This is a genomic window from Microbacterium sp. NPDC058345, from assembly GCF_042723855.1.
Classification (GTDB): domain Bacteria; phylum Actinomycetota; class Actinomycetes; order Actinomycetales; family Microbacteriaceae; genus Microbacterium.
Genome location: NZ_JBHXIG010000001.1, coordinates 559,623 through 615,947, shown reverse-complemented (window position 1 = coordinate 615,947; position 56,325 = coordinate 559,623). Strand labels below are relative to the sequence as shown.

Genomic DNA, 56,325 nt, shown 5'->3' with positions numbered 1-56,325 from the left:
GCGCGACGTCGACGCGCTGCGCGAGCTGATCCCCGGGCATCTCGCGGAGGGTCGCGACGCCGCGGAGCGCCGTCTGCGGGCACGCACCGAGCGCAGCGGCTGATCGGGTCTCGTCGACGTCGGCCGCTGCCGGTACGCTCGATCGTGGAGGTAGCGGTGGGACGAACAGCGGATGCCATCGCCGAGGGCGTCGCCATCGCCACGGCGGCCGCTCGGCTGACCGTGAAGAACCACATCCTGGTCGGGACCATCGCGCAGGGCGGCGTGTTCGACATCGACCGGTACAAAGAGGATGCGCGCGGCGCTCTGCTCGCGATGGCTCAGGAGTCCGAGGACGCCGCTGAGCACCTCGCACAGTTGCGCAAGAGGGCCAAGGGCCGCTACTCCGATCCGCACGGCACGCACGACTATCGCGACCGCGACGTGCGCAACCTGCGTCGCCGCGCCAAGCAGTCGCTGGGCGTCGCCGGCCACCTGCGAAAGCTCACGGAGGACGAGGATGCGCTGCGCGAACTCGTCGAAGACGCGCGTGCCGCGGCCTGGGGCGACGTGCGCGGCAATCTCGATCGGCGTCTGCGGGTTGAGGGGATGCGCCCTGATCAGGATCCCGACTACGAGCGCATGCGGGAGGCACGCATGCAGGCGCTGAAGCTGGTCGACCTGCAGGCGCTGTCATCCGAGCAGCGGGCGCGTCGCAAACGTGAGAAGTCGGCCGAGAAGGCGGCGGAGAAGGATGCCGCGAAGGAGGCGGCGAAAGCCTCCCGCAGTGCGCGCCGAGAGGCCCGGCACGCGGACTGACCGCACGCGACCCGACCGATTTCGCAACTGGTCGAACGGTGCTGTAGGCTGGTCCCTGGCCCGCTGAGCGGGCCGTGCGCCTGTAGCTCAATGGATAGAGCATCTGACTACGGATCAGAAGGTTGGGGGTTCGAGTCCCTCCAGGCGCGCACTGTGTTGAGACAGTAGAAACCCCCGTCGCTGATGCGGCGGGGGTTTCGTCTTGTCCGGTCACCCGATGAGGCTCTGCACTGCCGGGTCGCGGTCGGCGAACCGGGCCGCGGTCGCCATGATCGTGCCGCGCATCGCCGCCACGGCCACGCCCGGCGTGACGTCCGAGCGGTGCGCGAGGCTCACCGTGCGCGACATCGGTGCGGCGAGGCGCGCCGAGCGCAATCCGGGGCGGTCGGTCAGCACCATGGCGGGCACGACGGCCACGCCCAGGCCGCGCTCCGCGAACCGGAGCACGGTGTCCATCTCGGCGCCCTCCAGCACGGGGGTCGGCGCGAACCCGGCGTCGCGGAAGGCCGCGTCGGTCGCCGCGCGCAGGTCGTAGCTCTGGTCGAGCGCGATGAGGGGCATCTCGGCGAGACGAGCCAGGTCGATGGCGTCGTCGGCGATGGCCGGTTGCGCCGACGACGACACGACGACGAGCTCCTCGGCGAGCAGCGGGATGCGGTTCAGCGTGACGCTGGGCAGCGGGCGCGCGTCGGTTGCGGTGATCAGCGCCACGTCGATCGCGCCGACGGCGAGCTGTTCGACCAGCGCGCGGGAGCCGGCCTCGGCCAGGTGCAGCTCCACGCCGGGGTGCGCGTCGTGGAACGTGCTGAGCGCCTCGGCGACGAGGCTGACGCAGAGGGTGGGCGGCGCGCCGAGGCGTACGCGTCCGCGCCGGAGACCTGCGAGTTCGCCCATCTCGTCGCGGATCGCCTCGGCCTCGGCCAGCATGCGCTGTGCGCGCGGCAGCAGCGCCTCGCCGGCAGAGGTGAGGGAGATGTGCCCGCGTGCCCTGTGCAGCAGCTCGCTGCCCAACTCGCGTTCGAGGGTGGAGATCTGCCGACTCAGCGACGGCTGCGCAAGATGCAGGCTTTCCGAGGCGCGGGTGAAGTGCCCGAGCCGGGCCACCTCGACGAAACCACGCAGCTGTTCCAGGTTCATGTGTCCAGCGTATCGAATCCAAAGGGATAATGCATTGGAGTAATGACGGCGATCGGCCTAGCGTCGAAGACATGAGCACACGCGAGCGTCAGATCTCCACCACCGTCCTGGTCATCGGCACGGGCGGCTCCGGGCTGCGCGCGGCGATCGAGGTCGCCGAACGCGGCATCGATGTCCTCGCCGTGGGCAAACGGCCGCGGCAGGACGCGCACACCTCGCTCGCCGCCGGCGGCATCAACGCCGCACTGGGCACGATGGACGCCGCCGACAGCTGGCAGCAGCACGCCGCCGACACCATCAAGGAGAGCTATCTGCTCGCCGACCCGCACACCGTCGAAGTCGTGACGAAGGGTGCCGAGCGCGGCATCCGCGACCTCGAACGCTGGGGCATGGACTTCGCCCGTGAGGACGACGGCCGCATCTCGCAGCGCTTCTTCGGCGCGCACACGTTCCGCCGCACCGCGTTCGCGGGCGACTACACCGGGCTCGAGATCCAGCGCACCCTCGTGCGCCGCGCCGAGCAGCTCGACGTGCCGATCCTCGACGGCGTCTACATCACCCGCATCCTGGTGCACGACAACGTGGCGTTCGGTGCGTACGGCTTCGACCAGGCCGACGGCACGCGCTATCTCATTCACGCGGATGCCGTCATCCTCGCCGCCGGCGGGCACACCCGCATCTGGCGGCGCACCTCATCGCGACGCGACGAGAACACCGGAGACGCGTTCCGGCTCGCCGTCGACGCCGGCGCCCGGCTGCGCGACCCCGAGCTGGTGCAGTTCCACCCCTCGGGCATCATCGAGCCCGAGAACGCCGCCGGGACGCTGGTCTCCGAGGCGGCGCGCGGCGAGGGCGGCATCCTCCGCAACGGCCTGGGCGAGCGGTTCATGGCGGACTACGACCCCGATCGCATGGAGCTGTCGACACGCGACCGCGTCGCGCTGGCCGCCTACACCGAGATCGCGAAGGGTCGCGGCACCGAGAACGGCGGCGTCTGGCTCGATGTCTCACACCTGCCGCGCGAGACGATCATGACCCGGCTGCCGCGGGTGTACCAGACGCTGCTCGAGCTGCAGATGCTCGACATCACCACCGACCCGATCGAGATCGCACCGACCGCTCACTACTCGATGGGCGGCGTGTGGGTGCGATCCGACGATCACAGCACCGACGTGGGCGGGCTCTTCGCCGTCGGCGAGGCATCCAGCGGTCTGCACGGCGCGAATCGGCTCGGCGGCAACTCGCTCATCGAGCTGCTCGTCTACGGGCGCATCGTCGCGCAGGCGGCGATGGCGCACGCAGCCGGGCTCGACGCGCAGCGCCGGTCGGCGGATGCCGTGGCGCGGGCGCGCGCCGAGATCGATGACCTGCTCGCCGCAGACGGCCCGGAGAACGTGCGGGCGCTGCAGCGCGAAATCCGCAACACCATGACTGCGCACGCCGGCGTCGTGCGCGACGAGCAGGGGCTTCGTGCCGGACTGGCCGAGCTCGACCGTATCGAGGAGCGCATCGCCGACATCGGCATCCATCCCGACATCGCCGGATTCCACGATCTCGCGCACGCCTTCGACCTGAAGGCCTCGGCGATCGCGGCCCGCGCGACCCTGGAGGCGGCGCTCGAACGGCGCGAGAGCCGCGGATGCCACAACCGCAGCGACTTCCCCGACACCGACGACTCGCTGCAGGTCAACCTGGTGTGGTCGCCGTCGACCGGCGTCACTCGCGAGCCGATCGCCCCGGTCCCCGCCGAGATCGCCGAGCTCATGCGCGACGTCGACACCGCCGGCAAGCTCGTCGAGTAGCGATCGCCGCGCCACCCCGGCTGACGCCGCCGTAGGCTGGAGGGGTGACTGCGTACGTCTCGGCCTTCGACCTGTTCTCCATCGGAGTGGGGCCGTCGAGCTCGCACACCGTCGGACCCATGCGCGCCGGGCTGGACTTCGCCGACCGGCTGCGCGCCGAGGGCCTGCTCGGGCGGGTGCAGCGTGTCACCTGCGATCTGTTCGGCTCGCTTGGCGCGACCGGGCTCGGTCACGGCACACCGGATGCGGTGGTCGCGGGTCTGCAGGGACTGAAGCCCGAGACGTGCGACCCCGACGCTGTGCGCGCCGCCTGGTCGGACTGGCCGGACGGTCAGCGGCTCACCCTCGCGGGCGAGCATCCCGTCGCGTTCGCGAAGGACGATATCGCCTTCACGCCGCGCACTCGGTTGCCCGGTCATCCCAACGCGATGACCCTGTACGCGCGCGACGCCGACGGCGGCATCGTGCTCGAGCAGACCTACTACTCGGTGGGCGGCGGGTTCATCCGCCGCGAGGGCGAGCACGCGCGGGTCACCGCGGCCGAGCAGCCCTTCCCGTACACGGATGCCGCCTCGCTGCTGGCGTTGTGCGACGAGAACGGGCTGTCCATCGCCGAGGTCGCGCGCATGAACGAGATGGCTACCCGCAGCGAGGAGGAGGTCGCCGCCGGGCTCGACGCCATCTGGAACGCGATGAGCGCCTGCGTCGAGGCGGGGCTGCACGCCGAGGGCACCCTGCCCGGCATCCTCAAGGTCAAGCGCCGCGCCGCCGACATCCGCTCGCAGCTCGAGGCGTCCGAGGCGGAAGGGCATCGCGAGCTGCCGGGGGAGTGGCTGGGCGCGTTCGCGCTCGCCGTCAACGAGGAGAACGCCGCCGGCGGCCGTGTGGTCACGGCACCCACGAACGGCGCGGCGGGCATCCTCCCCGCGGTCGCGATGTACTGGTGGCGCTTCCTCGCGGATTCGGGTCTCGGCGCGGGCAACGCGGTCACGCCCTACGGCGAGCTGGTCGGCAGCGCGCTGCTCGGCTTCGGCTCCGGCGACCGCGCGCTGACCGACGTGGCGGGCGCCGGGCTCGACGAGCAGACGACCGCGGAGGCGAACCGTCGCCGCGGCATCCGGCGCTTCCTGCTGACCGCCACCGCGCTCGGCTCGCTGTTCAAGGCCAACGCGTCGATCTCGGGCGCCGAAGGCGGCTGCCAGGCCGAGGTCGGCTCCGCCTGTGCGATGGCGGCCGGCGGCCTCACGGCCGTGATGGGCGGCACGAACCGGCAGATCGAGAATGCCGCCGAGATCGCCATGGAGCACCACCTGGGCCTCACCTGCGACCCGATCGGCGGGCTGGTGCAGATCCCCTGCATCGAGCGCAACGCGATCGCCGCGTCGACCGCCGTCACCGCCGCCCGCCTCGCGCTGCGCGGCGACGGCGAGCACTACGTCTCGCTGGACGCGGTCGTCGAGACCATGCGCCAGACGGGGCTGGACATGTCGACGAAGTACAAGGAGACCAGCGAGGGCGGCCTCGCGGTGAACGTCATCGAGTGCTGATCGCCCGTTCACGGCCGGGCGACGATCACCGACGTCGGTGGGTCGTATGCCGGGTCGGCGTGGCGGCCCACGGGTCCTCCGGCCACGGATGCTTCGGGTAGCGGCCGCGCATCTCGGCGCGCACCTGCGCGTAGGGGCCCGACCAGAACGAGGCGAGGTCGTCGGTGACCGCGAGCGGCCGCCCGGCCGGCGACAACAGGTGGAAGAGCACGGGCACGTGGCCGTCGACCAGCCGCGGCGTCTCGGCCCAGCCGAAGCACTCCTGCAGTTTCACGGCCACCACGGGCCGCGCCGTCGGGTCGTCGAGCGGAGGGTAGCCGATGCGAATCCGCGACCCGCTCGGCACCTCCAGTCGTTCGGGGGCGAGCGTGTCGAGTGCGGATGCCGCCGGCCAGGGCAGCAGCCGGCGCAGCGCGGGGGCGAGGTCGACGTGATCCGCTCGAGCGCCCGTGGCGAGGCGGTCGAGTTCGGGGCCGAGCCAGGCGTCGAGGGTGCCGAGCAGGGCGTCGTCGGAGACATCGGGCCACGGTGCGCCCAGCCGCGCGTGCAGCAGTGCGAGCCGGCGTCGCAGGTCGTCGGCCGCCTCCGACCAGGCGAAGACCTCGAGGCCGACCCGCTGGATCGCGCGTCGCACCGCATCGTGACCCTCCGCCGCGGTGGCCCGCACCGGCACCGACGATCGCACGATGGCGCCGACGCGGCGCTCGCGGCGGGCGGTGACCCTGCCGTCGGCGAATTCCGCCTCGACGCGATCGGTGATCAGATGCCCGGCCGCCTGCTCCACCTGCGCCTCCGAGAGGGCGGCTGCCGCACGGATCACGGCACCCGTTCCGGTCGCCGCCCGTCCGACGGATCGGGTGACGTCGGCGATGGCCAGCCATTCCGCATCCGCCAGCGGGGCGCGCGCACTCGCACGGGTGCCGGATGCCAGCAGGAACGTCGCTGACTCGGCGGAGCGGTCGACCCGACGGGCGACCCGCTCCGGGAAGGCCAGCGCGATGACGAGACCCGCGTCATCGACGCTCATCCGGCGCCCGGCGGAGCCGTCGGAGGGCGCGTAGCGGAGCAGCCGCTTGGTCTCGTGCGCCCAGCGGCGCGCGTCGGCCCCGCGTCGACCGCGCAGGGCGACGAGTGCGCTGCCGATGTCGGCATCCGCGACGCGCACGTCGCCGCCGATCAGTGCGACGACCTCGGCGGCGAGCTGCGCGCCGACGAGCGGGCTGCCATCGCGCAGCGCCCGCGCGAACCGCGGGTCGACGGGGACGCGGGCGAGCTCTCGCCCCTCCGGGGTCGCTCGTCCCTCGGCGTCGATGGCACCGAGGTCGCGCAACACGGCGTGGGCGTCGGCGAGGCTGTCGGCGGGGAGCGGGTCGATCAGCTTCAGTCCCCGCCCGCCCGGAGCTCCCCAGCAGGCGAGCAGCAGCGCCGCATCGGTGAGGTCGCTCGTCGCGATCTCGGGGGCCGGTCTGGCCGGTGCGGCGGCGTAGGTGCGCTCGTCGATGCACCGGATGACGGTGCCCGGCCCCTGGCGGGTGGCGCGACCGGCACGCTGGATCGATGATGATCGTGGCGCGCCGGTCGTCACCAGGCCGCTCATGCCGCGCGCCGCGTCGCGCTGCGGATGCCGGGAGAGGCCGCCGTCGACGACGAGCCGCACGCCGGGAACCGTCAGCGACGACTCGGCCAGTGACGTGGTGACCACGATGCGCGGTGGTTCATCGGCACGGCGACCGCGGATGACGGCGTCCTGCGCGGCGGCGGGCATCTGCCCGTGCAGCTCGCGCACGTCGAACTCGGGTGCATCGCGAGAGAGGCGCCGAGCGATCTCCGACACCTCTCGGGCGCCGGGGGCGAACACCAGCACATCGGCCGAAGGGGTGTCGCGAACCAGCTCACGCGCGGCGGCGGCGGCGGTGCGCACGACGTGATCGAGGAACTCCATGGTCACCCCGCGGGCGTCGAGCCGTGGCGATGCGCTCGGCGCCCAGCGCACGGTGAGCGGATGCGCCGGCACCGCATGCGCGACGACCGGGGCCGGCGCCTCGGCGGTGCCGAGCACCGCCGCGTTGCGATCGGCGTCGATGGTCGCCGACATTGCGATGAGCACGAGATCGTCGCGCAGCTCACGCACCTCGCCGAGCAGCCCGATGAGCAGATCGGTCTCCAGAGCGCGCTCGTGCACCTCATCGATGACGACCGCGCTGACACCGTCGAGACCGGGGTCGTCCAGCATCCGCCGCAGCAGCACTCCCGCCGTGACGAACTCGACTCGGGTCGACGCGTCGACACGGCGCTCGCCGCGTACCGTGAATCCCACGCGCGCGCCGAGCGGCGACCCGTCGAGCTGCGCGAGCCGGCGCGCCGCGGCACGGGCCGCGACCCGGCGCGGCTGCGTCACCACGACGCGGCCGGAGGAGCGGGCGGCCAGCAACGGCGGCACGAGCGTGGTCTTGCCGGTGCCGGGAGGCGCGCTGACGACGGCCGATGCGCCGTCGTCGAGGGCTGTTCGCAGGTCGTCGAGTGCGGCGGCGAAGCTGAGGCCGTCGCCGATCCTCGCCAGGTCGAACTCCGCGCTGCGCATGACTTCGGCTTTCGCGACGACGACGATCCGCGAGGGTCAGCCGGGCAGGGGCGCGTCGACGTCCGCCGCCCACTCGCGGATCGCCTGACGCTCCGCCTCGCCGCAGACGTAGCCGTATCCGATCTCGAGGTTTCCGCGCGAGAGAGACCACTGATCGTGATAGGTCAGGGCGTAGCAGTCGGCCATCTTCTCGAAGTCCCCTTCGAACAGGCCCTGGTCCACCAGCTCATCCGCCCGTCCGTGCCGATCTTCGAACCGGGCGCCGTCCGCACGCTGATACACGTGGGCGAGCTCATGCACCACGAGCATCCGCTTCTCCCAATCGCTGGAGTACTCCTTCTCCGGGAGAAGGTGCACGGTGAGCGAGTCCTCCTTGGTGACGCAGGCTGACGTTCGCCACCCCTCCTCGCCGGATACCGGGCAGGCGGATGCCGCGTCCCAGCGGATGTCGATGAAGCCGGCCCCGGCCTTGTCGACGATGTCTTCGGTGAGGGTGCCGCTGCTGTTGCCGCGGCGCGTCTCGGCGGCGGCGATGCTCTGCTGCACCTGCTCGCGGAGCTGGCGTGCCTGCTGTGCCAGTGTCTCGGCGGAGAACTCGGTGAGATTCGGGTCTTCGGCGCGCTCTTCGAGGCGGCGGAAGACGTCCTGCTTGAGGACCAGGGGAGCGGCGGGGTTGCCGTCGAGCTGTGCGGCCAGCGCGTCATACGCCTCGCGCTCCGACTCGAAGACCGCCAGCGGATCGTTCCCGACCGCTTCGTCGCCAGGGACCTGGGTCGCGGGTGTCCCGGCGTCGTCGCGCCTGCTGTCACCGTCGCCCGAAGAGAGCGCGGCGCCGAGGCCGCCGAGCAGCACGACGCCGATGATGACGACGGCGACGAGCACGAGGCAGCCGCACCCCGCGAACCACCATCCGCGTCCCCGGCGTCGCACGGGAGCCGGCGCGGGCGATCCGATCCACGGGGCCTGCGCCCCGTCGGGATTCACCTGCGCGATCCAACTGCGAAGCTCGGGGTAGGCGCGGGGGTGCATCGAGACGAGCGGATGCAGGTCCCACCGGCGCGCGGCGATGTCGGCGAGCTGCGCGGGAGCGGTGCCTGGATCGCGTGCGGCCATCGCGTCCGGGTCGCCCGCCGTCGGGAAGGAGCCCGCCGGGTCAGACATTGAGCACCAGCACGGTGATGACGAGCGTCGCGATGACGAGGGCCAGGCCTCCGCCGCATCCGATGGCGACGATCGCTCCGTAACCGAGGCGCGACACGCGTGCGCCGGAGGAGCGCATCGCGGCGAGGAACTCCTGGCCGCCGCGGGCGGTGAACGCGTGCGCGGCCGCGGCCTGGTTCATGGTGCGCCCGACGTCGCCTGCGACGACCGCGCCGGGGGCGTCGACGATGTGCCCGGCGACGCCCACGGCGCCGAGGTTGAGCGCGCGGTTGACGGCGCGGGGGTCGGCGAGGATCGGGTAGCTGCGGCCGTGCACGTGCAGGGTGATGCGCTGAGCGGCGGACTTCACGGTCACCTCGCTCGCCGGGACGCTGAACTGCTGCGCCCAGCCGCTCCGCGACGCGACCCAGAGCGTGACGAGGCCCGCACTCACGACCGCCTGGGCCGGAAACCAGCCGCCGGTCGCGGTGTCGCCGAGGGCCCCTGAGAAGACGGCATGCGGAAGAGGCGGCGGCGCAGTCATGCTTCGAGTCTACGGATTGCTCGCGGGAGGCTTGTCCGCTGAGTGTATGAGGGAACGCCGAAGGGCCGCCCCGCGCGCACGCGGGACGGCCCTTGCGCCGCTCACTCCCCGGCGGACGCCGCGGCGGGCGGAGGTGTCGTCGGAACCGGCTCGCGCTTCACCGGTGCGTCATCGGCAGAGGATGCCGCCTGTGTGGCATCCGTGCTCTGGGCGACCCCGGCACCGAAGCCGCGGCCGATCGCCTGCCCCTGGATGATGGCGGCGAGGTCGAGGCCGGTCGCCGCGCTGACGCTGTCGAACACCGAGCGCATGGCCCTCGCACTGTCGCCACCGACGACGCTGGAAGCGCCGTCCTCACCGGCGCCGCCGATGATCGAGACGTTCCCGATGGTCGAGTAGCCCTTGGCGAATTCCGCCATGATCGACGGCAGCACCTCGAGCACACGCTGCGACAGGAACGCCTCCTGGTTCGAGGCGATGGCCTTGGCTTCGGCCTCGACGGCGGCGGCACGCGCCTCACCCTCGGCGCGGATGGCCTCGGCCTCGGCGTTGGCCCGCAGCCGACGCGCCTCGGCCTCGGCCTCGGCCTGGGCACGCAGGGCGTTCGCCTCACCGGCGGCCTTGGCCTCGGCCGCGGCGGCCTCACCGGCGGCGCGGGCCTTGTCGGCCTGCGCCTGCTGCTCGGCGATGCGCGTGCGGGCCTCGGCCTGCTTGACCTGCTCGATCGCCGCCGCCTCCGCGGCCTTCTCGCGGGTGAACAGCTCGGCCTGGGCGCGGGTCTCGGCCTCGTACCGCTGCGCGTCGGCGACGCGCTTGACGTCGGCATCCAGCTGAGCCTGCTTGTTCTCGGCCTGCTGCTGCAGCACGGCCTGCTCGGCCTGGGCGCGGGCCAGCTGCTCGGCCTGCTCCGCCTCGGCGCGGGCACGGCCGATGCCGGCGTTCGCGTTGGCGGTGTTGGTGTCGAGCGCGGTCTGCTCGATCAGGTTCGCTTCCTGGTTGGCGATGTTCTTCTGGTTGATCGCGCGGTCGGCGTTCGTCTGCGAGATCTCGGCCGACTGGCGCTTGGCCTGGATCTCGGGGGCACCCAGCGACTGGATGTAGCCGACCTTGTCGGTGATGCCCTTGATCTGGAATGAATCGAGGATGAGGCCCTGCTCGGCGAGCTCCTGTGAGACGTCAGAGGCGATCTGATCCGAGAACTTCTTGCGCTCCCGCATGAGCTCGACGACCGAGAGCGTGGCGACGATGCCGCGCAGGGCACCCTCGAGCTGCTCGGTGGTGAACTGCTCGATCGCCTTGTCCTGCGAGGCGAAGCGCTCGGCGGCCCGGCGCACGTACAGCGGGTCGGAGCCGATCTTCACGATCGCGACGCCGTCGACGTTGAGGGTCACGCTGTCGAGTGACTGCGCTTCGGCATTGAGCGACACCTGGCGCGAGCGCAGCGAGATGATCTCGTGCCGCTGGGTGATCGGGTTGACCAGCGACTTGCCGTTGACGATCACCGTGACCGGCGACTCCGCGAGCTCGGAGCTCGTGCTGCCATCGGCGTTGATGATCGCGCGCTGCACCTTCTGCTTGCGACCCGAGATGACCAGCGCTTCGTCAGCACGCGCCACCTTGATCCAGCTGCGTGCGAACAGCAGCAGGATGAGTCCGACGACGATGGCGGCGACGACGGCGATGCCGACGATGATCAGGATGCCGATGATTCCGGCGATCTCCATGATGAGCCTTCCTTTCCCCTCGTAAGGCGTTCAGGTACACCCTGCCAGAAAGGCTCTCGGTCGATGAGCGAGCGCGTGAGCACGTGAGGACGGCGTGGGTCGCCGCTCGTCGTCTCACTCTGCCCGCTGCATCGCCTCCTTGCCCCGCAGCTTCTGCGTCAGGGCGAACAGGGTGCCCAGTTCGTCGTCGTCGAGAACCGACATGCGTTCGGCGATCGAGCGGCCATGGCTGGCGGCGAGGGCGCGGAACGACCGAGCGCCGGCCTCCGTCGCGGTCACCAGCGCGCCACGGCCGTCATGGGGGTCGGCGCACTTCGTCACCAGCCCGCGCGCGACCATCCTCTCGACGAGACGCGAGACGCTGGGCTGGCTGACCAGCGAGTTGGCGGTGATGTCGCGCAGCCGCGCCGACATCCGCGGCGCACGCACGACGGTGAGCAGCACGTCGTACTCGGCCTCGGTGATGGCGGCGCCATCGAAGTCGGCCGACATCTTGACGAAGAGCTCATGCTGTGCACGGAAAAGGCTCTCCCATGCGCGGAGCGCGAGTTCACGGTCGGTCATGTCCTTCAGCGTAGCGCCGGAGGAGGACATCGACGCCGACGCAGTAAGGGCCGGTCGGAGAGGCTTCCGGCCGGCCCTTGTCCCTTGCACCAAGAGTGTCCTGCAATCACATGCGGTGGATGCCACAGCAAACATTCACCGTGTGATGACTCTATAACGGCGAGGTAACGAATGCAACGGTTCGGTCACGGACTTTGGGAGGAAATCTGTCCAATCGTGTCCGATCTCACGAAAGTGTCGGAGTGTCACGCGACCTGTCGGAGCGTCTCACCAGGTCGGAAGCCGTGGTGTGTCGACGAGGCTCCTTGGGCACCGGACGTACTCTGCGCGTGATCAGATCCCCGGTCGGGCGATCTTTGTCAAGGCTCAGGACATAGGCCAAAACCGCTCCCCAGGAGCTCGACGCCGTCGAGTGCGATGACGTCCCCTTCGAACGAGGCGGTCGTGTCCGGACCTTCCCCTGTTGGCGACTCAAACGGCATTACGACGGCTACCACTGGATGGGCTCGGCTCGTCGATCGGCTTCGAGTCTTTGACCGAGCGAGGCTGCCTCATGGAGTTGGATCGCACGCCGAGTGTTGTTGAAGTCGCGAGCCAGCCGATGTGGATTCGATGGGTCACTCCCGATGGCCTGCGCGAGCATTGCCCGGACTACTTCGTTCGCCGGCCGAGGGAATCCGGCATCTCGAAACACCGGTCGGAAGCGAAGTGCGCGAGAGCGCTCGAATGGCGGCGGGTGACTCGCTCGGCTGTCGTGGGGTCCGTTATGCCGCCGGTTCCGTGTGAGGCAGGGGGGCCGACACTTCGGACCGTGGACGCAGCACCTCGACGATTGTGAGCGTGACCGTGGCGGCCAGGATGACAATCGCTGCGGGTATCGGCAGTGTCATCGGTCCACCGGCCCCGACGAGGGCTGATGCGGCGCCCGCCCCGACGGCGATGCCCCCGTTGAACAGCACCGGGATCAGGGCTCCTGCGAAGTCACGCTGTTCCGGCCCGGCGATACGCAGGATCAGCGTTTGGGCCAGGGGAGGGAAAGCTCCGGATCCGAGACCCCAGAGCAGAACGACGAGCACTGAGATCGCGGGAGAGGATGCCACGGTGAGAGCCGCCACGGCGAACGCCGTCACCGCGAGGGAGACGATGAGTGCTTTGGCTGTGCTCTGCCCGACGCGAGCGGCGGCGAGGAGACCCACCGCGGATGCCACTCCGAAGACGAGCAGAGCTGTGCTCATGCCGCCTGGAAGTGCTGTCGCTGCGGGGGCGGCGAGTCGTGTGATGAATGTGTAGGCCCCGTAGTGGCCGATCAGCGTCACCGCCACAAGCACCGTAACGATCCCTAGCCGGCCCGTCCCGGCCAGCCGTCCTCGACCCCGTGACGTTGCGATGGGGCGTGTGCGATCCTGCAGCGGAACCACGAACCGGACCGCCGCGGCTGCGGCAGCCAGCGCGCTGCCGAGGATGAAGAACGCAAAGCGCCAGTCACTTGCGTCCGCGAACAGACGGCCGAGCGGGGTGCCGATCACCATGCCGAGTGTTCCACCGCCGAGTACCATCGCCATTGCTCGTCCGAGGAGCCGGTCCGGGACGATGTCTGCCGCGTACGCGTTCACCGTTGCCCATAGCAGCCCGACGGACGCTGCGCCGAGCACCCGCCCGAGAATCACCACGGCGAAGGTGGGAGCGATGGCCGTGAGAACCGAGGACACAGCGAGTGCTGCAAGTGCGAAGACGATCACCGGCCGCGCCCGCCACCGCCGAGCGAACGTGCTCAATGGCAGGCTCGCGATCATGACGACGACCGCCCAGATCGACACCAGTGCGCCCGTCGCGCTCTCGTTTACGCCGAGCCCTGAACTCATCGGCCCAAGCACTGCCGCTGGCAGCATCTCGGCGGTGACCATCAGCATGGTGGCTGCGGAAAGCACGAGAATCGGCACCCACGGGAAGGAGTGCTGTCGAGAGTCAATCTTTTCTGTCATGCTTGAGACCGTAAAGCTTGACATCAGTGTCAATGTCAAGCATCGTGTCGAATATTCGGAGGAACCGTGAAGATCGGTGAGCTTGCAGAGCGCACTCACGTCGCCCCGCGCCTTATCCGCTACTACGAAAAACAGGGCCTGCTGAGCGCTGAGCGCGCCGAGAACGGATACCGGCGCTACACCGACGCCGACGCCGAACGGGTCGGCCGCGTTGCGGGCCTGGTGCGCGCGGGCATTCCCACTCGGCTGGTGAAAGTGCTCCTCGACGCGGAGGATGCTGCTGCGCAGGTCGACGTGACCTGCCCCCAGACGGTGGCCGCTCTGCTGACGGCGGAACTCGACGGTCTCGATGACCGCATCACCTGCCTGACCCGCAGCCGCGACACCATCCGGGAGTTTCTCGCGCGGACGAACACGGAGATCGCGCAGCTCGCGTAAGCGCGAGATCGACTTGGCCGAGCCCATGAGAAGGGACACCCACGTCTTCGGCATTCGTCACGGATGCCGAAGTGTGGACGCGACCTGGCGAAATCACGCCCGGATCATCAGATCAGGTTTCCCCGTCGCGAGGCACGCGGAGCGTGAGTCCCTGATGTAAGACCGTCAGCGCCACGCTGCGGACGGTGCCGACGCTGTCGCCATCCAGTTCCAGCAGCTGTGGGGGATCGAATCGCGCATCGAAACGGCGCGCCTGCACATAGTTCAGTGTCTTCAGGTCGGGTGTTCTCTGCATGAGCCATCTGCCGGGGCGTGACTTGTTGAAGACGCTGTGGGCCGCGAGGCGGGACCCGATACGCGCCCAGCCGAACGCGCCTTTCGGCCGGAAGACGACGACGTCCAAGAGCCCGTCGTCGACGATGGCGTCCGGCAGCAGGAGGATGTTCGCGGTCAGAGTGCCACAATTGCCCGCAATGACCGTGTGGGCGCGCACCGACCGTGTCCGGCCGCGATCGATCCGATAGCGAACGTGCAGCTGCGCGTTGCCGATGATGGATCGGGCGATCGGGTCGACATACGCGCCCCAGCCGATGCGCTTCTTCAACGCCGAGCTCGTATTCTCGGCCATGTTCGCATCCAAGCCGATGCCCGCCATGACCAGAAACGCCCGACGAGAAACCGTTCCCTCATCATCGCGCGTGGACGCGAAGGCGATATCGACCCGTCTGTTGGCGCCCGCAAAGGCGGTTTCGACGCCCTGCGCAAGGTCGGACAGAGGGAAGCCGAGGTTACGAGCGAGCAGATTGCCCGTCCCCGAGGGGAGGAGCGCGACTGGTATTCCCGTGCGATGGACCTCCTGCGCGACCGCTCTGACCGTCCCGTCACCGCCCGCGACCAGGATGACATCGGGAGCCGCCGCAACCGCAGCCTGAGCGGCGATCGCGCCGGCGTCGCCCTCGTCTGTCGCGAACCACGACGACGCGGCCCAACCGTGTTCGCGTTCAGCCGCCGCCACAGCGTCCCTCAACACCCCCTCGACGACCTTGACCGGATTGAAAACCACCGCCGCCACTTGGCGACGTCCAGTCGGTTCGCGAAGCCCACCTCTCACGTTTCCGACAGTAGAGCACATCACCGGATGTGCACCGGCGTCGGCGTCCCCACCGATCAGGGTCGCTGATCGGGCGACAGACCCTGCTGAGCACGGCCGGATGACGCGCCGGAGCACACCGGCGATATCACGACCCCGGTGGCGAGACCAGGGGATCGCCATCCCGAACGATGACGTCCATCGTGGCGGACATGTCCGAAAGTGAGCGTGAAGCAGACCAGATGACTGACGATCAGAAGCGACGGGACCAGCTCCTGCGTGCCGAGCATTCCACCGAGGCCGACGCCGCACCCCGTATCGAGGTGTCGGAACACGACGGCAACGTGCGAATCGACGTTGCCGAAACGGCGGCGGTGCGCCCGGGACCCGGCCCCGGTGCGGAAGGTGCAGGGGAACCGAAGGAGACACGTCCGGGCACGGAAGAAGAGCAGGCATGACGTGCCGACGACTTCCCGTCGGATGCTGAGAACGCAGGCGTCGCCCGCCGAAATGTCACAAAGCGTCTGAGCGATGCAACCCCCTTTCATCGTGCCGCCTTCCGGCGGTGTGCTGGGCATGGACGCATCCCCAGCGAAGGAAGGCGAGCGATGAGTACGAGTGACGCCGCAACCGCTCCCCGAAGGACACACCTCTTCGCCTCGATGCCGCGACCGCACCTGCGCAGAGCCTCCGAGATCGTGTCCGCCTACTGCGACCGACACGGTGTGCCCTACACCGTCAGCGGGCTGTTCTCGTCGTACGCGATCGTCATCCGGCACATCAACCGCGTCGTACTCGGCGAACGCGATCCGTTCGATTGCCCGCTGATCGCTCAGCGGCGAGCGATCTAGAACCGGAGGCGATCATCATGCCTGATCGGACCATTGGACGACGGCCTGCGGCCGGGAACGCGACCACACGCTTCGACAACGTCTCGCTTCTGTCGGTCGCGAGCACGCTGCCGAGCCGAGTGACGACATCGGGCGAGATCGAAGCACGTCTCGCGGCCGCGCTCACGCGGCTCAAACTGCCCGGCGGGCTGCTGCAACGCGTCGCCGGAGTGCGCGAACGCCGCAACTGGGGCTCGGATGAAACGACCGATGACGCCACGGAAGCGGCGGGAACACGCGCTCTTGCGGAGGCGGGAGTCGATCCTTCCGAGGTGGGACTTCTCATCAACACCTCGGTCTCGCGCAAACATCTCGAGCCGTCCGTGGCTGTGCGTCTTCATCACGGGCTCGGGCTGCCCAGCTCCGCCATCAACTTCGATGTCGCGAACGCGTGCCTCGGCTTCGTGAGCGGCATGAGCCTTGCGGCGAGCATGATCGAATCGGGCCAGATCCGGTACGCCATCGTCGTCGACGGCGAGGACGCGGACGAGATCCAGGTCAATACCATCGACAGGCTGTTGCGGACGGATGCTGATCGCGACGGCTTCATGAGCGAGTTCGCGTCGCTCACGCTCGGCTCGGGTTCGGCCGCTGCAGTCCTCGGCCGCACCGACGAGCATCCCGCGGGCCACAGGATCATCGGCGGGGTCACGCGCGCCGCGACGCAGTTCCATGAGCTGTGCGTCGGCAGCGTCGACGGCATGTTCACGGATGCGAAGGCGCTGTTGAAGGGCGGCCTCGATCTCGTCGTGTCGGCGTGGAAGGAGGCATCCGGGGACTGGAACTGGTCCTCGATGGACCGGTACATCACTCACCAGGTCTCGTCGGTGCACACGAACGCCATCATCAAGGCGGCGAAGCTCGACCGCAGTCGCGTGCCCGTGACGTTCCCCCGATTCGGCAACGTCGGCCCCGCATCCATTCCGATCACGCTGGTAGAGGAGCAGCCGACGCTCGGCAGGGGCGATCGGATACTGCTCATGGGCGTGGGATCCGGCCTGAACACGGCGATGATGGAACTCGCGTGGTGAGGAAGCGACGTCTTGACGGCGACCCGGCCCTGACGGCACGAGCCTCATACCCTCCGGTCGACCTCCCCGGCCTCGACCGTCGATTCAGTCGCATCGCGAGCGTTCCTGGACGCGGTGCGGAGGAGGGGCTCCGCCGCGAATGGCATTATCTGGACTCGGGCGACGAGCTCACTCGCCTCGACGCGCCGATCGCGGGGACGATCCTTGCTGTGCACGGCAATCCGACATGGTCGTACCTCTGGCGCGACCTGCTCACGCAGTCGGTACGCGCCGCGGAGTCCGGGTCGCCGGCCTGGCGCGTCATCGCGGTCGACCAGCTGGACATGGGGTATTCGGAGCGAACAGGTGTGCGTCGTCCTCTGGCGCAGCGGATCGCCGACCTTGCGGCGTTCACCGAGATGATCACGCCCACCGGTCCTGTGGTGACGCTCGGCCACGACTGGGGCGGAGTCGTATCGCTCGGTTGGGCGATCGACCACCGAGCCGACCTGGCGGGCGTCATGCTGCTGAACACGGCTGTCCACCATCCGGAGGGCGTCCCGATTCCCGCGCCGCTGCGGGTTGCGGGCGCGCGCGGGATGCTCGCCGCATCCACCGTCGGCACGACCGCCTTCCTCGATGCGACGCTCGCGCTCGCCTCGCCCGCTCTCGACGAACCGGTGAAGGATGCATATCGTGCTCCGTACCGCTCAGCGGCTCGGCGCCGGGGAATCCGAGGCTTCGTGGCCGACATCCCCGTCGATTCTCGACACGAGAGTTTCGGCGGACTCGAGCGGATCGCGGAGGGCGTCGCGACGCTCGACGTTCCGGCGCTCATGCTGTGGGGGCCTCGCGATCCGATCTTCGGCGATCGCTATCTCGACGACCTCGTCGACCGGCTTCCGCACGCCGATGTGCACCGCTTCGAGGGCGCCGGCCACCTCGTCGTCGAAGAGCGTCCCTACGCCGAGGCGGTGCTGACGTGGCTCGGCGACATGGTCCCTCGTGCCGCGGGCGCTCGCGCGTCCTCGCCGCGACGACCCGTGCGGCAGGTGCCGTCGGCGCCGGAGCAGCCGCCCTTCCTTCCGCTCTGGCACGCGCTCGACCAACGATGCGACGATGACACGACCGCGGTCATCGACATGTCGACGACCGGACGTCAGGGTCCCAGGCGGGTGAGCTGGCGGCAGCTCGACGACAGAGTGCGCCGGATCGCATCGGGCCTGAACCGCATCGGTGTGCGCAAGGGGGACCGCGTCTCGCTGCTCATTCCGCCAGGTCCGACGCTGACGGCGGTGGTCTACGCGTGCCTGCGAATGGGCGCTGTCGTGGTCGTCGCGGACGCCGGGCTGGGGGTGAGAGGGCTCACCCGCGCGGTGCGTGGATCATGCCCTGACTTCGTCATCGGGGAGGTGCCCGGCCTCATGGCCGCCCGCGCCCTCGGCTGGCCCGGGGTGCGCATCTCGGCCGTGCGCCTGTCGAAGGTCGCGGCCGCCGTGCTCGGCGTCTCGCACAGTCTCGGCGACATGGTCGGCAGCGACGCCGTCGACTCCGCGCAGCCGGGTCCGGACGATGAAGCCGCCATTCTCTTCACATCCGGGTCCACCGGTCCCGCCAAGGGTGTCGTATATCGGCACAGGCAGCTCTCGGCGCTGCGCGACGTACTCGCGCGGCACTTCGATGTGACGCCGGATTCCGGGATCGTGACCGGTTTCGCGCCCTTCGCGCTGCTGGGTCCTGCGCTCGGAACGAGGTCGGCGACGCCCGATATGGATGTCTCGTCCCCACGCACACTCACCGCGAGCGCTGTCGCCGCCGCCGTGAGGGAGTCTGAGGCGGGCATCGTCTTCCTCTCGCCCGCCGCGATACTCAACGTCGTCGCGACGGCCGGCGGCCTTACGCGAGAAGACCGCGGCGATCTCGATCGCGTCCGCACGTTCCTGTCCACCGGCGCGCCCATCGGCGCGGGCATGCTCGCTTCAGCAAGCGCGCTCATGCCGAACGCAACACCGCACGTTCCTTACGGCATGACCGAGTGCCTGCTCGTCACGGACGTGACGCTCGACGAGATCCGCTCCGCAGGCGGTGAGCCGGACACCGGCGTATGCGTCGGCACGCCGATCGGCGCGAACCGGGTGCTCATCAGCGCACTCGACCCGGACGGGCGGGCGACCGGCGCACCGAGCCCGCGGCCCGCTGTCCTCGGCGAGATCGTCGTCTCGGCGCCGCATCTGAAGGACCGCTACGACCGATTGTGGGTGACGGATCGCGCCGCCGGTCGCGAGACGGGATCCGAGTCGGGTGCGGACGGCGTCCGCTGGCATCGCACCGGCGACATCGGCCACCTCGACGGGCGTGGTCGCCTGTGGATCGAGGGGCGGTTGTCACACGTCATCGTCACCGCGTCCGGACCGGTCGCTCCTGTGGGACCGGAACAGGATGTCGAGAGCGTGTCCGCGGTGCGCCGTGCTGCCGTCGTCGGCGTCGGGCCGGACGGACTGCGTCAGGCCGTCGCGGTCGTCGAAACACTCGGACGGATCGATCGGCCCGGTCTGGCGGATCCAGGTCTGACCGCGGCCGTGCGTGCGAGCACCGCGCTCCCGCTCGTCGCCGTGCTCGCGGTCCGCCGGCTTCCCACCGACATCCGTCACAACTCGAAGATCGATCGGTCGCGACTGTCCGAATGGGCCGAGAAGGTCCTCGCCGGCGAAAGGTTCACGGCACCGTGATCGTGCTCGTCACCGGAGCCTCCGGTTTCCTCGGCCGCGCCGTCGCCGCCCGGCTCGTCGCTGCCGGCCACGACGTGCGCACGCTGCAGCGGCGACCGTCCGGGGTGGAGGGTGCCACCGACATTCTCGGCTCGATCACCGATCCGCGTCTCGTCGCCCGCGCGACCGACGGCGTGGAGGGCATCGTGCATCTCGCGGCGAAGGTCTCGCTGGCCGGGGCGCCGAAGGAGTTCCGCACGGTCAATGTGGAAGGAACGCGCACGCTGCTGGACGCGGCCGGGGTCGCCGGGGTGACGCGCCTGGTTCAGGTGTCGTCGCCCTCGGTCGCTTACGCCGGCGCGGCGCTGGTCGGCGTCGGCACTGAACCGGCGTCTCCTGCGCGTGCACGCGGGGAGTATGCGCGCACGAAGGCGGAGGCCGAGTTGCTCGCGCTCGCCCGCGATTCCCCGAAGATGCGTGTCGTCGCCATCCGTCCGCATCTCGTCTGGGGGCCGGGTGACACTCAACTGATCGGGCGGATCGTCGAGCGCGCTCGCCGAGGGCGGCTGCCGCTGCTCAACGGCGGAACCGCTCTCATCGACACCACCTACGTCGACAACGCCGCATCCGGCATCGTCGCGGCGCTGCACCGGGCGGACGCCGCGCATGGCCGGGCGTTCGTTCTCACGAACGGCGAGCCCCGCCCGGTGGGCGACCTGCTGGCCGGCATCTGCCTCGCCGCAGATGTGCGGCCGCCACGGTGGAGCATTCCCGCAGGAATCGGACGAGCAGCGGGCACGGTCATCGAGCGGCTCTGGGCCGTGCGGCCGGGAATGGACGAGCCACCCATGACGCGTTTTCTCGCCGAGCAGCTCTCCACGGCGCACTGGTTCGATCAACGCGAGACCCGCCGCGCACTCGCCTGGACGCCGTCAGTGTCGATCGATGAAGGGCTCCGCCGTCTCGCCGACGCTGAAACGTGATACCCCGTTCGCCGAAACCGTCTGGTTGATGGAGACACGACAGAGCCGGGCGTCCCACCGCACTCAAAGACTTCCGATGAAGGTATACAGATCCGACGCCATGTCCGCGCTGATCTCATGCCCGACGCCGGCGTACACCCGTTCGTCGAGGGCGGAGTGGGCGGGAAGGAACTCGTGGAGCCGGTCGATGTCGCTCTGCGGGATGACGTCGTCGACCGACCCGCGGGCCCAGAGCAGCGGCGGTCGCCGCAGGGCGAGGTCGACATCCGTCGGCTCATCGTCGATCGTCGTGAACCCGGCGAACAGGGCTGCGAAGGCGAACCGCTGCGGATGCCGGCGCAGCGCGTGCAGGGCGACAGCAGCGCCCTGCGAGTAGCCGACCAGACCGACACCCGCTGTGGGAGCGTGCGCTTCGACCCGATCCACGACGAGCTCGGCAGCCGGGGCGACATTCCGTGACAGTGGCCCCAAGCTGGCGTCCTCCGGCACGCGGAACCATTCGAACCCCGAACCGAGCGGCAGTGGTGCCTGCAGCGACACCGGTCGCCAAGGCGCCGGTATCGCGTGCTGCACCCAAGCGAGGTCGCGAGAAGTCCCACCTCTCCCGTGCAGGAAGACGACCAGCTGGCCGGATGCGTCGGCTCCGCGCATCCTCCGATCGTAGGCACCCGCCGTCGCGGCGGCAACACGATGGCTCGAGGCGAAGGAAAGGACCTGTCAGGATGCGGTGATGCGAATGAGGGCGCGTTCGGCGGCCCGCTGCACCCGCGCACTCGAGTCGCGCGTCAGGGCCTCGAGGTATGGCACGGCGGCGTCGATGCGCTGCCGGCCACAGACCTTCGACGCCATCTCGCGCACGCGCCAATGGTCATCGGTCAGCGCGCCGAGGACGGCCGGCGTCGCCGAGTGATCGTAGGCGTAGAGCAGTCCGCGCGCCGCCCACACCTTCAGCCAGTAGTCCGGGCCGCCCTCGCCACCGGTGAGGGCCCATCGTGCGGGAGGCCCGCCCAGCGCGAACACCAGTTCAGCATCAGCCGCTCGGCCCAGCAGGAGAGCGGCACAGCCGGCGACCACCGCTTCCGCACCGCGTCGCGCACACTCACGCCGCACGCTCTCGCGAGGCGAGATTCCCCAGCGTGATCTGCCGACCATTCGCACACGCTACACCTGCCGGACGCAGCGGGTGTCTTGAGATGAAGGCTCCCGTTCGGGTGTCGGTTCCTTCGCTCTCGGACGAGAACGAACGCATCGCCGTGCCCGCGTCGTCGGCTCTGCCGGCGTCAGAGCCGCACGACCTGCAGCCCCAGCGCCTCGACGATGCCCGCGGCCTGGTGACCGTCGACCATGGCCCGTGTCAGCGTGGTGCTCAACGGATCGAGCCCGGAGAGGTCACTGCCCACAAGATTTGCATCGGTGAAGTCTGCGCCGTGGAACCAGGAAGCCGAAAGGTCGCAATCGGTGAACGCCGCTCGCGCGCAGCGTGCACGCGTGAGATCGGCTTCGCGCATTCGCACCTCCGAGAAGCGGGCGCCCTCGAGCGCCGCTCCGGGCAGGCCGGTGAACGACCAGTCGCCGCCGTCCACCCGCAGCAGGTCGAAGGAGCAGCCGTCGAACATGCTGCCGATCATCTTGCAGCCGGTGAAGGTGGCTTCGAAGAAGTTGCACCGGGTGAAGGTGCAGTTCACGAACGCGCTCGCGGTGTGGACGGTGACGTTGAATCGGACGCCACGGAACGTGCACTCCGTGAACGTCGAGCCGTTCGTCACCGCCTCTGTGAGGTCGACGTCGACGAACAGCACGCGCTCGAACGACTCCGCATCGATCGTCTTCCCGTACCAGTCCTCACCGTTGACCGTGGACGTGGTCTCCGGGGCCGCGTGGCCGCCACGACGGTCCGCCATGAACGCCCCTCCGATTCGGTCGATCCGTCGTTCAATATACGGCGCTCCGGCGACATGAGCCGCCAGAGCCGTCGCCTCGCGTGGGAAGCGAACGCAGCACGATCCGTCAGCGCAGGAACGCGATGATCGCCCGCGCCACGGCATCCGGAGCCTCTTCGGCCATGTGATGCCCCGAGTCGATGCCGTGTCCCGACACCTCGTCGGCCCATTCCCGCCACACCTCGCGGGGGTCGCCGACGAGCTCCTCGAGGTCGTCGCGCAGCGACCAGAGCGAGAGCACCGGAACATCGAGCCGCCGCTTGGCCGCGCGATCCGCTCGCTCCCGATCGGCATCGATGGTGACCCCGGCGCGGTAATCCTCCAGCATCGCGCGCACCACGTTCGGATCGCGGGTGGCGGTCCGCCACTCCGCGTGATTCTCCTCGCCCATCACACTTGGATCACCGCGATACCAGGCATCCGGGTCAGCGTTGATGACACGCTCGGGCACGCCGGGCTGCGCATAGAAGAACCAGTGCCACCAGTGCAGGGCGAAGCGCGTGCCGCCTCGATCGAGGTGATGCGTGAGCGGCACACCGTCGAACACGCCCAGCGCACGGACGAGATCGGGGTGGTCCATCGCCAGGCGGAAGGCGACGTAGCTGCCCCTGTCATGGCCCATCACGACGAATCGGTCACGACCAAGACGAGACATGACGGCCACCATGTCGTCGGCGACCGCTCTCTTCGAGTGCACGCTGTGGTCGTCGACCGGATCCGGGCCGGTCGAGCGCCCGTACCCGCGCAGATCCGGGCAGACGACCGTGAATCCCGACGCGACGAGCAGGGGCGCGACCCGGTGCCAGGTGGCCGAGGTGCGCGGATGCCCGTGCAGCAGCAGTACAGGAGGGCCGGACCCGGCGTGGCGGACGAAGATCCTGGCGGCGTCGGTGGCGACGACCTCCTCGGTGAACCCCTCGAACACAGTGACCTCCTCGTCGGAGCCATGCTACGCGGGGCGCCGATGTTCTAAAACAGACTCCTATTGACTTTAGAAGCGTCGCGGGAGTGTAATGAGAGCAACCGAGGAGGACGCCATGTCGCTTGCCTATGCAGAGGATCGGATCGACGACGAGCGAGAGCCGCTCGACCTCGTCACGGCGGTTCCCCGACGGGTGCGGATCCAGGCGGTTCCGCGACCGGTCGACCTCGAAGCGGCCGAGCAGGCCGGGCGCCTCTTCCTGCGGGCGCTCGGGATCGATCCGGATGCGGCGGATGCCCCGGACCTCGCGCGGACGCCGCACCGCTTCGCGGCGGCGTACGCCGAACTGCTCAGCCCGCGGCCCTTCGACTTCACCACCTTCGCGAACCGCGAGGGCTACGACGAGATGGTGCTCGTGCGCGACGTTGCCGTGCAGTCGCTCTGCGAGCATCACCTACTGCCGTTCACCGGAGTCGCGCACGTCGCTTACCTGCCGGCCGAGCGGGTCGTCGGCCTGTCGAAAATCCCGCGGATGGTCGATCACTTCGCGCGTCGCCCGCAGACGCAGGAGCGACTGACGGTGCAGATCGCCGAGGCGCTGGCCCTGAATCTGCAGCCGAGGGGCGTCGGCGTCATCGTCGAGGCGACCCACAGCTGCATGACGCTGCGAGGCGCACGCGCCGGTGGGGCCGCCACGAAGACCTCGGCGGTGCGGGGCGCCCTGCGTGACGACGCCCGCTCACGCGCGGAGTTCTTCGCACTCGTCGCCGGGCATTGACCGGCCACGTCGACCGAGAGGGGATCGAGATGACCATCGCCGTCATCGGCGGCGGCCTGGCCGCCGCCACGGCCGTCACCGAGTTGCGCGACAGGGGATACGACGGGGAGCTCACGCTCTACGCCGCCGAGAGCCGCCTTCCGTACGAGCGGCCACCGCTGTCGAAAGACGTCCTGCTGGGCACCAAGGGCATCGATGCCACGATCGTGCACCCGTCCGAGTGGTATGCGCAGCACGATGTGCGCCTCGAACTCGGCACGCGGGTCACCGCCGTCGAGACCGATGCGCACACCCTCACCGCGCGTTCCAGCAGCGGCGAGCTCAGCGAGCGGCACTACGACCGGCTGCTCATCGCCACCGGCGCCGTACCACGTCACTTCGACGTGGCCGACCGCGTGGCGTCACCGGTATACCTGCGTACCGCCGATGACAGCACGAACCTGAAGGCACGTCTCGTCGCCGGAGCACGGGTCGTGATCGTCGGTGCGGGCTGGATCGGACTGGAGGTCGCCGCGGCCGCCCGTCAGGCCGGAGCAGACGTGACCGTGTTCGAGGTGGCGGAGCTGCCGCTGGTGCGGGTGCTCGGCCCCGAGATCGGTGGGGTGTTCGCCGACCTGCACCGCCACCATGGCGTGGATCTGCGACTGGGCACACAGGTGACCGAGGACGACATGGTCTCCGCCGACGTGCTCGTGGTCGGGGTGGGCGCGGTACCCGTCACCGACCTGGCCGAGGCGGCGGGCATCGCCGTCGACAACGGCATCCTCGTCGACGCCACGCTGCGCACCTCGTCCCCCGACGTGTATGCGATCGGCGACGTCGCCAACCACGACCATCCGGTGCTGGGACGACGCATCCGCGTGGAGCACTGGGACACGGCGATCGAGCAGGGAAAGACCGTCGCGCACAACCTGCTCGGCGCAGACGAGCCGTACACGCGACTGCCGTACTTCTTCACCGACCAGTACGACCTCGGAATGGAGTACTTCGGCAGCGTCGGACCCGAGGGCTACGACCGGGTCGACGTCGAAGGCGACACCGACGTGGCGAACGGCGGCGCGTTCCGCGCGTACTGGGTCGCCGGCGGCACCGTCGTCGCGGCGATGCACGCCAACGACTGGGACGCGTCCGACGCGGTGCGCGACAGCGTGGGGGAGCCGCGATGACGGCGCCGAGCACCGTCACGTCCGTGCGGCGCATCGGCGGACGCGAGTTCGACTTCGCCCGTCAGGTCGCGGTGATGGCGGTGATCAATCGCACCCCCGACTCGTTCCACGATCGCGGTGCCACCTTCGCGCTCGAGCGAGCGGTCGACAGCGCGCTGCGGGCCGTCGAACGCGGTGCCGACTGGGTCGACATCGGGGGTGTGCCGTTCGGTCGTGGTCCGGCGGTCTCGGTGCAGGAGGAGATCGACCGGGTGATGCCGGTGGTCGAGATGCTCGCCGCATCGGCGGTGGATGCGGTGATCTCGGTCGACACCCACGACGCCGACGTGGCTGCGGCGGCGATCGCTGCCGGTGCCGCCGTCATCAACGACACCAGCGGACTCGGGGATGACCGGATGGCGTCGGTGATCGCGGAAAGCGATGCGCACATCGTCATCACGCACAGCGTCGGACCACCGCGCGTGGAAAAACCCGCGGCCCGCTACGACGACGTGGTGGCCGCCGTGCGGGCGTTCCTGCTCGAGCGGATCGCGCGGGCCGAAGCATCCGGTGTGCCGCGCGAACGCATCATCATCGATCCGGGCCACGATCTCGACAAGAACACGCTGCACTCGCTCGAGCTGACCCGCCGGCTGGACGAGATCACCGACATCGGGCTGCCGCTGCTCGTCGCGGTGTCGAACAAGGATTTCATCGGGGAGTCGATCGATCGTCCGCAGGGCGAGCGCCTGGCCGGGTCGCTGGCCGCGATGACCGCCTGCGTTCTCGCGGGCGCGCGCGTCGTGCGCATGCATGACGTGGCCGCGGCGGTTGACGCGGCGCGGATGGTCGAGGTCATACTGGGGATGCGTCCTCCGGTGCGACTGAAGCACAACACCCATCCGACCCGAAACGTGTGAGGAGCGGGATGCTCATCGATCGCCTCTGGCCCGACCCCGCATCCGATCTCGACGACGAGGCGCTGCTGGCGGTCACCCGGATGCCGCCGGGACGCGAGTGGCTGCGCATGAACTTCATCTCCGCCATCGACGGCGCCGCGACCCGTGACGGGCTGTCGGGTGGGCTCGGCGACGCGGCCGATCGACGCCTGTTCGATCTGCTCCGATGGCCGGCCGACGCCGTGCTCGTCGGAGCGGGTACGGCACGCCGCGAGGAGTACGCGGCGATGCGGCTCGACGACCGCGCCGTCGCCTGGCGCACAGCGCGCGGTCTCGCGCCGCATCCGGTGCTCGTGCTCGTCTCGCGCACCCTCGACCTCGACCCGTCGTCCGCGATGTTCACGGATGCTCCGGTGCGGCCGATCGTCTGCACCGTCCCCGCCGGATCCACCGAGGACGAGGACCGTGCGCAGCGCCGGGAACGGCTGGCGGCCGTCGTCGAGATCATCGAGACCGGCGCGGACGACGTCGACCCGCTGAGCGTGCGCACGTCGCTCGCACGGCGCGGACTGCGGCACGTGCACGGTGAGGGCGGGCCGCACGTCTTCGGTTCGTTCCTCGCCGCCGGCGCCGTGGACGCTCTGCACCTCACGATCGCTCCCAGCCTCGAAGGGGGATCCGCCGGGCGCATGGCCAACCACCCCACGGCGACGCCGACCGACATGCGGCTCGCCTCCGTGCTGCGCTCCGGCAGTGAGCTGCTGCTGCAGTACGTCCGCGGCTGATCCGCGGCGCGCGGCCGCCGCGAGGGTCACCGCTCGTCCTCGGGCGTCAGCATCAGCAGGATGCGGCGCAGGTGCATCGCCGTCAGAACCCCGGGGCCGGTGACCGTGCCGACATCCATGCTGCGGTCATGCACGGTGCGCAGCAGATCCTCGACGCGCTCCGCCGCCGTCGCGCGCAGCACTGAGCCCTCCTCATCGCCGGGGTCGGGGGCCAGCACCTCGGCGACCGCGAGGCACGCCTGCGAGAGCGGTTCGACGACCTCGGCGTCGAGTTCGAGCGCCGCGGGGCGCGACCAGATCGTGTCGCCGATGCATCCGGAGATGTCGCGGATCTGATGCGCCACGTCGTCGAGCATCTCGAGGCGCACGTGGTCGTCGGACGTGTCGGTGCGCCGCAGCCACGCCCTCGGATTGCCGCGTCGGCTGTCATCGGCATCGGCCAGCGCCGTGCGCAGGGTGCGGCTCGTCTCGGCGAGCTCGCGGGCGTCACGCGCCCAGCCCTCGTTCTCGGGCGGCCACGACTCCGCCACGGCGCCGCCGATGTCACGCAGATGACCGGCCAGCGTACGCTGGAACGCGTCCAGGCGCGCCTCCGCCTGGGCGACGAGCGGCGCCGGCGGGATGATGAGGTTGACGAGCAGGCCCACCGTGACGCCCACGGCGGTCTGCACGGTGTAGCCCAGGGAGTACTCATCGGCGTTGGCCCCGCCGATGATCAGCACGAAGATCGCGGCCATCGGGATGTACTCGCGGCCCGCCCCGAACCAGCCGGTGCCCGAGACCAGCACGCCGAGGGCGGCGGCGGCCGCGATCGTCCAGACGTTCGGCCCCACGGTCAGCACGATCACCGCGGCGATCCCGACGCCCACGGCGAGTCCCAGCAGTGTCTGCAGGCTCGAGCGGATCGAGCTCATCAGCGTCGGGTACATGCTGATCAGCGCTCCGAACGGCGCGTAGTACGGGTATTGGTCAGTCACCCCCGGCATGAGCGGAGCGATCAGCCAGGCCGCACCCACGGCGAACGCCGTCTTCGCGGCGAGCAGCAGTCGTGCGGGGCGCGCGGCCTCACGCAGGGCGCTGCCGATGCGCCCGATCGCTCCCGACCGGATGCCGCCGGTCACGGTGGTGCCGTTCGTCCCTGTCACCCGCGCCACGTTAGGCGTCGGCCGCCGACTGCGGGCACGGGGTTGACATCGGACGGCGGTCGGCCAGGTCCGCGCCACTCGGTGCGCTGACCGCAAGGAGGTTGCGACCACCGTCGGATTGTGCAGTGATGGAGCACGACGATCACGCAGAAAACCATCACGCACCGAAGCACGGCATCCATCCGGATGCGCACTCAGGAGGAACGTCGATGACCGCAGTCGAACCGCCGAACCGTCCGAACGCACGAGCCGGCAGGCCGCCGAAGGAGCCGTCGGACATGACCGGTCCGAAGCGGGTACTCAAGGACATCACCCACCCCGCGCTCATCCCCGGAATCGGCGTCGAAGACACCCCGCGTGTCTTCAGCACCAACTGGGCGGTGCTCGGCATCGCCGGCGTGCTGGTGCTCGCCGTCGTCGTCTGGGGTTTCCTCAGCCCGCAGAGCATCAGTGACGCCGGTGCGACCTCTCTCTCCTGGGTCACGACGAACTTCGGCTGGCTGTTCTCGCTGCTGGCGGTGCTCACCATCGTGTTCATGCTCGTGGTCGGCTATGGGGTGACCGGCGGCATCCGCCTCGGCGCCGACGATGAGAGCCCCGAGTTCTCGACCGTCTCGTGGATCGCGATGCTGTTCTCGGCGGGCATGGGCATCGGCCTGCTGTTCTGGGGACCGGCCGAACCGCTCGGCTACTTCAACGACGTGCCGTACGGCTTCACCTCCGAGCCCGGGTCGAGGGATGCGATGCTCGACGCCCTCGCGCAGTCGGTGCTGCACTGGGGACCCATGGCCTGGGCGTTCTATGCGCTCGTCGGCGGCGCCATCGCGTACGCCGCGTATCGCCGCGGGCGGGCTCCGCTGATCTCCGCCATCTTCCGCCCCGTCTTCGGTGAGCGCACCGAGGGATGGATCGGCGCCGTCATCGACGTGTTCGCGATCATCGTGACGCTGTTCGGCACCGGCGTGACGCTCGGCATGGGGGCACTGCAGATCGCCAGCGGCGTGGAGTACGTCAGTGGCATCGGCCCCCTCGGCAACACCGGCCTGATCATCATCATCACCGTGCTCACGGCCGCGTTCGTCGTGTCGGCGGTGTCGGGCATCAAGCGCGGCATCCGGGCTCTGTCGAACATCAACATGGCGGTCGCGGGACTCATCGCCGTGTTCATCTTCATCGCCGGACCCACGCTGTTCCTGCTGAACATCATCCCGTCCAGCATCCCCGCCTTCGTCGGCGATCTGTGGACGATGCTGCAGCGCAGCGCCGCCCAGGGCGAAGAGGCGGGCGCGTTCGTGTCGACCTGGACGAACTACTACTGGGCATGGTGGATCTCGTGGACGCCCTTCGTCGGCATGTTCATCGCGAAGATCTCCCGCGGGCGCACGCTGCGCGAGTTCGTCACGGTCGTCATCGTCGTCCCCTCGATCGTCTGCATCGTGTGGTTCGGCATCATGGGCGGCACCACGATGTTCTTCGAGTCGCAGGGTGCGCCGATCAGTGAGGCGGGCCCGCCGGAGGCGGTGCTGTTCGCTGTACTGCAGCAGCTGCCCTTCGGGGCGGTGCTGTCAGTGCTCGCGATGATCTCGATCGTGCTGTTCTTCGTCACCTCGGCCGACTCGGCATCCATCGTGATGGGCTCGATGAGCCAGCGCGGGCGACCCGAGCCGTCGACCTGGGTGACGATCACCTGGGGCGTGCTGCTCGGCGCCGCGGCACTCGCGCTGCTGCTCGCCGGCGGCGAGACGGCGCTGTCGGGACTGCAGGCGATCATGGTCGTCTCCGCCCTGCCCTTCGCGATCATCGTCATCGGGATCATGTTCGCCTGGGCACGTGAGCTGCACACCGACCCGTACATGCTGCGGCGTCGGTTCGCGCGAGCCGCGATCGCGCAGGGCGTCCGGCGGGGCATCAGCGAGCACGGCGACGACTTCGTCTTCGGTGCGACCGAGGTCGCGACCGCGGAGGGTGCCGGGGCCGGCATCGACACCGACGACCCCGCGCTCACCGAGTGGTACGAGACGGCGACGGCGCAGATCCCCATCACGCCCGAAGACGTCACGCGCACGCTCGAGCCCGGCCACATCCAGCACCGGGGCCCCGGAGATCCGCACCACACGGCGTCCGGCGACGCCTCGCTCACCGTGGGAGAGGACCGCCGGGAATCACGGAGGGCGCGTCGAGAGGCGAACGACGATCCGGGCGAGGATCCGTCGCCATGACGTCCGCCGGCGGCGGCATCCGCTCTCCGAGTACGCGACGCAGCTTGTGAGGGTTGCAGACCTGACGGATGCCGCTGATCCGGCCGGCCCCATCGAGCTCGATCGTCATCACGTCGGTGCGGCCGGAGTGCGAGAGCGCGATGCCGACTTCGCCGTTCACGTCGATCGGAGTGACGGAGAACGGATGCTCCGGGTCGAATGCGGCCGCCTTCTGCCGCACACCGAGCAGGAAGCGGCGCACCTTCGCGGCGCCGAAGATCGGGTTGCGGGTGGCGGCCACCACCCCGCCTCCGTCGGTCCACAGGATGGTGTCGTCGGAGAGCAGATCGAGCAGCACCGAGAGATCGCCGTCCTGCACGGCATCGACCAGTGCGGTCAGCGCACGCGGATCGGCTGCGCGCGGGGGAGTGGCGGAATCCAGCTGCAGGCGGCGCTCCCCGCGCGAGATGAGCTGCCGCACCGCGGCCGGCGATTTCTGCAGGATCTCGCCGATCTCGACAGCCGACATCGCATAGGCGCGGTGCAGCACCACGGCGGCGCGGCTCTCCGGCGTGAGCTGCTCGGCGAGGTGCAGAAGCGCCAGCGACAGCATCTCGCGGTCGGCGACCGCATCCTCCGGAAGCTGCGACGTCGCGACGGGCTCTGGCAGCCAGTGCCCGGTGTACTCCTCCCGCACCGCGGCGAGCGACCGGACGCGGTCGATCGACCGACGCACGCACGCCGTGGTGAGCCACGCCGGCCACGATCGCACCCGACCTGCCCCGGCGCGCTCCTCGCGCAGCGCCTCGATCGCGACCTCCGAGACGACGTCCTCCGCGTGACCGAAGTCGCCCAGCATCCGGTACGCGATGCCGATCAGCCTGCCGCGCTCGGCCTCCCACGCTCGTGCGGCGGGAGTGGCGGACACGGCGACGGTCATGCCGCCACGCTACCGTCCACGCCCACCGCCACGGCGATCTCAGACGATCGGATGCTTGTCATCGACCGGCGGCTCCATCTGCGTCGAGATCGCGATGCGGTTCCAGACGTTGATCGTGCAGATCGCCATCACGATGCCGCCGAGTTGACCTTCGTCGAAGTGCTGGGCCGCGGCATCCCAGACCTCATCGGTGACGGTGTCAGGGCCGAGCTTCGTGATGGCGTCGGTCAGGGCGAGGGCCGCGAGCTCCTTCGGCTCGAACAGGTTCCTCGCGTGCTGCCATGCGCCGACCGCGTGCAGCGTGCGTTGGGGGATGCCGTGCTTCGCGCCGTCGGTCGCGTGCATGTCGACGCAGAACCCGCAGCCGTTCAGGATCGACGCCCGCAGCTTGATCAGCTCGTAGAGCCGCGTCTCCACCGCCTTGCGGGAGTACGCCTCCATGCCGAGCACGGCGGCGTAGCCGAGCTTGTTGGTGCGGGCCATGTCGATCCTGGTCATGATCATCCTTCCGTCGCGGCATCCGGTTCGATGCCCTCATCCGTATGTCGGATGCCGGGTGCGGAGTGTGACACCGTCATCGGCGACCTTCGTGCCGGTGACCCTGCGACAATGGAATCCCCAGGCACTCGACCCGAGGAGCATCCGTGCAGTACATCTCCACCCGCGGCGGCATGCAGCCGCAGCCGTTCAGCGAGACGCTGCTGGAAGGCCTCGCGCCCGACGGCGGTCTCGCGGTGCCCGAGCGGATGCCGCACGTCGACTCCGAGACGCTCGAGAGGTGGCGCGCGCTCACGTACCCGCAGCTCGCCGCCGAGGTCCTCGGCCTGTTCGCCACCGACATCCCGCGTGAAGACCTCGCCCGCATGACGGCGGACGCCTACGCCGCCTTCCCCGACGCGGTCGTGCCGTTGCATTCGATCGGCGACGGCATCACGCTCGTGGGACTCTCGGAGGGGCCGACCCTGGCGTTCAAGGACATGGCGATGCAGTTCCTCGGCCAGGTGCTCGAGTACGTGCTCGAGAAGAACGACGGTGTGCTGAACATCCTCGGTGCGACCTCGGGCGACACCGGGTCCGCCGCCGAGCACGCGCTGCGCGGAAAGGACCGCGTGTCGATCTTCATGCTCTCGCCGCAGGGACGCATGAGCACCTTCCAGCGCGCGCAGATGTATTCGCTCGACGACGCGAACGTGCACAACATCGCGGTCGAGGGCGTGTTCGACGACTGCCAGAACCTGGTCAAGCACCTGGCGGGCGACATCGACTTCAAGAGGGCGCAGCGCCTCGGCGCGGTGAACTCCATCAACCTTGCGCGCATCACGGCGCAGGTCGTCTACTACTTCTGGGCCTGGCTGCGGATCACCGATGCCGTCGAGCCCGAATACCGCACCGGCTTCGAGGTCTCGTTCACCGTGCCGTCCGGGAACTTCGGCAACATCCTCTCCGGCTTCTTCGCCAAGCAGATGGGCGTGCCGATCCGCCGGCTCGTGCTCGCAGCGAACGAGAACAATGTGCTCGACGAGTTCTTCCGCACGGGGATCTACCGGCCGCGCTCGGCCGCCGACACGCACGCGACGTCGAGCCCGTCGATGGACATCTCGAAGGCGTCGAACCTGGAGCGCTTCATCCACACGCTCGTGGACCGCGACCCGGCTCGCGTCGCCGCCGCCTGGGCCGAGCTCGACGAGAACGGCTTCTTCGACTTCTCGGCGGAGCAGCCCCGGTTCGAGAGCGAGTTCGGCATCGTCAGCGGCACGTCGACGCACGCCGACCGCGTCGCCGCCATCCGATCGGTGTACGAGACCTCGGGCGAGGTCATCGACCCGCACACCGCCGACGGCGTGCACGTGGCGCGGTCGTTCGTCGAGCCGGATGTGCCGATGCTCGTGCTCGAGACCGCGAAGCCGCAGAAGTTCGCCGAGACGATCACCGAGGCGATCGGCATCGACCTGGAGTACTCCGACGACCTGCGGCGGATGCTGGATGCTCCGCAGCACGTCGTCGAGATGCCCGACGACGAGGCGGCCCTTCGGGCCTACATCGAGACGCACGCGCAGCACTGAGCGCTGCGCGTCTGCGGCTCGGGCGTCAGGCGACCCGCGCGGGCCTCAGGCGGCCGTCGGCGTGTCGGGCTTCGTCCTGGGGTGCAGCAGACCGGACAGGGCTCCGAGCGCGGCGCCGGCGAGCGTGTCGATGATGCGCTCGAAAGCCACCGACATGTCGCCGATGGTGCCTGTCGCGGCGCCGGTGAGCAGCAGCACCAGCGGGGTGATCAGCGTCAGCGCGAGGGCGTAGTGCCGCACCACGACGAGTTCGATGGAGAACTGCAGCACCCCCAGCAGCAGCGCGAGCCAGAGCCCCGACGGATGCAGCAGCGCCAGCAGCGCGTACACCGCGGCACCCGTGATCGTGCCGAGCAGGCGGTGAAGTGCGCGCTGCAGCGCGACCCGGCGGGCGGCGGCGACGCCGATGACGGCGACGGCGGCGCCGACGATCCAGTAACCACGGCCCGGGTCGAGCAGCAGCCCGAGCAGCATGCCGGCCACGGCGACGATCGCCACGCGCAGCACGAGCATGCGGGCATCCGCGTCCCACGCCGGGCCGGGCAGCAGCGTGCGCAGCGGTCGCGCCTGCACCTGACGCGCGCGACGCAGGGCCATCGGCGCCATCGCGACCAGATACGAGAACACGCAGCCGGCCGCGAGGGCGATGAGGTACACCGCCGGCGGCACCGGCGCCTTCGCCATCACCGTCGCCGAAAGGCCGAACACGAGCACGAAGAACAGCGGCCCTGGCGGGCCGAGCCGGAATCCGAACGACAGCGCCGCGCTCAGCACCGCGACGACGACGATGCCGACGTTCAGCAGCACGGGGCTGTGCGCGACAGCGACACCCAGCGCGGCGCACACGATCAGGCCGGTCGCGACCAGCGGAAGGATGCGCGCTCTCTCGACCACGGGCGACGTCGAGACGAACAGCACGGTGAACGCGCCGGACGCGGCGATGTACCCGAGAATCGGCATCCCGAGCAGTGTCATCGTCCCGATCGGCACCGCGATGCCCAGAGCCGCCTGTACGCCGATCTGCCAGCGCGGCCCGCGCGACGGACCAAAGGAGAACAGGCTCACCCTCCTATTCTCCCCCGCCCCGCGCTTCCCGCGACGCGCCCGCCCGACAGCGGTCAGTCGCCCTTCACGTTGACGAGCTGCCGCAGCGTGTGCCGGATGGTGACGAGATCGGCGGCATCCGCCATCACCGTGTCGATCGGCTTGTAGGCCTGAGGGATCTCGTCAATGAAGGCGTCGGTGTCGCGGAACTCGATGCCGGCCATCGCCTCGCGCAGCTGGTCGTGCGTGAACGTCCGCCGAGCGGCCGAGCGGGAGTACTCCCGTCCCGCGCCGTGTGGCGACGAGTTCAGCGACAGCGCGTTGCCGAGCCCCTCCACCACGTAGGAAGCGGTGCCCATGGAGCCCGGGATCAGACCGGGCCTTCCGACGTCGGCCTGGATGGCGCCCTTCCGCGAGACCCACACCTGCTCGCCGAAATGCGTCTCCGACTCGGTGAAGTTGTGGTGGCAGTTGATCCGCTCCTGCTCGTGCACCGCGGCGCCGAGGAACTCCGAGACCTGGCGCACGACCCGGTCCATCATCTCCTCCCGGTTCAGCAGCGCGAAGTGCTGTGCCCATCGCAGCTCGCGGATGTACCGGGCGAACTCCGGGGTGTCCTCGACGAGGTACGCCAGGTCGGGGTCGGGAAGGTCGAGTCCCTGCTGCTTCGCCAGCCGCTGCGCCACGGCGATGTGGTGCGTGGCGATCCTGTTGCCGACACCTCGAGAACCGGAGTGCAGGAACAGCCAGATCCGATCGAGCTCGTCGAGCGACACCTCGATGAAGTGGTTGCCCGAGCCGAGCGAGCCCAGCTGCAACCGCCAGTTGCGGGCGTACGACGCCGGGTCGAAGCCGTTCGCCTCGGCGAGATCCTCCAGTTCCGCGATCCGCGGCTCCGCCGTGGCCACCACCGTGCGATTCTGGTGGCCGGCCGACAGCGGCACAGCGCGCTCGATCGCTTCACGCAGGCGAGCGAGGTGGCGCCCCTCGACGTCGTGCTTCGTGAACTGCGTGCGGACGGCGATCATGCCGCAGCCGATGTCGACGCCGACGGCGGCGGGGATGATCGCGCCCAGCGTGGGGATGACCGAGCCGACCGTCGCCCCCTTGCCGAGGTGCGCATCCGGCATCAGCGCCAGGTGCGGATGGATGAACGGCATGCGTGCCGTGGTGTGCGCCTGGTCGAGTGTCTTCTCGTCGATCAGCGACGCCCACGACAGCAGCCGTGCGGAGAGCCTCTCCATGATTCCTTTCCTTCTGTGCGGTGTCAGCCACAGGTCACGGATAGGACGCGGTCGGATGCGGGGTCAAGCATCCGGCGTGCGCGTCGTATCGGCGACGCCGTTGAGATGCAGTTGCGCGTCCAGCGCGGAGAGCGCCTCGGAGGCGGGCATCCCCGAGCCGAGCACTTTCAGTCCCAGCCCCTCGGCCATGCCGAGCAGGCCCGCCGCGCGCTCGGCCGCGGTGCCGGCGTCGACGCCGGATGCCTCGACGATCAGTGCGGCCAGCCACGCGCGCAGCTGGGCGTCGCCCGCGGCGAGGGAGCGTGCGGCGTCGTCATGCCCGGCCGCGTAGGCCTGGAACTCCAGGCTGATGCGCCCGTCGCTGAGCTCGGTCGCAGACTGCGGGATGAAGTTCGACAGCACGGCGCGCAGCATGCCGCCCGGTGCGGGCTCGATGCCCAGCGCGTCGATCGCGTCGCGGATGCGTGCCTCGTAGCGGGCGCTCGCCGCCTGCATGGCGAACGTCATCATCTCGTGCTTCGAGGAGAAGTAATGCTGCACCATCCCGGCGGTGACGCCGGCTTCCGTCGCGACATGGCGCAGGCTGACGGCGCCGAGCCCGTCACGGGCGATCACCCGGAAAAGCGCGTCGGCGATGTGTGCGCGCCGCTCTGCGGCATCGACGCGTTTCGGCATGTCGCCATGGTTTCACATTGCACTCGTATTGACAACAGGGGACGAGTGTCGTTACATTGCAAGTGCAATGTAACAATCATGACGGGAGCCGCTCGATGTCACAGATCGTCGCCTCGACCGAGCCCCGGCGCCTCGGGCCGCAGCTCCAGGGCGGGGAACGCATCCGCCACGGCATTCGCCGCGGCTCGGCCATGGAGGTCGCCGGATGGCGCAGCATCGGCAGGGCGCTCACCGGGCGACCGCGCGTTCCGCGCGGTGCATCGGCGTTCAGCTATGACAAGCCGATCCGCACCATCCTCATCGTGTTCCTCGTGCTGTCGACGATCGAGATCCCGCTGATCGATCTGCTGGTGCATCCGATCCCCTGGCTGCGATGGCCGCTGCTCGCTCTCGGTGTGTGGGGCGTGCTCACCATGCTCGGGATGCTGCTCGGCTACCTCACGCGTCCCCACGCGGTCGGCCCCGACGGCATCCGGGTGCGCCACGGCGGCGAGGTCGACATCGACCTGCCGTGGCAGGTGATCGCTTCGGTCGAGCGCCGTCGGCACTCGCTCAGCGGCGCTCCGCCGCTCAGTCTGACCGGCGAAGGCGACGCGCAGACGCTGAACCAGGTGATCCAGGATCACTCCGACATCGAGATCACGCTCGAGCAGCCGACGCTGCTGCGGCTGCCTCAGGGCGACGTCACCGTCAGCGCCGTGCGCATCTCGGCCGACGACCCCGCAGGTTTCCTCGACGCCGTGCGCACTCACATCCCGTGAGCCGCGCGACGCGCGAGCGTCAGCCGGCGTCGCGCGGCGGATTGTGCATGATCTCGAGGCGGATGCCGTTGTCGTCCTCCACGAAGCACGCATAGTAGCGATCGCTGAATCGCGGGTACTCCTTGGGAGCCCGTACCTCACTCCAGCCTGCCGCGACGGCGATGTCGTGGATCCGGTCGACCTCCTCGCGGGAGTCGACGGCGAAGGCGAGATGCTGCCAGCCGACGCGGCCGTGCTCGTGCGGGCCGGTTCCCGTCTCGCGGGCGGAGTAGAGCAGGATCTCGGGCTCATCCGTCCGACACCAGTACGCGTGCTCGGGGGCGTCGTAGGCACGGGTGTAGCCGAGCGCCTCGAAGACGGGATTGAACTGCGCCGACGCGCGCGGCACGTCGTCGACGGTGATGCCGAGGTGATCGAAGGTCGCCATGCACACAGTGTGCCGGATGCGGACGGCATCGGCGTCAGATCGCCACCGCCGACGCGTCAGTTGTCGATCGCGACCAGCCAGGAGATGCCGAAGCGGTCGACGAGCATGCCGAATTCGCCGCCCCACGGTGCCGGTGCGAGCGCGATGGTCACGTTCGCGTCATCGCTGAGCGCGTCCCAGACGGCGTGCAGGCGGTCGCTCTCTGATCCACTGAGCGAGACGGAGACTCCCTGAGGTTGCCGGTACTCCACGCCGCGGGGTGTGTCGGACGCCATCAGCACCATGCCGTCGTCGGTGGTGAGCTGCGCGTGCATGACGAGCTCGCTCTCGGCCGGGTCGTAGCCCATCTCGGGCATGGATCCGAACGTCGTGATGTCGAGTGAGCCGCCCAGCACGCCCCGGTAGAACTCCAGCGCTGTTCGGGCGTTGTCGCGGAACGTCAGATACGGGTTGAGAACGACCATGTGGCTCGCCTTCCGTGGAAGCGCCGGACGCCCCGGCGACGACAAGTCTTCGCCGACGCCGAGGAATCCGCAACGCCTTGTCTTCAGCGATCGTGGAGCGCGCTCCACAGCGCCGCCCACTGCAGCGCATCGAGGTCCCTCGGCAGCGCCGAAGGAGGGATGTCCGCCCGCCGCAGACCGGCCGTGATGCGCTCGGCTCTCGCTCCACGCCGCGCCCGCAGGATCTGCGCGACGCCTCGTCCGCGTCCTGTGAACACGTCGCGCACGAACGCTTCGTAACGGCGGCGCTGCGCCGGCGGCAGCAGGGGGGAGCCCCTTCGCGTGATCGACAGGATGCCGCCGTCCACCGAGGGCATCGGGCGGAACGCATGCGACGGCACGCGGCCGCGCAGCTCGAACTCGAACCACGGCGCGCTCTGCGCGGTCATCATCGTGCCGCCGCCGACCCCGGCCCGCTTGCGAGCCACCTCCCACTGCGTGAGCAGGATCGCGCGATGCCAGGAACCAGAGGTCAGGATGCGACGCAGCAGTGGTGTCGTCAGATGGAACGGGATGTTGCCGACGACGACCGGTGCGTCGAACCGGACGTGCAGGGCGTCGCCGTGCCGCACGTCGACGCCCGGCAGGCGCTGTCGCAGCGCGTGCGCGCGACGTTCATCGATCTCGACCGCGCGGACGCTGCGGCCGAGCCTGGCGAGCTCGACGGTCAGCGCACCGTCGCCGGGGCCGATCTCGAGGATGGGTCCCTCGGTGTCGGCGATGAGATCGCGGATCCGCCGGATCGTCGGTCGGTGGATGAGGAAGTTCTGGCCGAGTTCGTGTCGGCCGCCGTGAACAGAACGGTGTCGCATGGTGTGCTCCAGAAGAGGAAGGAGCACCCGAAGAGGCGCGATCCATCGATCGCTCGCGAGGGATGCGGCAGCTCGCGCTTCCGGGTGCGATGGCATCCGGAGACGGCGCGCGAAGGTCGTGCGTCAGCGCGCCGTCAGGCGCGGCGCAGACGAATCATGAAGGCAGGCGCGCCGATCAGCGCGCACGTCGATGAACCCATGCCGGTCAGTCTAATCACGCGGCGGGTTGTGCATGAACTCCAGGCGGATGCCGCTGTCGTCCTCGACGAAGGACGCGTAGTAGCGGTCGCTGAACCGCGGGTAGAGCTTCGGATCGCGAACGGCCTTCCACCCGGCCTCCATCGCGATCGCGTGCAGCCGGTCGACCTCCTCGCGGGAATCGACCGAGAAGGCCAGGTGCTGCCAGCCGGCGTCGCCGTGCCGGTGCGGGAGGTCATCCGCTTCCGCGCGGCGCTCGAAGATGATCAGCTCGGTCTCGTCGCCGTTGTCCCACGAGATGCCGTGCGGGGCCTCGGTGCCGAGCGTGTACCCCAGAGCCGTCAGCACGGGGTGGAACTGCTGCTTGCCGCGGTCGAGGTCGAGCACCGAGATGCCGAGGTGATCGAGAAGCGCCATGACCCCAGTCTTGCGGATGCGGCGGCGACGTCGCACCGCACGTCGCCCGATCGTCGAGACATCACTTCGAGTATGAGACACGCGCTTTGACGCGATGTCTCATGCTCGAAGTGATGTCTCGCGCAGGAAGTGATGTCTCGAGCGAGTGCGTCGCGTGTCAGTGCGGGGCGTGGTACTCGGCCTCGCCGCGCTTCCAGTAGCCCTTCACGACGGCCTTGGCGACGTCGGTGCCCCAGCGCGCCAGGAGCGCGCGGCCCGGCTTGACGATCGCCTGCTCGGCGGCGATGAAGCAGAACCGGTCGTCGCCGACCGCATCCGCTTCACCGAGACCGTCGAGGAACGAGATCAGCGCCGAACCCGCTGCCGCGTCGCCGCGGTGCAGCCACTCCACCTCGACGGGAGCCTCGATCGCGACCTCATCGGCGGACGAGGCGACCTCGATCACGATCCGGGCGGGTGCGCCGGCGGGGATCTGCGCGGCGAAACGGCGGATCGCCGGGATCGCCGTCTCGTCGCCCGCGAGCAGCCACGATCCTGGCTCGCCGACCAGCACCGCGGAACCACGCGGCCCGCCGACACCCACGAACGACCCGAGCGGAGCGGATGCCGCCCAGGGCGCGGCCACACCTTCATCGCCGTGCACGGCGAACTCTACATCGAGCCAGTCCTCGCCCCAGGCGAGCGGCGTGTACTCGCGACTCGGCGCCGCCCGCAGCTCTTCGACGGACGACGTCAAGCCGGCAGGGAAGAACAGCCGCATGTGGTCGTCGGCCCCGGGGGAGTCGAAGCCCTCGAGCTCCGCTCCGCTCAGGCGGACGCGCACGTAGTTCGGGGCGAGCCACTCGCGGGCGGTGAGCCGCACCGAGCGGAAGCGCAAATCGAGGCCGCGGCGCTCGATCGTGAAGCCGGATTTCCCATCGTTCATAAAGTAAGGCTAACCTAAATTCCATCGAGGCCGGATCGCCCGGCCTCGGCCTCAAGCGCTGCTCGCGCTCCCATCACCGCAGAACAGGAGTCTCTCCATGTCCGTGCCCAGAACTCTCTCCGCCGTCGGCCTCGGCCTCGTCGGCATCCTCACGCTCGCCGGCTGCGGCGGCCAGGCGGCCGCTGAACCCGGGACCGACGCTCCCGCAGCGAAGACGGTGACCGTCGAGGACAACAACGGCACGCACGAGATCTCCACGCCGCCGGCATCCGTCGTCGCCACCGACAACCGCACGTTCCAGACCCTCAGCGACTGGGGCATCGAGCTCACCGCCGCCGCCGTCTCGCTCATGCCCGAGACGGTCGACTACGTGAACGACGAAAGCGTCATCGACCTCGGCACGCACAACGAACCCGACCTGGAATCGGTCGTCGCGGCCGACCCCGACCTGATCATCAACGGCCAGCGGTTCGCGCAGCACCACGACGCCATGGCGCAGCTGGTGCCGGACGCGACCATTCTCGAGCTCGACCCCCGCGAGGGTGAGCCCTTCGACGCCGAATTGAAGCGCCAGGTCACCGTGCTCGGCGAGATCTTCGGCAAGCAGACCGAGGCCAAGAAGCTGGTCGACGACTTCGACGCCGCCGTCGAGCGCGCCACGAAGGCGTACGACGAGGCTGAAAGCGTCATGGCCGTCACCACCTCGGGCGGCGAGATCGGCTACATCGCCCCGACCGTGGGACGCACGCTCGGACCGATCTTCGACATCCTCGGCCTGACGCCGGCACTCGAGGTGCCCGAAGCCACCGACGACCACCAGGGTGACGACATCTCGGTCGAGGCGATCGCCGAGGCGAACCCGAGCTGGATCCTGGTCATGGACCGCGATGCGGTGTTCGCGGACGAGACGCCCGACTACGTGCAGGCCGCGGAAATCCTGGAGGGCTCCGAGGCCCTGGCCTCCGTCACCGCGGTGAAGGATGCGCAGATCGTCTACATGCCCACCGACACGTACCTCAACGAGGGCATCCAGACGTACACGGCGTTCCTCAACGACTTCGCCGACGCTCTCGAGAAGTGACACTTCCGGTCGTCGAGCGGGGGCGGCCTCGCTCGCTCCCGCTCGACGACCGGTGAAGGCCCACATGTCCTCCACTCTCGTTACCGCGCCCCGCCGTGCGACAGCCGGACGGCTCTTCGACGTGAAGCTGCTGATCGGCATCCTCATCGTCGCCGCCCTTCTCGTCGCATCGCTGTTCACCGGCGTGTACGACATCGCCGGTGCCGCCGACGGCGCCGAGATGTTCCAGATCACCCGCATCCCCCGCACCGTCGCCCTCGTGCTGGCCGGTGCCTCGATGGCGATGGCGGGGCTCGTCATGCAACTGCTCACGCAGAACCGCTTCGTCGAGCCGACCACCACCGGCACCACAGAATGGGCTGGGCTCGGCCTGCTCACGGTGATGCTGCTCGTGCCGCAACCCTCCATCCCGCTGCGGATGGCCGGCGCGGTGGTCGCCGCCTTCATCGGCACCATGGTGTTCTTCCTGTTCCTGCGGCGGGTGTCGCTGCGCTCCTCGCTGATCGTGCCGATCGTCGGCATCATGCTCGGAGCCGTGGTCGGTGCGGTCTCCACCTATGTGGCCCTCACCACGAACACGCTGCAGAGCCTGGGCGTGTGGTTCGCCGGCAGTTTCACCTCGGTGCTGCGCGGCCAGTACGAGATGCTGTGGATCGTCGCCGTCGTCGGCGTCATCGTCTTCATCGTCGCCGACCGGCTCACGGTCGCCGGCCTCGGCGAGGAGATCGCCACCAACGTGGGCCTGAACTACAACAGGGTCATCCTGCTCGGCACGGTGCTGATCGCCGTCGTGACGGGCGTCGTCACGGTCGTCGTCGGCAATCTGCCGTTCCTGGGCCTGATCGTGCCGAACATCGTGTCGATGGTGCGCGGCGACGACCTGCGCAGCAACCTGCCCTGGGTGTGCCTGCTCGGCATCGGGATCGTCACGGTCTGCGACCTGATCGGCCGCACCATCATCATGCCGTTCGAGGTGCCGGCGTCGCTCATCCTCGGGGTCGTCGGCGCCGTCGTGTTCGTCGCCCTTCTGCTCAGGCAGCGTCGCCGTGCTTAGGCGCGCCGTCGCACCGGCTGAGGGAGTGCCGGCAGCACGCACGCCCGTCACGGGGGAGCGCCTCTCCGGCGCCTTCGCCAGCGGGCGCTCCCGACGCCGCTACCTGATCGTGCTCGCGGTGCTGATCGTGCTCTCGGCGGGGTTCGCCGTTGGCCTGCTCGCGTGGGACAACCCGATGCCGTTCGGGACCGAAGGATTCTGGCGCATCGTCGATCTGCGATTCACCGGCGTCGGCGTAATGGCGCTCGTCGCCGTCTGCCAGGCCGTGGCGACGGTCAGCTTCCAGACCGTGACCACCAACCGCATCATCACGCCGTCGATCATGGGCTTCGAATCGCTGTACCGGGCCGTGCAGACGACGTCGGTGTACCTGTTCGGGGTGGCCGGGATCGTCGCCCTGCAGGGGCTGTGGGCGTTCGCGCTGCAGATCGCCGTGATGGTCGGCCTCGCCATGCTGCTCTACGGCTGGCTGCTGCGCGGCCGTTACGCGAACCTGCAGATCATGCTGCTCATCGGCATCATCATCGGCGGCGGGCTCGGCGCGATCGCCACGTTCATGCAGCGCCTGCTCACCCCCAGCGAGTTCGACGTGCTCGCCGCCCGGCTGTTCGGCAACATCTCCAACGCCGACCCGTCGTACCTGCCTCTGGCGGTGCCGCTGTGCGTGGCGGCATCCGCTCTGCTGTGGATGCGAGCGCGACGCCTCGACGTCATGGCCCTCGGGGCTGACACCGCGACCTCGCTCGGCGTGAACCACCGCCGCGAGCTGATGATCGTGCTGTTCCTCGTCGCCGTCCTGATGGCGACCTCGACGGCCCTGGTCGGGCCGATGACCTTCCTCGGCTTCCTCGTCGCGACGCTCGCCTATCAGTTCGCCGACTCGCACGATCACCGCCTGGTGTTCCCGGTGGCCGTGCTCACCGCGTTCACGATCATCTCCGGCGCGTACTTCGTGATGCGCAACGTCTTCTACGCGCAGGGCGTCGTGTCGATCATCATCGAACTCGTCGGCGGCGTCGTCTTCCTCATCGTCATCCTCAGAAAGGGCCGGCTGTGATCACCATCGAGCAGGTACGCCGCGAGTACAGCAGCGAGGTCGCGATCGGTCCGGTGGACCTCGTCATTCCCGCGGGCGGCATCACCGCGCTGATCGGCCCGAACGGCGCGGGCAAGTCGACCCTGCTGACGATGGCCGGACGCCTGATGGGGATGGATGCCGGGGCGATCGAGATCGCCGGGTACGACATCGCGAAGACGAAGTCGGCCGACCTGGCGAAGATCGTCTCGATCCTGCGCCAGGAGAACCATTTCGTCACCCGGCTGACCGTGCGGCAGCTGGTCGGGTTCGGCAGGTTCCCGTACACGAAGGGGCGGCTGAACCGGAACGACGAGGAGATCATCAGCCGCGCGATCGACTTCCTCGACCTCGAAGACCTCGAGGGGCGCTACCTCGACGAGCTGTCGGGCGGGCAACGGCAGCGTGCGTACGTCGCGATGGTGCTCGCGCAGGACACCGAGGTGGTGCTGCTCGACGAGCCGCTGAACAACCTCGACATGAAGCACGCCGTGTCGATGATGGCGCAGCTGCGCCGGGCCGCCGACGAGCTCGGTCGCACGATCGTCATCGTGCTGCACGACATCAACTTCGCCGGGCACTACGCCGACCGGATCTGCGCGATGAAGAACGGGCAGGTGGTCGAGTTCGGCACGCCCGAACAGATCATGACCGACGAGGTGCTGACGCGGGTCTTCGAGACGCCGGTGCAGGTGATCGACGGTCCGCACGGGCCCCTCGCCGTGTACTACTGACGGCGGGCCGTCGTTCTCCTGACCGTTGCGTCCGCTTCCCGCGTCACGCTGCTGTCTCGGGCTCCTGCTGCACGGCACGGACCTCGATGCGGCCCTGCAGCGCTGTCGACGCCTTGACCGCCCATTCGATCGCGGCGTCCTCGTCGGCCGCCTCGATCACCCAGAAACCGCCGACGTAGGACTCGGCCTCGACGAACGGCTCGTCGAGCACCTGCGTCGCTCCGGAGCTGACGTCGACCGTCTTCGCGGTCGACGGCGGGTTGAGCCCGGCGGCGAAGACGTACGCGCCGGAGGCCTTCAACGCGGTGTTGAACTCGTCGACGGCCGCCATGACCGCCGCGAGGTCTTCCGGGTCGAATTCCTGCATCGACGCCATCGTCGGCTCCGTGGCCGTGTCGTGAGGCACGGTCAGAAAATACTGCGTCATGATCAATCCTTCTCTCTGCGGGTCGCGGGCTGCGACCCTCGTACTCAAACGTCGAACGGGACGGAGCGAAATCGACACGGCGGCGAAAAAACTGCGCCGCGAGTCAGCGGTTGCGATGGTCCTCAGGGGCGAGGCGCGCACCGCGCCTCGGCTCACGTACGCCCGAGGCGAAGATCAGCCGGATGATGCGCTGACGGTGTCCCGCCCACGGCGCCAGCAGCTCGAGCATGCCGTCGTCGTCGGTGCGGCTGCCGGTGAGCGCGTACCCGACCTCGTGCGCCAGGTGGAAGTCGCCGACGCTCACCGCATCCGGATCACCGAGCGCACGGATGCGGGTCTCCGCCGACGTCCACGGTCCCACGCCGGGCAGGCTCGTGAACACGCGCTCGCGTGCCTCGCCGTCGGATGCCGCGCGGGCGGCGCGCTCGATGCTGGCGCCGCGCATTGCGGCCCGCACGAGGGTCCGCGACTGCGGCGGCTCGACGCTCGCGCGATGCCACACCCATGACGGCACGGTGCGCCAGACCTCGTGCGAGGGGGCGGCGAACATCGGTCGCGGCGTCGGCCCCGGCGCGCGCTCGCCGTACCGGCTGACGATGTGGCGCCAGGCACCGAACGCCTGCATCGAGGTCACCTTCTGTTCGAGGATCGCGCACGCGAGCGCATCGAAGACGCGGTCGGTGCGGGTCAGCCGTATGCCAGGGTTGCGGCGCGACACCTCCGCCAGCTGCGGATGCGACGACACGTCGAAACCCGTGGCGTCGTCGTCGGAGCCGCACAGCCGCGGCACGGTGTCGAGCGCCTCGGATGCTCCCGGGCCCCACGCCGTGGCGTGCACGCCGTCGGCCGCGCCGCGCAGGCACAGCGTCGCGATGCCCGCCGGCGTGCGAAGGGCGACCCAGATGCGCCCGCCGTCGACGACCATGGTCGGATCGGTTCCGCCGCGGCGCAGCATCCCCACCGTGGCCATCAGATCGAGCGGATGCCGCGGCCGGTACACCGACTCACGCGCATGCGGAACGTCGCGCTGCGCAGCATCCGCGATCAAGGTCATGCGAGAACACTACGCGCGCCGGCTGACATCGCTCCGCCCGGTCGCCCGCTCTCCACGCGGATGTCACGCTCTCGACCCCCGAATGTCACACTTTTCGTCGAATGGCACGGATTTCGATGTGACAGTTGCTGAAAAGTGTGCCGGATGCGGGGCGTGAAGCGGCCGGGCGCGAAGCGCGCGGCACCTGCGCGCCCGGCTCAGAAGCGGTCGGGCGAGGGAGTGCCGTGGCCGTAGCGGATCACGACGTCGGCGTGGCGGTCGAACCGGTAGCCGACACCCCGCACCGTGCGGACGATGTCCTCGTGCCGGCCGAGCTTGGCGCGCAGCCGACGCACGTGCACATCGATGGTGCGCTCGCCGGGAACCTCGTCGTCGGTGGCCTGCCACAGTGCCGACACCAGCTCGCTGCGCTCGATGGTGCGGCCTTCGCGCAGCACCAGGTACTGCAGCAGCTCGAACTCCTTGTACGTGAACGCCGCCGACTCGCCGTCGAGCAGCACGCGCTTGCGGGAGATGTCGACGACGACGCCGGACTCCTCGTCCTTCTCCTCTTCGACAGCCGTCTTGGCGCGGGCGATGGCGCCGGGCTCGTGCAGCGCGAGGCGCACGACGTCGAGGTCGCGTCCGCCGGCGGACTGGGGGGCGAGCGCGACGGTGGCGTGCGTCTCGGCGCTCGGGGCCAGTTCGGCGAGCGTGCGGCGCAGCGCGTCGACGAGCAGCGGAAGACTCACGCCGGCTTCGGCGGCCTTGATCTCGTCGATGCCGACGTACAACGCGAAACCGCGCGGCGAGCGGATGGAAGGCAGATCGGCGGCGGCGTCGGCGCGGGAGACGGCGCGCACAGGGGCGGTGGCGGGGCGATCGAGGAGTGCGGTGTTCGACATGATGATGTCCTTGAGGGATGCGAGCCGGCGGGGCTCGGAATGCATTGCACGAAAGACCGGGATGAGCCGGTGGGGGATGAGCACGAAGGGTGGGTGCTCACAGACCCGTCCCCGGAAGATGTGGGGAGATCGGGTCAGGCGGGGTGGTTGCGCCTTAGCAACACATTCGGCAACACATGCCAACGCGGCCGGCCATCATCATGCCGGCAGTCCCGTTCGCCTCCTGGGCGGACATGGGGCGTGCGTTGGTGGTCATGGGGGCGATTATTTCCCATCGTGACCCGCCGTGTCAAAACGTGTCATTCCCGGCCGCGTCACACGACGTAACGTAGAGCGCGTGACATGGCCTGCCGACGATCCCGAGTTCCTGCTGTCAGACGAGAAGGATGCTTCGCGTTACACGCTGACCCGGCACGGCACGCTCGTCAGCGTGCTCGACTATCGCGATGACGGCCGCACGATAGCGATGACCCGTGCGTACACGGTGCCGACGTTCCGTGGGCACGGATACGCCGGTCGGGTCGTGGCGGGCGCGGTGGCCGACATCGAGGCGCGCGGCGACCGGCAGGTGGATGCGGTCTGCTGGTACGTGGCCGAATGGTTCGACGCGCATCCCGAGCACGCGGGTCTGCTGCGCCGGCGCTGATCGCCGTCACCGCATCCTGGCCGGCGCGGCACGCCTCGCCGGCGATGTCCGAGGCCGTCCTTACGGTGTGAGTATGCGAATCCTGCACACCTCCGACTGGCACATCGGCCGCACGTTCCACGGGCACTCCACGCTCGCGGCGCTGGCCGAGGTGCTCGAGGCGCTCGTGCGGCAGGTTCGCGAGAACCGCGTCGACGTGGTGATCGTTGCCGGCGACGTGTTCGACTCGGCGACGCCGGCCACCGCGGCCTACGGCCTGCTCGACGAGGCGCTGCTCGCGTTGCACGCGACGGGCGCCACGGTCATCATGACCAGCGGCAACCACGACTCCGCAGCCCGGCTTGGCTTCCACTCCGGGCTGCTGCGCGACGGCATCCACGTGCTCACCGACCCGCGCGCGATCGCCACGCCCATCACGGTGCGCGACGCGCACGGGCCGGTGCACTTCTTCGGCATCCCGTATCTCGAGCCGGCGATCGTGCGCCGGCTCTGGACGGATGCCGCGGGCGAGGGCCCGATGCTGCGCACGCAGGCGCAGACCATGCACCACGCCATGGGCCTGGTGCGCGAGGGCATGGCCGCATCTCCCGGCCGGTCGGTCGTGCTCGCGCACTGCTTCGCCGCGGGTGTGGATGCGACGGACGGCCTGGAGCGCGAGGTGCGCCAGGGCGGCCTCGACATGGTGCCGCTCGCGTCGTTCGACGGGCCCGACTACGTGGCCCTCGGCCACATCCACGGCCGGCAGCAGCTCAGCGAGCGCGTGCGGTACTGCGGCGCCCCGCTGCACTACAGCTTCGGCGAGCAGCACAAGGAACGCGGGTCGTGGCTGGTCGAACTCGACGCGAACGGACTCGCCTCGACCGAATGGCTGGCGCTGCCGGTGCCGCGTCCGCTGGTGACGCTCACCGGCTCACTCGACGAGATCCTCGCCGACGAGAACGTCGCCCAGCACGCCGACAGCTGGGTGTGCGCCGTCTACACCGACCCGCTGCCGCAGCACGAGCCGATGCGCCGGCTGCGCGCACGGTTCCCGTTCTGCGCCCTCGTGCAGCACCAGCCCGACCGTTCGGATGCCGCGGATGATCGCTCGTATGCGCAGCGGCTGCGCACCGCCGTCACCGACGCCGAGCGCATCGAGGCCTTCCTCACGCACGTCCGAGCGGGGCAGGGCGCGACCGAGCGCGAGAGCGCCTTGATCCACGACGTGCTCGACGACCGGGTCCGGGCCGAGGCGCTCGTCTGATGCAGCTGCACCGGCTCGAGGTCGAGGGCTTCGGCCCCTTCCGTGAGCGTCAGATCGTCGATTTCGACGCGTTCGCCGACGACGGCATCTTCCTCATCGCCGGGCGCACGGGCGCGGGCAAGTCCAGCATCCTCGACGCCGTCTGCTTCGGCCTGTACGGCGGCGTGCCCCGCTACGACGGCGGCGAGAAGAGGTTGCGCAGCGATCACTGCGAACCCGACGAGCCCACCTCGGTGACCGTCGAGTTCAGCACCGTCGCCGGCCGCTTCCGCATCAGCCGCTCGCCCGCCTACGAGCGGCCCGCCAAGCGCGGCGGAGGCCTGACGACGCAGGCGGCCTCCGCCACCCTCGACGAGCTGACCGACGCGGGCTGGGTGGGCAGGGCGGCCAGGGCGGTCGACGTCGCGAACGAGCTCGACGAGATCCTGCAGCTCAGCCAGGAGCAGTTCCTGCAGGTCATCCTGCTGGCGCAGAACCGCTTCGCGGATTTCCTGCTCGCCGACAGCAGAGAGCGCCAGGCGCTGCTTCGCCGGCTGTTCGGCACCGAGCGCTTCTCCGATTATCAGGCGCGCTTCGATGAACGACGCCGCGACGCCGAGCAGGCGCTCACCGGACGTCGCGCCGCGGTCGACGTCCGCCTGGACGAGGCCGAGCGGCTCACCACAGAGGCCGGGCTGTGGGGTGATGACGCCGAGACGTCCGCCGACACCACCGATGCCCGTCTCGCGCGGCTGCGTCGCGCCATCGCGCGGGCCGAGTATCAGGTGGAGCGCTTGGGCACCGAGCGAGCCGCCGCAGAGCAGCGGCTCGCTGCGGCCGATGCCGCCCTCGTCGAGATCAAGGAGCAGCGCCAGGCGCAGACGGAGCGCGATCGGGCACGGAGGGCGCTCGCCGCGCTCGATGCCGACGCCGAGGCCATCGCCGCGGATGCCGAGCGCCGGGATCGGGCGCGCGCAGCCGAGACGCTGCGCGGCGTGATCTCGGCCGCCGAACGCGCCATCACCGCCCTGACGCGCGCTCAGCAGGCCGAAGCGGATGCCGTGGCGGCCGCCATCCGAGCCGGAGTACCTGACCTCGCCGCTGCCGATGCGGACCGGTCCGACGCGGACCCGTCCGACGTAGACCGGGCCGATGCGGAACCGTCCGAAGCGCTTCCGGGGCGACTGCGCGCATGGGCGTCCGACCGTACCCGTGAGAGCGGCGAATGGCAGCGCGCCCTCGAGCTGGAGGCGCAGACCTCGCACCGTGAGGCGGAGCTGGCCGCTGCACGACAGGCCGTCGACACGGCGATCGCGGCGCTGGGCGAGGTCGACGCCGAGCGCGAGAGCCTGCCGTCGCAGCTGAGCGACCTGGTTGCGCAACGCGACGCCGCTCGCCGCGAGAGCGACCGGGTCGACGACCTCGCGCGTGTCGTCGCCGACGCGGAGCAGCGTCGCGGCGGCGCCGCCGACGTCGCCCGACTCAGCGGAGAGGTGGCGGACGCGGCCCGTGTCGAGACCGAGGCCGGAGCAGTGCACGCCGATGCGCAGGCCGCTCTGACGCTACTGCGTCGACGGCGGGACGCCGGGTGGGCGGGTGAGCTCGCGACCGCTCTCGTCCCCGGCGCGCCGTGCGCCGTCTGCGGTTCCACCGAGCATCCCGCACCGGCCGAGCACGCCGACCCGGTCTCGGCCGACGACATCGCCGCCGCCGAGGCCGCCAGAGATGCCGCCGCACGAGCAGAGCGGGAGGCGTCGCAGACGCTGGCCGCCGTGACCGCCGAGCACGCCGCCGCCGTCGTCCGTGCCGGCGGCCGCACCGTCGAGCAGGCCGCGACGGAACTCGACCGCGCGCGGCAGGCGCACGCCGACGCGGTCGCCGCGTCCGAACGCGCTCGCCGATACGAGGAGCAGCTCGAGCAGGCACAGCGACGTGCCGGCGACCTCGACGAGCGCCGAGCCGCCGCCTCCGAGAGGCTGAACGCGGCGCGCACCGCGCTCAGCCTGTGCGAACAGCGCTGCGCGGACGCGGACGATGCGATCCTCTCCGCGCGCGGCGGTCACGCCACGGTCGCCGAGCGGCTCGCCGAGGCGAAGAGCAGGATCGCGGCCGCGTCCGCGGCGGCAGAGGCGATCGATGACCGCTCGGACGGCGAACGCGCCGCGGCCGAGGCTGCCGCGGAACGCGACGAGTCTCTCGCCGCGTCGGTCTTCGACGACCCGGCTCAGGCGCAGGCCGCCATGCTGCCGGCGTCCGAGATCAGCGCACTCGACGCCCGCATCAACGCCCATGCCGTGCAGCGCGAGAAGGAGCGTGCGCTGCTTCTCGACCTCGAGCTGCGCACGCTGCCCGAGGAGCCGATCGACGTCGCGCCGGCCGAGCAGGCGGCCGGGCATGCCCGCACCGCGTGGCTCGACGCCGTCGACGCCGACACCCGTGCGCAGAGCGTGCGAGCGAGCTTGACGGCGTCGGTCGACGCAGCGGCATCCGAGCACGCCGCATCCGCCTCCGCGGCCGCGGACTTCGAGGTGATCCGCGGTCTCGCCGACACCCTCTCCGGGCGCGCGGGCAACACGCACAAGATGAACCTGGAGACCTTCGTGCTCGCCGCCGAGCTCGAAGAGATCGTCAGCGCGGCCAACCAGCGTCTGCGCGACATGTCCGACGGGCGCTACGAGCTGCGGCACTCCGACGCGCTCGCCGCGCGAGGGGCAGCTTCGGGTCTCGGCATCGTCGTCTTCGACGCCTTCACCGGCCAGACCCGTCCGGCCCGATCGCTCTCCGGCGGCGAGACGTTCCTCTCCTCCCTGGCACTCGCGCTCGGGCTCGCCGAAGTGGTGACCGCCAGGGCGGGCGGCATCCGCCTCGACACGCTGTTCATCGACGAGGGCTTCGGATCTCTCGACGCCGACACGCTCGAGACCGCGATGCGCACGCTCGATGAGCTGCGCCAGGGCGGTCGCACCGTGGGAGTGATCAGCCACGTCGAGGCCATGCAGGAGCAGATCCCCGCGCAGGTCACCGTGCGCGCGCTGCCAGACGGCCCGAGCGTGATCGACGCGCCGCGCGCGCCGATCGGCTGATCAGAGCGCGTACTCGCCGCGCACCCGCTGCCACAGCTGCGCGCTGCACGCAGCGACGACCTCGTCCCAGATCTGGGTGGCGCCGTCCTGCGCGCGGTCCGACACGGCCCGCAGCACCCGGATCGGCACGTCGAACTGCTGCGAGACCCAGATGTACGCGAAGGTCTCCATGTCGACCAGCACCCCGCCGAGGCTGCGGATGCGGGCCACGGCATCCGCATCGTCGACGAAGATGTCGCCGGTGGCGATCGTGTGTCCGTCGCGGCCGGTCTGCACGTGAGAGGGCAGGGAGACATGCCGTCCCACGACGCCGTCGAGGTCCTGCACATCGTGCTGCAGGGCGGCGCTGACCTCGTAGACCCCGGCATCGAGCCCGTCGTCGACCGCGCCGGCGGTACCCACCACGAGCACCTCGTCGTAGTCGGCGGCATCCAGCGCACGGGTCAGTCCGTAGGCGGCCTTCAGCTTGCCGGGGCCGGTCACGAGCCGGTCGAATCCGGGCAGTTCGGCGGGGAAGGCCTGAAGTTCGGATTCGAGGGCGGCGACGAGAAGTTTCACGCATCCATCCTGACAGGTGGAGACTGGAAGCCCATCCTCAGGCCGCCCCGACGAAGGAGACACCGTGAGCATGCAGCAGCAGATCGCCGATGACCTGGGCGTTCGCCCCGACATCGATCCCGCCGCCGAGATCGAAGCGAGGATCGGCTTCCTCGTCGACTACCTGCGAGCCTCAGGCGCGAAGGGCTTCGTGCTCGGGGTGTCCGGCGGGCAGGACTCCACGCTCGCCGCCAGGCTCGCGCAGCTCGCCGTCGAGCGGGTTCGCGCCGCGGGAGGGGACGCGACCTTCCTCGGCGTGCGCCTGCCGTACCGGGTGCAGGCGGATGCGGCGGATGCCGAAGCCGCACTCGACTTCATCGCCGGCGACCGATCGATCGTCGTGAACATCCAGCATGGCGTCGACGGCATCGAGACCGACGTCGAGCAGGCGGGCGTCGGCGACATCAGCGACTTCAACCGCGGCAACATCAAGGCGCGCCTGCGCATGGTGACGCAGTACGCGCTGGGGGGCCACGACGGTCTGCTCGTGATCGGCACCGACCACGCCGCCGAGGCGGTGACCGGGTTCTACACGAAGTTCGGCGACGGCGCCGCCGACGTCGTGCCGCTCGCCGGACTCACGAAGCGCCAGGGCCGCGCGATGCTCAAGCAACTGGGCGCGCCCGAGCGGCTGTACCTCAAGGTGCCCACCGCCGATCTGCTCGACGGCCAGCCCGGCCGCGCCGACGAGGATGAGCTGGGTCTGACGTACGAGCAGATCGACGGGTACCTCGAGGGGGAGCCGGTCGCCGCCGACGTCGCCGCGCGCATCGAGGCGAGGTACCTGGCCACGCGGCACAAGCGGCATCTGCCGGTGGCGCCGTCCGACACCTGGTGGCGCTGAGCCTGTTCGCGGCGCACTGACCTGCCCCCGAGCCCTCGCCCGCCGGCCTGCGTGAGGAGTCGCAAAACGTCGCGTCCGAGCGCGTGCATGCTGCGTTTCGTGACCCCTCCTGGGTGAGGCGGCTGGCGGTCCGGAATGTCTGAGGCGGCTGGGGTCGAAGTGCGACATGCGCACGCCGTGCGCTCGCCGTGCGCTCGCCGAGTGCTCGCCGTGGGCTCGCCGCGCGCGCCGCGCGCTTGCCGCGTGAGCGTGAGGGGTCAGTCGATGTCGCGTGATCGCGTCTGATCCGACCGTTCGCGACCTCTCGCCGGAGGCCATCGCCGTGAGGAGTCGCAGAATGTCGGCTCGAAGGGCGAGGATGCCGCGTTTCGCGACCTCTCGCCGGAGGCCGTCTGCGTGAGGAGTCACAGAATGTCGGCTGGAAGGGTGCGGATGCCGCGTTTCGTGACCCCTCGGCAAGGCGCCCGGCGCGTGGTCGGGGATGTCCGAGGCGGCGGATAGTGTCGGATCAGGGCAACGGAGAGGAGCGTCGTGCGGGTCATCGCAGCCGAGAATCGCGTGGTGTGGAGCGCCAGCGACCTGAAACTCGCGGCCGAATGCGAGTTCGCCTGGGCACGTGCGCTCGACGCGAAACTCGGCAGGGTGCCCGCAGTCGAGGAGCCTGAGGATGCCACGCTCGCCCGCGCGGCGCAGCTCGGCGATGTGCACGAGCAGGCGGTACTGAGCCAATACATCGCCGATCTCGGTCGCGCGATCGACGGCGGTCCCGGCGTCGTGGAGCTGCCGAAGGTGTCCTCTGCTGACGCCGATGCACTCGGCGAGGCGGTCGCCGACACCGAGCGCGCCCTGCGATCCGACGCCTCCGTGGTCTTCCAGGCCGCGTTCGCCACCGACGAGTTCGTCGGCTTCGCCGACTTTCTGCTGCGCGACGAGCCGCTGCCGGGCGAGCCGCGCGGCCGGTGGCGGGTGCAGGACACCAAGCTCGCCCGCACGGCTCGCGTCACCGCGCTCATGCAGCTGGCGGCATATGTCGATCAGCTCGACAGGCTCGGCATCCCCCGCGCCGACGAAGTCGACCTCATCCTCGGTGACGGCACCCTCAGCACGCATCGCGTGGACGATCTTCTCCCGCTCTTCCACGTGCGACGCGCGCGGCTGCGGGCGCTCATCGCCGACCGGGCGGTCGACGCCGGTGAAGCGGGTACCCCGCTCGCCTGGGGTGACGACCGCGGCGACCTGCACGTCACCGCGTGCGGGCGGTGCGCCACATGCGATGAACAGGTCACCGCGCATCGCGATCTGCTGCTCGTCGCCCGGATGCGGCCGGTGCAGCGCCAGCGGTTCAGAGCACAGGGCATCCGTACCATCGACGACCTCGCCGTCGCCCCTCAGGCTCCGGAGGGCATGAACTCCGACACCTTCGCGGCGCTGCGCGCGCAGGCCAGGCTGCAGCTCGGCGCGCCGGCCGATGCGCACGACGCGCCGCCGTTCGAGCTCGTCTCGCCGAACGCCATCGGGCTGATGCCCAGGCCCAGTCGGGGAGACATCTTCTTCGACTTCGAGGGCGACCCGCTGTACACCGAACCGGTCCAGGGCCGGGATGAGAGCGCCACGTGGGGCATCGACTACCTGTTCGGCTGGATCGACAACGCTGAGCAGTACACGGCGCTGTGGGCGCACAGCTTCGCCGACGAGAAGCAGGCGCTGCTCGATTTCCTCACCTTCGTGACGCTGCGGCGCCAGGCGCACCCCGATATGCACATCTACCACTACGCCCCGTACGAGGTCGCGCATCTGACCGCCATGGCGGCACGGCACGGCGTGGGAGAGGCGGACGTCGATCGGCTGCTGCGCGAGGGCGTGTTCGTCGACCTGTACCCCATCGTGCTGCGCTCCGTGCGGGTCGGGTCGCGCTCGTACTCGATCAAGAAGCTCGAACCGCTGTACATGGGCGATGAGGTGCGCACGAGCGATGTGCAGAAGGGCGACGACTCGATCGTCAAGTATGTTCAGGCTCGCGCGCTGCGCGCCGCCGGTGAGGATGCCGAGGCGCAGAACGTGCTCGACGATCTCGCCGATTACAACCGGTACGACTGCGTCTCGACCCGCCGGCTGCGCGACTGGCTGATCGGGTTGGCCCGGCGGGAAGGGGTGCTGCCCGCACCGCCCGACGATCCGGAGACGCGCGCCTACGAGCCCTCCGCCCTCAGCCTGGCGCTGCAGGCCGAGGCGCAGCATGCCGAGCAGGACGGCCGGGACGGTGAGGTCTTCCGCGTGGCGTCCGCCGCGATCGACTACTTCCCCCGTGAGGCGAAGAGCTTCTGGCAGGGGCACTTCCAGCGCCTGCGCGAGCCGGTCTCGCTCTGGGAATCGACCAGAGACGTGCTGCGCGTGGATGACGCGGCCAGCGGTGTGGACGAGGACTGGGGCATCGCCGAGGGTCAGCGCACGCAGACGCGCGCGCTGCGGCTGCGCGGCGAGGTCGCGCCCGGCAGCACCATCGGCGTGGGCGCCCGGCCGTTCGCGCTCTATGCCACCCCGGCGCCCTTCGACGCGCATGCTCCCTCACGGGTGATCCACATCCCACACGAGGTCGAGGTCGTCGAAGTGCTCGACGACGGCTACGTGGTGCGCGAGCGCACCGTGCAGGGGCAGACCTGGGACGAGCTGCCGGTCGCGCTCGCGCCGGCGGCGCCGCCGAACGTCAGCTCGCAGCAGGGAGCGATCGAGGAGTGGGCGGCCGCCGTGCACCGGGCGGCGCCCGGCTTCCCCGAGGATGCTGCCTCCGACATCCTGCGCCGCGCGGTGCCACGCACCCTGTCGGGCGGACCGCTGCCGTCCGCCGGTGACGACATGATCGACGCG

53 protein-coding genes and 1 tRNA gene (2 of these 54 running past the window's edge) are annotated in these 56,325 nt (G+C 69.9%); 27 read left to right on the top strand and 27 right to left on the bottom strand.

All coding sequences use genetic code 11. From position 1 onward, the window contains the following. The 3 genes from ACFWH5_RS03035 to ACFWH5_RS03025 form a co-directional block, all read left to right on the top strand. Positions 1-103, top strand: partial view of a GntR family transcriptional regulator gene (locus ACFWH5_RS03035; protein WP_378831616.1) — the 3' end only. Its footprint begins 518 nt before the window's first position; the window shows 103 of its 621 coding nt (coding positions 519-621); its start codon lies beyond the left edge, outside the window; its stop codon occupies positions 101-103. Between the two features lie 53 nt (positions 104-156). Then, positions 157-798, top strand: a complete 642-nt coding sequence (locus ACFWH5_RS03030; RefSeq protein ID WP_378831614.1) for an asparagine synthase — start codon at positions 157-159, stop codon at positions 796-798. A gap of 76 nt (positions 799-874) precedes the next feature. Then, positions 875-947 (top strand) — tRNA-Arg (locus ACFWH5_RS03025). 61 nt (positions 948-1,008) lie between these two features. Here ACFWH5_RS03025 and ACFWH5_RS03020 read toward each other — a convergent pair. After that, on the bottom strand, positions 1,009-1,935 hold the full coding sequence (locus ACFWH5_RS03020; RefSeq protein ID WP_378831612.1) for a LysR family transcriptional regulator: 927 nt from the start codon (positions 1,933-1,935) through the stop codon (positions 1,009-1,011). A 71-nt stretch (positions 1,936-2,006) separates the two neighbouring features. Here ACFWH5_RS03020 and ACFWH5_RS03015 point away from each other — a divergent pair, with 71 nt between their 5' ends. Both ACFWH5_RS03015 and ACFWH5_RS03010 read left to right on the top strand, forming a co-directional pair. Further along, a complete protein-coding gene (locus ACFWH5_RS03015; protein WP_378831609.1) occupies positions 2,007-3,737 on the top strand; it encodes an L-aspartate oxidase in 1,731 nt (576 codons plus the stop codon). A 44-nt stretch (positions 3,738-3,781) separates the two neighbouring features. After that, a complete protein-coding gene (locus ACFWH5_RS03010) occupies positions 3,782-5,284 on the top strand; it encodes an L-serine ammonia-lyase, iron-sulfur-dependent, subunit alpha (protein ID WP_378831607.1) in 1,503 nt (500 codons plus the stop codon). 25 nt (positions 5,285-5,309) lie between these two features. Here the strand turns inward: ACFWH5_RS03010 and hrpB are convergent, their stop codons facing one another. The 6 genes from hrpB to ACFWH5_RS02980 form a co-directional block, all read right to left on the bottom strand. After that, complete coding sequence (hrpB, locus tag ACFWH5_RS03005) at positions 5,310-7,865, bottom strand: ATP-dependent helicase HrpB (RefSeq protein ID WP_378831605.1); 2,556 nt, start codon at positions 7,863-7,865, stop codon at positions 5,310-5,312. Between the two features lie 36 nt (positions 7,866-7,901). Next, on the bottom strand, positions 7,902-9,026 hold the full coding sequence (locus ACFWH5_RS03000) for a hypothetical protein (RefSeq protein WP_378831602.1): 1,125 nt from the start codon (positions 9,024-9,026) through the stop codon (positions 7,902-7,904). Next, the gene (locus ACFWH5_RS02995) at positions 9,019-9,549 is read right to left on the bottom strand and encodes a hypothetical protein (RefSeq protein WP_378831600.1); all 531 of its coding nucleotides are present in this window, start codon (positions 9,547-9,549) and stop codon (positions 9,019-9,021) included. The genes ACFWH5_RS03000 and ACFWH5_RS02995 overlap by 8 nt, the downstream gene beginning before the upstream one ends. Positions 9,550-9,650: 101 nt before the next feature. Next, a complete protein-coding gene (locus ACFWH5_RS02990; protein WP_378831598.1) occupies positions 9,651-11,273 on the bottom strand; it encodes an SPFH domain-containing protein in 1,623 nt (540 codons plus the stop codon). Positions 11,274-11,387: 114 nt separating this feature from the next. Continuing rightward, positions 11,388-11,837 (bottom strand): MarR family winged helix-turn-helix transcriptional regulator, encoded by a 450-nt coding sequence (locus ACFWH5_RS02985; protein WP_378831595.1) that lies wholly within the window; start codon positions 11,835-11,837, stop codon positions 11,388-11,390. 764 nt (positions 11,838-12,601) lie between these two features. Further along, complete coding sequence (locus tag ACFWH5_RS02980) at positions 12,602-13,858, bottom strand: MFS transporter (RefSeq protein WP_378831592.1); 1,257 nt, start codon at positions 13,856-13,858, stop codon at positions 12,602-12,604. Between the two features lie 27 nt (positions 13,859-13,885). Between ACFWH5_RS02980 and ACFWH5_RS02975 the strand changes: the two genes are divergently transcribed. Beyond that, positions 13,886-14,257: a MerR family transcriptional regulator gene (locus ACFWH5_RS02975; protein ID WP_378831590.1), complete on the top strand. Its 372-nt coding sequence runs from the start codon at positions 13,886-13,888 to the stop codon at positions 14,255-14,257. A gap of 112 nt (positions 14,258-14,369) precedes the next feature. Here ACFWH5_RS02975 and ACFWH5_RS02970 read toward each other — a convergent pair whose 3' ends face one another. Continuing rightward, the gene (locus ACFWH5_RS02970) at positions 14,370-15,329 is read right to left on the bottom strand and encodes a diacylglycerol/lipid kinase family protein (protein WP_378831587.1); all 960 of its coding nucleotides are present in this window, start codon (positions 15,327-15,329) and stop codon (positions 14,370-14,372) included. 260 nt (positions 15,330-15,589) lie between these two features. Between ACFWH5_RS02970 and ACFWH5_RS02965 the strand changes: the two genes are divergently transcribed. The 5 genes from ACFWH5_RS02965 to ACFWH5_RS02945 all read left to right on the top strand — a co-directional run bounded on the left by ACFWH5_RS02965 (position 15,590) and on the right by ACFWH5_RS02945 (position 20,938). Next, entirely contained in the window at positions 15,590-15,805 is a 216-nt protein-coding gene (locus ACFWH5_RS02965) for a multidrug transporter (RefSeq protein ID WP_378831585.1), read from the top strand. Positions 15,806-16,045: 240 nt separating this feature from the next. Continuing rightward, positions 16,046-16,198, top strand: coding sequence for a hypothetical protein (locus tag ACFWH5_RS02960; protein ID WP_378831582.1), 153 nt, complete (start codon positions 16,046-16,048; stop codon positions 16,196-16,198). A gap of 17 nt (positions 16,199-16,215) precedes the next feature. Next, complete coding sequence (locus ACFWH5_RS02955) at positions 16,216-17,268, top strand: 3-oxoacyl-ACP synthase III (protein ID WP_378831580.1); 1,053 nt, start codon at positions 16,216-16,218, stop codon at positions 17,266-17,268. Further along, complete coding sequence (locus ACFWH5_RS02950; RefSeq protein WP_378831578.1) at positions 17,265-19,976, top strand: alpha/beta fold hydrolase; 2,712 nt, start codon at positions 17,265-17,267, stop codon at positions 19,974-19,976. The genes ACFWH5_RS02955 and ACFWH5_RS02950 overlap by 4 nt, the downstream gene beginning before the upstream one ends. Next, the gene (locus ACFWH5_RS02945; RefSeq protein ID WP_378831575.1) at positions 19,973-20,938 is read left to right on the top strand and encodes an NAD-dependent epimerase/dehydratase family protein; all 966 of its coding nucleotides are present in this window, start codon (positions 19,973-19,975) and stop codon (positions 20,936-20,938) included. Before ACFWH5_RS02950 ends, ACFWH5_RS02945 begins: the two co-directional genes overlap by 4 nt. 63 nt (positions 20,939-21,001) lie before the next feature. Here ACFWH5_RS02945 and ACFWH5_RS02940 read toward each other — a convergent pair whose 3' ends face one another. The 4 genes from ACFWH5_RS02940 to ACFWH5_RS02925 all read right to left on the bottom strand — a co-directional run bounded on the left by ACFWH5_RS02940 (position 21,002) and on the right by ACFWH5_RS02925 (position 23,803). Next, positions 21,002-21,589, bottom strand: a complete 588-nt coding sequence (locus tag ACFWH5_RS02940; RefSeq protein ID WP_378831573.1) for an alpha/beta hydrolase — start codon at positions 21,587-21,589, stop codon at positions 21,002-21,004. A gap of 66 nt (positions 21,590-21,655) precedes the next feature. Continuing rightward, positions 21,656-22,090 carry a HEAT repeat domain-containing protein gene (locus tag ACFWH5_RS02935; protein WP_378831571.1) on the bottom strand — a complete coding sequence of 145 codons (435 nt, stop codon included), beginning with the start codon at positions 22,088-22,090 and terminating at the stop codon, positions 21,656-21,658. Between the two features lie 128 nt (positions 22,091-22,218). Next, positions 22,219-22,839, bottom strand: a complete 621-nt coding sequence (locus tag ACFWH5_RS02930; protein WP_378831568.1) for a pentapeptide repeat-containing protein — start codon at positions 22,837-22,839, stop codon at positions 22,219-22,221. A gap of 106 nt (positions 22,840-22,945) precedes the next feature. Then, the gene (locus ACFWH5_RS02925; RefSeq protein ID WP_378831566.1) at positions 22,946-23,803 is read right to left on the bottom strand and encodes an alpha/beta fold hydrolase; all 858 of its coding nucleotides are present in this window, start codon (positions 23,801-23,803) and stop codon (positions 22,946-22,948) included. 112 nt (positions 23,804-23,915) lie between these two features. On the opposite strand from ACFWH5_RS02925, the gene folE reads away from it, so the two are divergent. From folE to ACFWH5_RS02905, 4 genes are read left to right on the top strand one after another with little or no spacing between them, the layout of a single operon-like run. Then, positions 23,916-24,578: a GTP cyclohydrolase I FolE gene (folE, locus tag ACFWH5_RS02920; protein WP_378831564.1), complete on the top strand. Its 663-nt coding sequence runs from the start codon at positions 23,916-23,918 to the stop codon at positions 24,576-24,578. A 29-nt stretch (positions 24,579-24,607) separates the two neighbouring features. Next, positions 24,608-25,744: an NAD(P)/FAD-dependent oxidoreductase gene (locus ACFWH5_RS02915; protein WP_378831562.1), complete on the top strand. Its 1,137-nt coding sequence runs from the start codon at positions 24,608-24,610 to the stop codon at positions 25,742-25,744. Continuing rightward, on the top strand, positions 25,741-26,643 hold the full coding sequence (folP, locus tag ACFWH5_RS02910) for a dihydropteroate synthase (protein ID WP_378831560.1): 903 nt from the start codon (positions 25,741-25,743) through the stop codon (positions 26,641-26,643). The genes ACFWH5_RS02915 and folP overlap by 4 nt, the downstream gene beginning before the upstream one ends. A gap of 8 nt (positions 26,644-26,651) precedes the next feature. Further along, on the top strand, positions 26,652-27,407 hold the full coding sequence (locus ACFWH5_RS02905; RefSeq protein WP_378831557.1) for a pyrimidine reductase family protein: 756 nt from the start codon (positions 26,652-26,654) through the stop codon (positions 27,405-27,407). 26 nt (positions 27,408-27,433) lie between these two features. Here ACFWH5_RS02905 and ACFWH5_RS02900 read toward each other — a convergent pair whose 3' ends face one another. Beyond that, a complete protein-coding gene (locus ACFWH5_RS02900; protein WP_378831555.1) occupies positions 27,434-28,552 on the bottom strand; it encodes an aromatic acid exporter family protein in 1,119 nt (372 codons plus the stop codon). Positions 28,553-28,830: 278 nt separating this feature from the next. Here ACFWH5_RS02900 and ACFWH5_RS02895 point away from each other — a divergent pair, with 278 nt between their 5' ends. Further along, on the top strand, positions 28,831-30,771 hold the full coding sequence (locus tag ACFWH5_RS02895; protein WP_378831552.1) for a BCCT family transporter: 1,941 nt from the start codon (positions 28,831-28,833) through the stop codon (positions 30,769-30,771). Here the strand turns inward: ACFWH5_RS02895 and ACFWH5_RS02890 are convergent. Together ACFWH5_RS02890 and ACFWH5_RS02885 are read right to left on the bottom strand one after the other, a co-directional pair. Continuing rightward, positions 30,689-31,690, bottom strand: coding sequence for a sigma-70 family RNA polymerase sigma factor (locus ACFWH5_RS02890; protein WP_378831550.1), 1,002 nt, complete (start codon positions 31,688-31,690; stop codon positions 30,689-30,691). The genes ACFWH5_RS02895 and ACFWH5_RS02890 overlap by 83 nt on opposite strands. A gap of 39 nt (positions 31,691-31,729) precedes the next feature. Further along, positions 31,730-32,188, bottom strand: a complete 459-nt coding sequence (locus ACFWH5_RS02885; RefSeq protein ID WP_378831547.1) for a carboxymuconolactone decarboxylase family protein — start codon at positions 32,186-32,188, stop codon at positions 31,730-31,732. A gap of 146 nt (positions 32,189-32,334) precedes the next feature. Between ACFWH5_RS02885 and thrC the strand changes: the two genes are divergently transcribed. Then, the gene (gene thrC / locus ACFWH5_RS02880; RefSeq protein WP_378831545.1) at positions 32,335-33,753 is read left to right on the top strand and encodes a threonine synthase; all 1,419 of its coding nucleotides are present in this window, start codon (positions 32,335-32,337) and stop codon (positions 33,751-33,753) included. A 45-nt stretch (positions 33,754-33,798) separates the two neighbouring features. Here the strand turns inward: thrC and ACFWH5_RS02875 are convergent, their stop codons facing one another. The 3 genes from ACFWH5_RS02875 to ACFWH5_RS02865 form a co-directional block, all read right to left on the bottom strand. After that, positions 33,799-34,818, bottom strand: coding sequence for an FUSC family protein (locus ACFWH5_RS02875; protein ID WP_378831542.1), 1,020 nt, complete (start codon positions 34,816-34,818; stop codon positions 33,799-33,801). Between the two features lie 53 nt (positions 34,819-34,871). Beyond that, the gene (locus ACFWH5_RS02870) at positions 34,872-36,041 is read right to left on the bottom strand and encodes an RtcB family protein (protein WP_378831540.1); all 1,170 of its coding nucleotides are present in this window, start codon (positions 36,039-36,041) and stop codon (positions 34,872-34,874) included. A gap of 63 nt (positions 36,042-36,104) precedes the next feature. Further along, positions 36,105-36,716: a TetR/AcrR family transcriptional regulator gene (locus ACFWH5_RS02865; RefSeq protein WP_378831537.1), complete on the bottom strand. Its 612-nt coding sequence runs from the start codon at positions 36,714-36,716 to the stop codon at positions 36,105-36,107. Between the two features lie 95 nt (positions 36,717-36,811). On the opposite strand from ACFWH5_RS02865, the gene ACFWH5_RS02860 reads away from it, so the two are divergent. Then, positions 36,812-37,477 carry a hypothetical protein gene (locus tag ACFWH5_RS02860; protein ID WP_378831535.1) on the top strand — a complete coding sequence of 222 codons (666 nt, stop codon included), beginning with the start codon at positions 36,812-36,814 and terminating at the stop codon, positions 37,475-37,477. A 19-nt stretch (positions 37,478-37,496) separates the two neighbouring features. On the opposite strand, the gene ACFWH5_RS02855 is transcribed toward ACFWH5_RS02860, so the two are convergent. The 5 genes from ACFWH5_RS02855 to ACFWH5_RS02835 all read right to left on the bottom strand — a co-directional run bounded on the left by ACFWH5_RS02855 (position 37,497) and on the right by ACFWH5_RS02835 (position 40,759). Then, a complete protein-coding gene (locus ACFWH5_RS02855; protein ID WP_378831532.1) occupies positions 37,497-37,904 on the bottom strand; it encodes a VOC family protein in 408 nt (135 codons plus the stop codon). A 56-nt stretch (positions 37,905-37,960) separates the two neighbouring features. Beyond that, positions 37,961-38,368, bottom strand: a complete 408-nt coding sequence (locus ACFWH5_RS02850) for a VOC family protein (RefSeq protein WP_378831530.1) — start codon at positions 38,366-38,368, stop codon at positions 37,961-37,963. Positions 38,369-38,451: 83 nt separating this feature from the next. Beyond that, entirely contained in the window at positions 38,452-39,219 is a 768-nt protein-coding gene (gene erm / locus ACFWH5_RS02845; RefSeq protein WP_378831528.1) for a 23S ribosomal RNA methyltransferase Erm, read from the bottom strand. A gap of 210 nt (positions 39,220-39,429) precedes the next feature. Continuing rightward, entirely contained in the window at positions 39,430-39,834 is a 405-nt protein-coding gene (locus ACFWH5_RS02840) for a VOC family protein (RefSeq protein WP_378831525.1), read from the bottom strand. Between the two features lie 157 nt (positions 39,835-39,991). After that, entirely contained in the window at positions 39,992-40,759 is a 768-nt protein-coding gene (locus ACFWH5_RS02835) for a siderophore-interacting protein (RefSeq protein ID WP_378831523.1), read from the bottom strand. A gap of 97 nt (positions 40,760-40,856) precedes the next feature. Here ACFWH5_RS02835 and ACFWH5_RS02830 point away from each other — a divergent pair, with 97 nt between their 5' ends. From ACFWH5_RS02830 to ACFWH5_RS02815, 4 genes are all read left to right on the top strand, one after another. Then, entirely contained in the window at positions 40,857-41,840 is a 984-nt protein-coding gene (locus ACFWH5_RS02830; RefSeq protein WP_378831520.1) for a siderophore ABC transporter substrate-binding protein, read from the top strand. Positions 41,841-41,904: 64 nt separating this feature from the next. Beyond that, the gene (locus ACFWH5_RS02825; RefSeq protein ID WP_378831518.1) at positions 41,905-42,894 is read left to right on the top strand and encodes an ABC transporter permease; all 990 of its coding nucleotides are present in this window, start codon (positions 41,905-41,907) and stop codon (positions 42,892-42,894) included. Between the two features lie 25 nt (positions 42,895-42,919). Continuing rightward, positions 42,920-43,951 carry an iron chelate uptake ABC transporter family permease subunit gene (locus tag ACFWH5_RS02820; RefSeq protein ID WP_378831516.1) on the top strand — a complete coding sequence of 344 codons (1,032 nt, stop codon included), beginning with the start codon at positions 42,920-42,922 and terminating at the stop codon, positions 43,949-43,951. Next, positions 43,948-44,703, top strand: a complete 756-nt coding sequence (locus ACFWH5_RS02815; protein ID WP_378831513.1) for an ABC transporter ATP-binding protein — start codon at positions 43,948-43,950, stop codon at positions 44,701-44,703. Before ACFWH5_RS02820 ends, ACFWH5_RS02815 begins: the two co-directional genes overlap by 4 nt. A 43-nt stretch (positions 44,704-44,746) precedes the next feature. On the opposite strand, the gene ACFWH5_RS02810 is transcribed toward ACFWH5_RS02815, so the two are convergent. From ACFWH5_RS02810 to ACFWH5_RS02800, 3 genes are all read right to left on the bottom strand, one after another. Continuing rightward, a complete protein-coding gene (locus ACFWH5_RS02810) occupies positions 44,747-45,130 on the bottom strand; it encodes a YciI family protein (protein ID WP_378831511.1) in 384 nt (127 codons plus the stop codon). 103 nt (positions 45,131-45,233) lie between these two features. Beyond that, positions 45,234-46,184, bottom strand: coding sequence for a DNA-3-methyladenine glycosylase family protein (locus ACFWH5_RS02805; RefSeq protein ID WP_378831508.1), 951 nt, complete (start codon positions 46,182-46,184; stop codon positions 45,234-45,236). A 197-nt stretch (positions 46,185-46,381) separates the two neighbouring features. Further along, positions 46,382-47,068, bottom strand: coding sequence for a winged helix-turn-helix domain-containing protein (locus tag ACFWH5_RS02800; RefSeq protein ID WP_378831506.1), 687 nt, complete (start codon positions 47,066-47,068; stop codon positions 46,382-46,384). Positions 47,069-47,405: 337 nt separating this feature from the next. Here ACFWH5_RS02800 and ACFWH5_RS02795 point away from each other — a divergent pair, with 337 nt between their 5' ends. The 3 genes from ACFWH5_RS02795 (at position 47,406) to ACFWH5_RS02785 (ending at position 52,019) form a co-directional block, all read left to right on the top strand. Next, positions 47,406-47,714, top strand: a complete 309-nt coding sequence (locus ACFWH5_RS02795) for a GNAT family N-acetyltransferase (protein WP_378831503.1) — start codon at positions 47,406-47,408, stop codon at positions 47,712-47,714. A 73-nt stretch (positions 47,715-47,787) separates the two neighbouring features. Next, positions 47,788-48,957, top strand: coding sequence for an exonuclease SbcCD subunit D (locus ACFWH5_RS02790; RefSeq protein ID WP_378831501.1), 1,170 nt, complete (start codon positions 47,788-47,790; stop codon positions 48,955-48,957). Continuing rightward, positions 48,957-52,019, top strand: coding sequence for an AAA family ATPase (locus ACFWH5_RS02785; protein ID WP_378831499.1), 3,063 nt, complete (start codon positions 48,957-48,959; stop codon positions 52,017-52,019). The genes ACFWH5_RS02790 and ACFWH5_RS02785 overlap by 1 nt, the downstream gene beginning before the upstream one ends. On the opposite strand, the gene ACFWH5_RS02780 is transcribed toward ACFWH5_RS02785, so the two are convergent. Then, positions 52,020-52,577: a nucleoside phosphorylase gene (locus ACFWH5_RS02780; RefSeq protein WP_378831497.1), complete on the bottom strand. Its 558-nt coding sequence runs from the start codon at positions 52,575-52,577 to the stop codon at positions 52,020-52,022. A gap of 70 nt (positions 52,578-52,647) precedes the next feature. Between ACFWH5_RS02780 and nadE the strand changes: the two genes are divergently transcribed. After that, positions 52,648-53,460, top strand: coding sequence for an ammonia-dependent NAD(+) synthetase (gene nadE / locus ACFWH5_RS02775; protein ID WP_378833514.1), 813 nt, complete (start codon positions 52,648-52,650; stop codon positions 53,458-53,460). Between the two features lie 531 nt (positions 53,461-53,991). After that, positions 53,992-56,325 carry the 5' portion of a TM0106 family RecB-like putative nuclease gene (locus ACFWH5_RS02770; protein WP_378831495.1) on the top strand. 1,182 nt of this gene lie beyond the right edge of the window, so the window shows 2,334 of its 3,516 coding nt (coding positions 1-2,334); the start codon lies at positions 53,992-53,994; its stop codon lies off the right edge, out of view.

Bases quoted from the DNA above. Each gene is read 5' to 3' on its own strand.
- ACFWH5_RS03020 (WP_378831612.1), bottom strand. From the start codon at position 1,935: ATGAACCTGGAACAGCTGCGTGGTTTCGTCGAGGTGGCCCGGCTCGGG.
- ACFWH5_RS03015 (WP_378831609.1), top strand. From the start codon at position 2,007: ATGAGCACACGCGAGCGTCAGATCTCCACCACCGTCCTGGTCATCGGC.
- hrpB (WP_378831605.1), bottom strand. From the start codon at position 7,865: ATGCGCAGCGCGGAGTTCGACCTGGCGAGGATCGGCGACGGCCTCAGC.
- ACFWH5_RS03000 (WP_378831602.1), bottom strand. From the start codon at position 9,026: ATGTCTGACCCGGCGGGCTCCTTCCCGACGGCGGGCGACCCGGACGCG.
- ACFWH5_RS02995 (WP_378831600.1), bottom strand. From the start codon at position 9,549: ATGACTGCGCCGCCGCCTCTTCCGCATGCCGTCTTCTCAGGGGCCCTC.
- ACFWH5_RS02990 (WP_378831598.1), bottom strand. From the start codon at position 11,273: ATGGAGATCGCCGGAATCATCGGCATCCTGATCATCGTCGGCATCGCC.
- ACFWH5_RS02985 (WP_378831595.1), bottom strand. From the start codon at position 11,837: ATGACCGACCGTGAACTCGCGCTCCGCGCATGGGAGAGCCTTTTCCGT.
- ACFWH5_RS02965 (WP_378831585.1), top strand. From the start codon at position 15,590: ATGACTGACGATCAGAAGCGACGGGACCAGCTCCTGCGTGCCGAGCAT.
- ACFWH5_RS02955 (WP_378831580.1), top strand. From the start codon at position 16,216: ATGCCTGATCGGACCATTGGACGACGGCCTGCGGCCGGGAACGCGACC.
- ACFWH5_RS02940 (WP_378831573.1), bottom strand. From the start codon at position 21,589: ATGCGCGGAGCCGACGCATCCGGCCAGCTGGTCGTCTTCCTGCACGGG.
- ACFWH5_RS02935 (WP_378831571.1), bottom strand. From the start codon at position 22,090: ATGGTCGGCAGATCACGCTGGGGAATCTCGCCTCGCGAGAGCGTGCGG.
- ACFWH5_RS02930 (WP_378831568.1), bottom strand. From the start codon at position 22,839: ATGGCGGACCGTCGTGGCGGCCACGCGGCCCCGGAGACCACGTCCACG.
- folE (WP_378831564.1), top strand. From the start codon at position 23,916: ATGTCGCTTGCCTATGCAGAGGATCGGATCGACGACGAGCGAGAGCCG.
- ACFWH5_RS02915 (WP_378831562.1), top strand. From the start codon at position 24,608: ATGACCATCGCCGTCATCGGCGGCGGCCTGGCCGCCGCCACGGCCGTC.
- folP (WP_378831560.1), top strand. From the start codon at position 25,741: ATGACGGCGCCGAGCACCGTCACGTCCGTGCGGCGCATCGGCGGACGC.
- ACFWH5_RS02905 (WP_378831557.1), top strand. From the start codon at position 26,652: ATGCTCATCGATCGCCTCTGGCCCGACCCCGCATCCGATCTCGACGAC.
- ACFWH5_RS02895 (WP_378831552.1), top strand. From the start codon at position 28,831: ATGACCGGTCCGAAGCGGGTACTCAAGGACATCACCCACCCCGCGCTC.
- ACFWH5_RS02890 (WP_378831550.1), bottom strand. From the start codon at position 31,690: ATGACCGTCGCCGTGTCCGCCACTCCCGCCGCACGAGCGTGGGAGGCC.
- ACFWH5_RS02885 (WP_378831547.1), bottom strand. From the start codon at position 32,188: ATGACCAGGATCGACATGGCCCGCACCAACAAGCTCGGCTACGCCGCC.
- ACFWH5_RS02870 (WP_378831540.1), bottom strand. From the start codon at position 36,041: ATGGAGAGGCTCTCCGCACGGCTGCTGTCGTGGGCGTCGCTGATCGAC.
- ACFWH5_RS02865 (WP_378831537.1), bottom strand. From the start codon at position 36,716: ATGCCGAAACGCGTCGATGCCGCAGAGCGGCGCGCACACATCGCCGAC.
- ACFWH5_RS02860 (WP_378831535.1), top strand. From the start codon at position 36,812: ATGTCACAGATCGTCGCCTCGACCGAGCCCCGGCGCCTCGGGCCGCAG.
- ACFWH5_RS02855 (WP_378831532.1), bottom strand. From the start codon at position 37,904: ATGGCGACCTTCGATCACCTCGGCATCACCGTCGACGACGTGCCGCGC.
- ACFWH5_RS02850 (WP_378831530.1), bottom strand. From the start codon at position 38,368: ATGGTCGTTCTCAACCCGTATCTGACGTTCCGCGACAACGCCCGAACA.
- erm (WP_378831528.1), bottom strand. From the start codon at position 39,219: ATGCGACACCGTTCTGTTCACGGCGGCCGACACGAACTCGGCCAGAAC.
- ACFWH5_RS02840 (WP_378831525.1), bottom strand. From the start codon at position 39,834: ATGGCGCTTCTCGATCACCTCGGCATCTCGGTGCTCGACCTCGACCGC.
- ACFWH5_RS02835 (WP_378831523.1), bottom strand. From the start codon at position 40,759: ATGAACGATGGGAAATCCGGCTTCACGATCGAGCGCCGCGGCCTCGAT.
- ACFWH5_RS02830 (WP_378831520.1), top strand. From the start codon at position 40,857: ATGTCCGTGCCCAGAACTCTCTCCGCCGTCGGCCTCGGCCTCGTCGGC.
- ACFWH5_RS02825 (WP_378831518.1), top strand. From the start codon at position 41,905: ATGTCCTCCACTCTCGTTACCGCGCCCCGCCGTGCGACAGCCGGACGG.
- ACFWH5_RS02810 (WP_378831511.1), bottom strand. From the start codon at position 45,130: ATGACGCAGTATTTTCTGACCGTGCCTCACGACACGGCCACGGAGCCG.
- ACFWH5_RS02805 (WP_378831508.1), bottom strand. From the start codon at position 46,184: ATGACCTTGATCGCGGATGCTGCGCAGCGCGACGTTCCGCATGCGCGT.
- ACFWH5_RS02800 (WP_378831506.1), bottom strand. From the start codon at position 47,068: ATGTCGAACACCGCACTCCTCGATCGCCCCGCCACCGCCCCTGTGCGC.
- ACFWH5_RS02790 (WP_378831501.1), top strand. From the start codon at position 47,788: ATGCGAATCCTGCACACCTCCGACTGGCACATCGGCCGCACGTTCCAC.
- ACFWH5_RS02785 (WP_378831499.1), top strand. From the start codon at position 48,957: ATGCAGCTGCACCGGCTCGAGGTCGAGGGCTTCGGCCCCTTCCGTGAG.
- nadE (WP_378833514.1), top strand. From the start codon at position 52,648: ATGCAGCAGCAGATCGCCGATGACCTGGGCGTTCGCCCCGACATCGAT.